General features: G+C 62.9%; 48 protein-coding genes and 3 pseudogenes (1 of these 51 cut by a window edge). 31 read left to right on the top strand and 20 right to left on the bottom strand.

Going from position 1 to position 57,671, the window contains the following annotated elements:
- Both AB4O05_RS08025 and AB4O05_RS08020 read right to left on the bottom strand, forming a co-directional pair.
- Nucleotides 1–1,124 carry the 5' portion of a multidrug effflux MFS transporter gene (locus tag AB4O05_RS08025; RefSeq protein WP_460131749.1) on the bottom strand. 70 nt of this gene lie to the left of the window's left edge, so the window shows 1,124 of its 1,194 coding nt (coding positions 1–1,124); it begins with the start codon at nt 1,122–1,124; the stop codon falls past the left edge of the window.
- Nucleotides 1,125–1,208: 84 nt separating this feature from the next.
- On the bottom strand, nt 1,209–1,406 hold the full coding sequence (locus AB4O05_RS08020) for a heavy-metal-associated domain-containing protein (protein WP_460131750.1): 198 nt from the start codon (nt 1,404–1,406) through the stop codon (nt 1,209–1,211).
- Nucleotides 1,407–1,554: 148 nt separating this feature from the next.
- On the opposite strand from AB4O05_RS08020, the gene AB4O05_RS08015 reads away from it, so the two are divergent.
- The 3 genes from AB4O05_RS08015 (at nt 1,555) to cueR (ending at nt 4,602) form a co-directional block, all read left to right on the top strand.
- On the top strand, nt 1,555–1,935 hold the full coding sequence (locus AB4O05_RS08015; RefSeq protein ID WP_460131751.1) for a hypothetical protein: 381 nt from the start codon (nt 1,555–1,557) through the stop codon (nt 1,933–1,935).
- Between the two features lie 67 nt (nt 1,936–2,002).
- Nucleotides 2,003–4,204, top strand: a complete 2,202-nt coding sequence (locus AB4O05_RS08010; protein ID WP_460131752.1) for a heavy metal translocating P-type ATPase — start codon at nt 2,003–2,005, stop codon at nt 4,202–4,204.
- The gene (cueR, locus tag AB4O05_RS08005; RefSeq protein WP_460131753.1) at nt 4,201–4,602 is read left to right on the top strand and encodes a Cu(I)-responsive transcriptional regulator; all 402 of its coding nucleotides are present in this window, start codon (nt 4,201–4,203) and stop codon (nt 4,600–4,602) included. The genes AB4O05_RS08010 and cueR overlap by 4 nt, the downstream gene beginning before the upstream one ends.
- Before the next feature lie 141 nt (nt 4,603–4,743).
- Here cueR and AB4O05_RS08000 read toward each other — a convergent pair whose 3' ends face one another.
- Nucleotides 4,744–5,640 carry a PA4780 family RIO1-like protein kinase gene (locus tag AB4O05_RS08000; RefSeq protein ID WP_460131755.1) on the bottom strand — a complete coding sequence of 299 codons (897 nt, stop codon included), beginning with the start codon at nt 5,638–5,640 and terminating at the stop codon, nt 4,744–4,746.
- A gap of 134 nt (nt 5,641–5,774) precedes the next feature.
- Nucleotides 5,775–7,052: an acetyl-CoA C-acetyltransferase gene (locus AB4O05_RS07995; RefSeq protein ID WP_460131756.1), complete on the bottom strand. Its 1,278-nt coding sequence runs from the start codon at nt 7,050–7,052 to the stop codon at nt 5,775–5,777.
- 114 nt (nt 7,053–7,166) lie between these two features.
- Between AB4O05_RS07995 and AB4O05_RS07990 the strand changes: the two genes are divergently transcribed.
- A complete protein-coding gene (locus tag AB4O05_RS07990) occupies nt 7,167–8,510 on the top strand; it encodes a 3-oxoacyl-ACP reductase (protein WP_460131757.1) in 1,344 nt (447 codons plus the stop codon).
- 2 nt (nt 8,511–8,512) lie between these two features.
- Nucleotides 8,513–9,361 (top strand): MaoC family dehydratase, encoded by an 849-nt coding sequence (locus AB4O05_RS07985; RefSeq protein WP_460131758.1) that lies wholly within the window; start codon nt 8,513–8,515, stop codon nt 9,359–9,361.
- Nucleotides 9,362–9,401: 40 nt separating this feature from the next.
- Here AB4O05_RS07985 and AB4O05_RS07980 read toward each other — a convergent pair whose 3' ends face one another.
- The 5 genes from AB4O05_RS07980 to pbpC all read right to left on the bottom strand — a co-directional run bounded on the left by AB4O05_RS07980 (nt 9,402) and on the right by pbpC (nt 14,102).
- Nucleotides 9,402–9,959 carry a DUF4136 domain-containing protein gene (locus AB4O05_RS07980; RefSeq protein WP_460131759.1) on the bottom strand — a complete coding sequence of 186 codons (558 nt, stop codon included), beginning with the start codon at nt 9,957–9,959 and terminating at the stop codon, nt 9,402–9,404.
- Between the two features lie 43 nt (nt 9,960–10,002).
- Nucleotides 10,003–10,608, bottom strand: a complete 606-nt coding sequence (locus AB4O05_RS07975; protein ID WP_460131760.1) for a DUF4136 domain-containing protein — start codon at nt 10,606–10,608, stop codon at nt 10,003–10,005.
- 24 nt (nt 10,609–10,632) lie between these two features.
- Nucleotides 10,633–11,382, bottom strand: a complete 750-nt coding sequence (locus AB4O05_RS07970) for a methyltransferase (protein ID WP_460131761.1) — start codon at nt 11,380–11,382, stop codon at nt 10,633–10,635.
- The gene (locus AB4O05_RS07965) at nt 11,375–11,683 is read right to left on the bottom strand and encodes a MazG-like family protein (RefSeq protein WP_460131762.1); all 309 of its coding nucleotides are present in this window, start codon (nt 11,681–11,683) and stop codon (nt 11,375–11,377) included. Before AB4O05_RS07965 ends, AB4O05_RS07970 begins: the two co-directional genes overlap by 8 nt.
- Before the next feature lie 88 nt (nt 11,684–11,771).
- Complete coding sequence (pbpC, locus tag AB4O05_RS07960; protein ID WP_460131764.1) at nt 11,772–14,102, bottom strand: peptidoglycan glycosyltransferase PbpC; 2,331 nt, start codon at nt 14,100–14,102, stop codon at nt 11,772–11,774.
- Between the two features lie 90 nt (nt 14,103–14,192).
- Here pbpC and AB4O05_RS07955 point away from each other — a divergent pair, with 90 nt between their 5' ends.
- The gene (locus AB4O05_RS07955) at nt 14,193–14,486 is read left to right on the top strand and encodes a hypothetical protein (protein ID WP_460131765.1); all 294 of its coding nucleotides are present in this window, start codon (nt 14,193–14,195) and stop codon (nt 14,484–14,486) included.
- A 138-nt stretch (nt 14,487–14,624) separates the two neighbouring features.
- Here the strand turns inward: AB4O05_RS07955 and AB4O05_RS07950 are convergent, their stop codons facing one another.
- Nucleotides 14,625–19,526 carry an alpha-2-macroglobulin family protein gene (locus AB4O05_RS07950; protein ID WP_460131767.1) on the bottom strand — a complete coding sequence of 1,634 codons (4,902 nt, stop codon included), beginning with the start codon at nt 19,524–19,526 and terminating at the stop codon, nt 14,625–14,627.
- 191 nt (nt 19,527–19,717) lie between these two features.
- On the opposite strand from AB4O05_RS07950, the gene AB4O05_RS07945 reads away from it, so the two are divergent.
- A complete protein-coding gene (locus AB4O05_RS07945) occupies nt 19,718–21,061 on the top strand; it encodes an MATE family efflux transporter (protein WP_460131769.1) in 1,344 nt (447 codons plus the stop codon).
- A 65-nt stretch (nt 21,062–21,126) separates the two neighbouring features.
- Here the strand turns inward: AB4O05_RS07945 and speA are convergent, their stop codons facing one another.
- The 4 genes from speA to AB4O05_RS07925 all read right to left on the bottom strand — a co-directional run bounded on the left by speA (nt 21,127) and on the right by AB4O05_RS07925 (nt 25,476).
- Nucleotides 21,127–23,040: an arginine decarboxylase gene (gene speA / locus AB4O05_RS07940; protein WP_460131770.1), complete on the bottom strand. Its 1,914-nt coding sequence runs from the start codon at nt 23,038–23,040 to the stop codon at nt 21,127–21,129.
- A 143-nt stretch (nt 23,041–23,183) separates the two neighbouring features.
- Nucleotides 23,184–23,555: a translation initiation factor Sui1 gene (locus tag AB4O05_RS07935; protein WP_460131771.1), complete on the bottom strand. Its 372-nt coding sequence runs from the start codon at nt 23,553–23,555 to the stop codon at nt 23,184–23,186.
- Between the two features lie 314 nt (nt 23,556–23,869).
- Nucleotides 23,870–24,406 carry an NUDIX hydrolase gene (locus tag AB4O05_RS07930; RefSeq protein WP_460131772.1) on the bottom strand — a complete coding sequence of 179 codons (537 nt, stop codon included), beginning with the start codon at nt 24,404–24,406 and terminating at the stop codon, nt 23,870–23,872.
- Nucleotides 24,407–24,408: 2 nt separating this feature from the next.
- Nucleotides 24,409–25,476 carry a DUF2333 family protein gene (locus tag AB4O05_RS07925; protein WP_460131773.1) on the bottom strand — a complete coding sequence of 356 codons (1,068 nt, stop codon included), beginning with the start codon at nt 25,474–25,476 and terminating at the stop codon, nt 24,409–24,411.
- Nucleotides 25,477–25,774: 298 nt separating this feature from the next.
- On the opposite strand from AB4O05_RS07925, the gene AB4O05_RS07920 reads away from it, so the two are divergent.
- The 13 genes and pseudogenes from AB4O05_RS07920 (at nt 25,775) to AB4O05_RS07860 (ending at nt 42,586) form a co-directional block, all read left to right on the top strand.
- Nucleotides 25,775–27,445 carry a diguanylate cyclase gene (locus AB4O05_RS07920; RefSeq protein WP_460131775.1) on the top strand — a complete coding sequence of 557 codons (1,671 nt, stop codon included), beginning with the start codon at nt 25,775–25,777 and terminating at the stop codon, nt 27,443–27,445.
- 1,498 nt (nt 27,446–28,943) lie between these two features.
- Nucleotides 28,944–29,459: pseudogene (locus AB4O05_RS07915) on the top strand (methyl-accepting chemotaxis protein); the annotation flags it as partial.
- A gap of 179 nt (nt 29,460–29,638) precedes the next feature.
- On the top strand, nt 29,639–30,094 hold the full coding sequence (gene aroQ / locus AB4O05_RS07910) for a type II 3-dehydroquinate dehydratase (RefSeq protein ID WP_003171482.1): 456 nt from the start codon (nt 29,639–29,641) through the stop codon (nt 30,092–30,094).
- A gap of 24 nt (nt 30,095–30,118) precedes the next feature.
- Complete coding sequence (accB, locus tag AB4O05_RS07905) at nt 30,119–30,580, top strand: acetyl-CoA carboxylase biotin carboxyl carrier protein (protein ID WP_122718896.1); 462 nt, start codon at nt 30,119–30,121, stop codon at nt 30,578–30,580.
- 17 nt (nt 30,581–30,597) lie between these two features.
- Nucleotides 30,598–31,959 carry an acetyl-CoA carboxylase biotin carboxylase subunit gene (gene accC / locus AB4O05_RS07900; RefSeq protein WP_460131776.1) on the top strand — a complete coding sequence of 454 codons (1,362 nt, stop codon included), beginning with the start codon at nt 30,598–30,600 and terminating at the stop codon, nt 31,957–31,959.
- A gap of 188 nt (nt 31,960–32,147) precedes the next feature.
- A complete protein-coding gene (gene prmA / locus AB4O05_RS07895) occupies nt 32,148–33,026 on the top strand; it encodes a 50S ribosomal protein L11 methyltransferase (RefSeq protein WP_460131777.1) in 879 nt (292 codons plus the stop codon).
- A 30-nt stretch (nt 33,027–33,056) separates the two neighbouring features.
- Nucleotides 33,057–34,304 (top strand): DUF3426 domain-containing protein, encoded by a 1,248-nt coding sequence (locus AB4O05_RS07890; protein WP_460131779.1) that lies wholly within the window; start codon nt 33,057–33,059, stop codon nt 34,302–34,304.
- Between the two features lie 185 nt (nt 34,305–34,489).
- On the top strand, nt 34,490–35,503 hold the full coding sequence (gene dusB, locus AB4O05_RS07885) for a tRNA dihydrouridine synthase DusB (protein ID WP_460131781.1): 1,014 nt from the start codon (nt 34,490–34,492) through the stop codon (nt 35,501–35,503).
- The gene (gene fis, locus AB4O05_RS07880) at nt 35,500–35,820 is read left to right on the top strand and encodes a DNA-binding transcriptional regulator Fis (protein ID WP_003221275.1); all 321 of its coding nucleotides are present in this window, start codon (nt 35,500–35,502) and stop codon (nt 35,818–35,820) included. The genes dusB and fis overlap by 4 nt, the downstream gene beginning before the upstream one ends.
- A gap of 81 nt (nt 35,821–35,901) precedes the next feature.
- A complete protein-coding gene (purH, locus tag AB4O05_RS07875; protein ID WP_460131782.1) occupies nt 35,902–37,509 on the top strand; it encodes a bifunctional phosphoribosylaminoimidazolecarboxamide formyltransferase/IMP cyclohydrolase in 1,608 nt (535 codons plus the stop codon).
- A gap of 150 nt (nt 37,510–37,659) precedes the next feature.
- Nucleotides 37,660–38,952: a phosphoribosylamine--glycine ligase gene (gene purD, locus AB4O05_RS07870; protein WP_460131784.1), complete on the top strand. Its 1,293-nt coding sequence runs from the start codon at nt 37,660–37,662 to the stop codon at nt 38,950–38,952.
- 102 nt (nt 38,953–39,054) lie between these two features.
- On the top strand, nt 39,055–41,826 hold the full coding sequence (locus AB4O05_RS07865; protein WP_460131785.1) for a hybrid sensor histidine kinase/response regulator: 2,772 nt from the start codon (nt 39,055–39,057) through the stop codon (nt 41,824–41,826).
- A 163-nt stretch (nt 41,827–41,989) separates the two neighbouring features.
- The gene (locus tag AB4O05_RS07860) at nt 41,990–42,586 is read left to right on the top strand and encodes a MarC family protein (RefSeq protein WP_221809711.1); all 597 of its coding nucleotides are present in this window, start codon (nt 41,990–41,992) and stop codon (nt 42,584–42,586) included.
- Here the strand turns inward: AB4O05_RS07860 and AB4O05_RS07855 are convergent.
- The 5 genes from AB4O05_RS07855 to cobG form a co-directional block, all read right to left on the bottom strand.
- Nucleotides 42,583–43,362 (bottom strand): hypothetical protein, encoded by a 780-nt coding sequence (locus AB4O05_RS07855; protein WP_460131786.1) that lies wholly within the window; start codon nt 43,360–43,362, stop codon nt 42,583–42,585. The two genes, AB4O05_RS07860 and AB4O05_RS07855, sit on opposite strands and share 4 nt — an antisense overlap.
- A 226-nt stretch (nt 43,363–43,588) precedes the next feature.
- Complete coding sequence (cobJ, locus tag AB4O05_RS07850) at nt 43,589–45,226, bottom strand: precorrin-3B C(17)-methyltransferase (protein ID WP_460131787.1); 1,638 nt, start codon at nt 45,224–45,226, stop codon at nt 43,589–43,591.
- On the bottom strand, nt 45,226–45,957 hold the full coding sequence (locus AB4O05_RS07845) for a precorrin-2 C(20)-methyltransferase (RefSeq protein WP_460131788.1): 732 nt from the start codon (nt 45,955–45,957) through the stop codon (nt 45,226–45,228). The genes cobJ and AB4O05_RS07845 overlap by 1 nt, the downstream gene beginning before the upstream one ends.
- On the bottom strand, nt 45,957–46,583 hold the full coding sequence (locus tag AB4O05_RS07840) for a precorrin-8X methylmutase (RefSeq protein ID WP_460131789.1): 627 nt from the start codon (nt 46,581–46,583) through the stop codon (nt 45,957–45,959). The genes AB4O05_RS07845 and AB4O05_RS07840 overlap by 1 nt, the downstream gene beginning before the upstream one ends.
- Nucleotides 46,576–47,865, bottom strand: a complete 1,290-nt coding sequence (cobG, locus tag AB4O05_RS07835; protein ID WP_460131790.1) for a precorrin-3B synthase — start codon at nt 47,863–47,865, stop codon at nt 46,576–46,578. Before cobG ends, AB4O05_RS07840 begins: the two co-directional genes overlap by 8 nt.
- A 95-nt stretch (nt 47,866–47,960) precedes the next feature.
- Between cobG and cbiE the strand changes: the two genes are divergently transcribed.
- Genes cbiE through AB4O05_RS07815 form a run of 4 tightly spaced genes read left to right on the top strand, consistent with a single transcriptional unit; the run spans nt 47,961 to nt 50,609 of the window.
- Nucleotides 47,961–49,166, top strand: a complete 1,206-nt coding sequence (gene cbiE / locus AB4O05_RS07830) for a precorrin-6y C5,15-methyltransferase (decarboxylating) subunit CbiE (protein WP_460131792.1) — start codon at nt 47,961–47,963, stop codon at nt 49,164–49,166.
- The gene (locus AB4O05_RS07825) at nt 49,163–49,888 is read left to right on the top strand and encodes a cobalt-precorrin-6A reductase (protein WP_460131793.1); all 726 of its coding nucleotides are present in this window, start codon (nt 49,163–49,165) and stop codon (nt 49,886–49,888) included. The genes cbiE and AB4O05_RS07825 overlap by 4 nt, the downstream gene beginning before the upstream one ends.
- 56 nt (nt 49,889–49,944) lie before the next feature.
- Nucleotides 49,945–50,280, top strand: coding sequence for a type II toxin-antitoxin system RelE/ParE family toxin (locus tag AB4O05_RS07820; RefSeq protein WP_460131794.1), 336 nt, complete (start codon nt 49,945–49,947; stop codon nt 50,278–50,280).
- A 5-nt stretch (nt 50,281–50,285) separates the two neighbouring features.
- Nucleotides 50,286–50,609, top strand: coding sequence for a helix-turn-helix domain-containing transcriptional regulator (locus tag AB4O05_RS07815; RefSeq protein WP_460131795.1), 324 nt, complete (start codon nt 50,286–50,288; stop codon nt 50,607–50,609).
- A gap of 94 nt (nt 50,610–50,703) precedes the next feature.
- Here AB4O05_RS07815 and AB4O05_RS07810 read toward each other — a convergent pair.
- Nucleotides 50,704–50,838, bottom strand: a pseudogene (locus AB4O05_RS07810) (DUF6124 family protein); the annotation flags it as partial.
- On the opposite strand from AB4O05_RS07810, the pseudogene AB4O05_RS07805 reads away from it, so the two are divergent.
- The 7 genes and pseudogenes from AB4O05_RS07805 to urtA all read left to right on the top strand — a co-directional run.
- Nucleotides 50,832–51,035: pseudogene (locus AB4O05_RS07805) on the top strand (addiction module antidote protein); the annotation flags it as partial. The pseudogenes AB4O05_RS07810 and AB4O05_RS07805 overlap by 7 nt on opposite strands.
- 97 nt (nt 51,036–51,132) lie before the next feature.
- A complete protein-coding gene (locus AB4O05_RS07800; protein ID WP_460131797.1) occupies nt 51,133–51,528 on the top strand; it encodes a DUF2946 domain-containing protein in 396 nt (131 codons plus the stop codon).
- Nucleotides 51,529–51,575: 47 nt separating this feature from the next.
- Nucleotides 51,576–52,058: a copper chaperone PCu(A)C gene (locus AB4O05_RS07795; protein WP_460131798.1), complete on the top strand. Its 483-nt coding sequence runs from the start codon at nt 51,576–51,578 to the stop codon at nt 52,056–52,058.
- A 10-nt stretch (nt 52,059–52,068) separates the two neighbouring features.
- Nucleotides 52,069–52,470 carry a DUF2946 domain-containing protein gene (locus AB4O05_RS07790; RefSeq protein ID WP_460131799.1) on the top strand — a complete coding sequence of 134 codons (402 nt, stop codon included), beginning with the start codon at nt 52,069–52,071 and terminating at the stop codon, nt 52,468–52,470.
- Between the two features lie 93 nt (nt 52,471–52,563).
- Nucleotides 52,564–54,624, top strand: a complete 2,061-nt coding sequence (locus AB4O05_RS07785; protein ID WP_460131800.1) for a TonB-dependent copper receptor — start codon at nt 52,564–52,566, stop codon at nt 54,622–54,624.
- A 115-nt stretch (nt 54,625–54,739) separates the two neighbouring features.
- Nucleotides 54,740–56,122, top strand: coding sequence for a PepSY-associated TM helix domain-containing protein (locus tag AB4O05_RS07780; RefSeq protein WP_460131802.1), 1,383 nt, complete (start codon nt 54,740–54,742; stop codon nt 56,120–56,122).
- A 205-nt stretch (nt 56,123–56,327) separates the two neighbouring features.
- Entirely contained in the window at nt 56,328–57,593 is a 1,266-nt protein-coding gene (gene urtA, locus AB4O05_RS07775) for an urea ABC transporter substrate-binding protein (RefSeq protein WP_460131803.1), read from the top strand.
- Nucleotides 57,594–57,671: the final 78 nt, after the last annotated feature.

Here is a 57,671-nt window from a genome sequence, read left to right as displayed (position 1 = left end):
ACACCGCATAAGCTGATGACCATCGCCATCGGCATCGCCGTGCCATCGTGCAACACGCCCACCAACGATGCGGCGCCCGCCGCCACGCCAAACTGAATGCAGCCGAGCAACGCCGACGCACTGCCGGCCCGCGCACCTTGCCCGTTCATGGCACAGGCTGAGGTGTTGGGCAGGATGCAGCCCAGGCTGGCAATGCAGATAAACAGCGGGATCAGCAACGGCCACAGCGCCTGCGTGCGCATCGCCGCCACACCCAGCAGTGTCAGCGCGGCCACCACGTAGATCCACACGGTACGCGACAGCAAAAATGCCGGGCCACGCTTGACCAGCAAGCGCGCGTTGATCTGCGCCACCAGGATAAAGCCGGCGGCATTGGAGCCGAATACCCAGCCGTAGTGCTCGGCGGGCACGCCATAGAGCTTGATAAACACGAACGGGGAACCGGCGATGTAGGCAAACATCCCGGCAATCGAGAGCGCGCCGGTAAGGGCGTAGCCGAGGTAAACCCGATCCGACAACAGCCCGATGTAGCGCCGCAGCGACCCCGACAACGGCTGGCGCGGATGATGGGCCGGGAAGGTTTCCGGCAAGCCGAACGCCACGGCGACCGCCGCCATCACGCTGAAGATCGACAGCGCCAGGAAGATCGATTGCCACCCCCACAACCCGACCATCACCCCACCGGCCAGCGGTGCGAGGATCGGCGCCAGGCCCGTCACCAGCATCAGTTGGGAAAACACCTTGGCCGACCCCACGGCATCGCACTTGTCGCTGACCACTGCGCGGGAAATCACCATGCCCGCGCAACCGCCCAGCGCCTGCACGAAGCGCGCGCCGATCAGCCAGTCCAGGGAGGGTGCATAGGCACAGGCGAAGGACGCCAGGGTAAACAGCGTGACCCCACTGAGCAGCGGCCCGCGTCGACCGAAACGGTCCGCCAGCGGGCCATAGACCAGTTGACCAATGGCCAGGCCGGCAAAGTACACCGCCAGGGTCAGTTGGATATGTTTTTCGTCGGTGGCAAACGCCGCGGCCATCGCCGGGAAGCCCGGCAGGTAAAAATCGATCGCCAGCGGCGCGAAGGCGCTCAAGGCCCCCAGAATCAGAATTATGCGAAGGTTCATCAGGCACCCAAGTGATTCGGCAGCCTGACAGTCTAGCCGTGCTTGGGTGCGTTGAACATTAAGATAGCTGGCTAACTATTAAAATCAGGCGAGCTTGGCGCTGTAGCCTTCCTCGGTGATCAGGCTGATCACCTGTTCGGCAGACAAGCGGCTTTCCACACTGACCTCCTTGGCAGCCAGATCAACCTTCACGCTGGCTGACGGGTCCTGGCTTTGTACCGCCTGGGTCACCGCCTTGACGCAATGGCCGCAGGTCATCCCTTCAACGTTGAATACTTGCATGACATGACTCCTTTTAATGAGGTTGGGCTCAGTGTCGACCTTGCCACAATGGCAAGGTCAAGTTCTGAAAAGATCGGCCGGGCTGGTATTCGGTGACAACGTCGGCCAAGCTTCAACTTTCTTAGTTGTGAACCACGGAGCATTCGCCATGCGCTGGTCGTTTTTTGCCCTTGTCGGCCTGATGAGCTTGTCTGCCGCTGCGCCCCAGGCCCTCGCCGCCCAAGACTACGCGGTGCTGATCATTTCCCGGGAGCGCCTCGAAGTACCGACCACCTGCGAAATAGGGCTGTATATCCAGGATCAACTGGCCGGCCGCCTGTTCCAGGAAGAAAGCACTTCCTTCAACCTGCCAGCGGGCGATGTGTCGCTGCGCCTGAAGCTGCTGCCGGGACAATCCCCAGGCTGCCTGCCAGGCATGCTCGCCCCACCCGCGCAGAACATCACGCTCAAAGCCGGTGACGTGCGCAAGTTGCGTATCGCCCAAGGCCCAGACGGCATGTACCTCAAAGCCGCTGACTTGGGATACTAGAAGGCCCTTGACCTTCCCCACAGGTCAAGGTTGATCCTAGGGGCAACTTCTGCTGGAGGACTGCCCCATGAACGGATCCACCACCTTTGACCTGCCCATCGGCGGCATGACGTGCGCCAGCTGTGCCGGGCGTGTCGAGCGCGCGCTGGGCAAAGTGCCGGGGGTGCAAAGCGTCAGCGTCAACCTGGCCAACGAGCGCGCCCACATCGAAGTGCTGGGCCGGATGGACCCTGCGGTGCTGATCGCCGCCGTCGACAAAGCCGGCTACACCGCCACCCTGCCCCAGAGCGAAACCGCCACCGACGTCAATCAGGCCCAGCGCCTGCACCGCGAGCGCTGGGCGCTGTTGCTGGCCATTGCGCTGGCGTTGCCCTTGGTACTGCCGATGCTGGCGCAACCCTTCGGCCTGCACTGGATGCTCCCGGCCTGGGTGCAATTCGCCCTGGCCACTCCCGTGCAATTCATCTTCGGTGCGCGCTTCTATATCGCGGCGTGGAAAGCCGTGCGGGCCGGCGCCGGCAATATGGACCTGCTGGTGGCCATCGGCACCAGCGCCGGTTATGGCCTGAGCCTCTATGAATGGCTCACCGCTGCCGCCGGCAGCATGCCGCACCTGTACTTCGAAGCGTCTGCTGTGGTGATTGCCCTGGTGCTGCTCGGCAAGTACCTGGAGAGCCGCGCCAAACGCCAGACCGCCAGCGCCATCCGTGCCTTGGAAGCGCTGCGCCCTGAACGCGCGATCCGCGTACAGGATGGCCGCGAAGAAGAGGTCGCCATCAGCGCGCTCCAGCTCAACGATCAGGTACTGGTCAAACCCGGCGAGCGCTTCCCGGTGGACGGCGAAGTGGTCGAAGGCCAGAGCCATGCCGACGAGGCATTGATCAGCGGCGAAAGCCTGCCGGTGCCGAAACAGCCCGGCGATACCGTCACCGGCGGCGCCATCAATGGCGAAGGCCGCCTGCTGGTACGCACCACCGCGCTTGGCGCCGAAAGCGTGCTCGCGCGGATCATCCGCCTGGTGGAAGACGCCCAGGCCGCCAAGGCGCCGATCCAGAAGCTGGTGGATAAAGTCAGCCAGGTCTTCGTACCGGCCGTACTGGTGCTGGCGTTGATCACCCTAGTGGGCTGGTGGTTGTATGGCGCGTCGCTGGAGACCGCGATCATCAACGCCGTGGCGGTACTGGTGATCGCCTGCCCTTGCGCCCTGGGCCTGGCCACCCCCACCGCCATCATGGCCGGCACCGGCGTCGCCGCACGCCATGGCATCCTGATCAAGGACGCCGAAGCCCTGGAGCGCGCCCATGCAGTGAGCACCGTGGTATTCGACAAAACCGGCACCCTCACCTCCGGCACCCCGAAAATTGCCCATTTGGCGGCGCTGGACGGCGATGAAGCCGCGCTGCTGCAACAGGCCGGCGCGCTGCAACGCGGCAGCGAACACCCGTTGGCCAAGGCCGTGCTGGATGCCTGCCGCGAGCGGGGGCTGACGGTGGCGGATGTGAGCACCAGCCAGTCTCTGACCGGGCGTGGCATTGCCGGTACCCTCGACGGTCGGCCATTGGCCCTGGGCAACCGCCGTCTGCTGGAAGACAGTGGTTTGAGCGCGGGCGACCTGGCAACTGCGGCTCAAGACTGGGAAGCCGAAGGCCGCACCTTGTCCTGGCTGATCGAGCAAGGCGCACGCCCCAGGGTGCTTGGCCTGTTCGCGTTCGGCGACACCCTCAAGCCCGGCGCACTGGAAGCCGTGACACACCTCAAGGCCCGGCACATCAGCAGCCACTTGCTCACCGGTGACAATCGCGGCAGCGCCCGCGTGGTGGCGCAAGCCTTAGGCATTGACGATGTCCACGCCGAGGTATTGCCCGCCGATAAAGCCGCCACCGTCGCCGAATTGAAAAAAACCGGGGTAGTGGCCATGGTCGGCGACGGCATCAACGACGCCCCGGCCCTGGCCGCCGCCGATATCGGCATCGCCATGGGCGGCGGCACCGACGTGGCCATGCATGCCGCCGGTATTACCCTGATGCGCGGCGACCCACGCCTGGTGCCGGCCGCCCTGGAGATCAGCCGCAAGACCTACGCCAAAATCCGCCAGAACCTGTTCTGGGCCTTTGTGTATAACCTGATCGGCATCCCCCTGGCAGCGTTCGGGCTGCTCAACCCGGTACTCGCGGGCGCAGCCATGGCCTTGTCCAGCGTCAGCGTGGTCAGCAATGCGCTGCTGTTGAAAACCTGGAAACCCAAGGATTTGGAGGATCAACACCCATGAACATCGGCCAAGCCGCGCGCCAAAGCGGGCTGAGCGCCAAGATGATTCGCTACTACGAATCCATCGGCCTGCTCAAAGCCGCCCACCGTACCGACAGCGGCTACCGTGTGTACGGCGCGGATGACTTGCACACCCTGGCGTTTATCAAACGTTCGCGGGATCTGGGGTTTTCATTGGAAGAAGTTGGCAAGCTGCTGACCCTGTGGCAGGACCGACAGCGGGCCAGCGCCGACGTGAAGGCCTTGGCGCGCCAGCATATCGACGAGCTGAACCAGAAGATTCGGGAACTGGGCCAACTGCGCGACACGTTGCAGGACCTGGTGGAACACTGCCAGGGCGATCATCGGCCGGACTGTCCGATTCTCAAGGAGTTGGCATCTGGAAGTTGTTGCACCTGATGCTTTAGCTGACAGTACAAAAACAAATGTGGGAGCAGGCTTGCTCGCGAATGCATAGGTTCAGTCAATGAACTTGTCGACTGACACTGCGCTTTCGCGAGCAAGCCCGCTCCCACATTTCGGTCCTCATCTACCCGAAGATCACTGCATCCAAGGCGGCGGCGGTTCTTCCGCCGTCTTGGTGGCCGGCGCATCATCGGCCGCCCGAATCGCTTGCTTGCGCTCTTCATCCAGCCGTGCCGCTTCGATCTCGCGGATCACACCGCCCACATCCGCCAACTCTTCCGGCTCATCGAATTCGCCGGTGAGAACGCTGGCCGGGTGCAAGGTACCGGCTTCGTACAGTGCCCACATTTCCTTGGCGTACTTGGTCTTCTTCAGTTCCGGGGCAAAACGCCCGAAGTAGGAAGCCATGTTGCCCACATCCCGCTCCAGCATGCTGAATGCGTGGTTGTTGCCCGCCGCATCCACCGCCTGGGGCAGGTCGATGATCACCGGGCCGGTCGGGGTCAACAGCACATTGAACTCCGACAGATCACCGTGCACCAGGCCGGTACACAACATCAGCACGATCTGGGAAATCAGGAAGGCGTGGTATTCGCGCGCCTGGTCCGGTTCCAGTACCACGTCGTTCAGACGCGGCGCCGCATCACCGTACTCGTCGGCCACCAGTTCCATCAGCAGTACGCCTTCAAGGAAGTCGTACGGCTGGGGCACGCGCACGCCGGCACCCGCCAGGCGGAACAGCGCCGCCACTTCGGCGTTCTGCCAGGCATCTTCGGTTTCTTTCTTGCCAAACTTGGAACCCTTGGCCATGGCCCGGGCCTGCCGGCTGTTACGGACCTTACGGCCTTCCTGGTATTCGGACGCTTGACGAAAACTTCGTTTGTTCGCCTCCTTGTAAACCTTGGCGCAACGCAATTCGTTGCCGCAGCGCACCACATAAACAGCTGCTTCTTTACCACTCATCAGTGGGCGCAGCACTTCGTCGACCAGACCGTCTTCGATCAGGGGTTCAATGCGTTTAGGAGTCTTCATCAGCTTTTATTGTGGGTCCTTTATTACCAAATACGCGTATGGCACTCGTTATACGGCAATCGGCTCGCCGGTGGGAGAGGCTACCGACCTCTGGCCACTCTGGAATGCATCCAATATGCCAGTTTGCACGGTAATCAACGCTCGATAATCGCCGTCACACCTTGCCCTCCGGCGGCACAGATTGAAATCAACCCGCGCCCCTTCCCCGCCGCGTCCAGCAGCTTGGCCAGGTTGGCGACGATACGCCCACCCGTGGCGGCGAACGGATGGCCGGCGGCCAGGGAGCTGCCCTTCACATTCAGCCGGCTGCGGTCGATGCTACCCAGCGGCGCATCCAGCCCCAGGCGGGTCTTGCAGTAGTCAGCATCTTCCCAGGCCTTGAGCGTGCACAACACTTGGGCGGCGAAGGCTTCGTGGATCTCGTAGTAATCGAAGTCCTGCAGCGTCAAGCCGTTGCGCGCCAGCAAACGCGGTACCGCGTACACCGGCGCCATCAGCAGGCCTTCGGCGCCATTGACGAAATCCACCGCCGCCGCTTCGCCATCACGCAAATACGCCAGGATCGGTAAACCGCGCTCCTGGGCCCAGGCTTCGCTGCCCAGCAGCACCAGGGATGCACCATCGGTGAGCGGCGTGGAATTGCCGGCGGTGAGCGTGCCTTTTTCACTGCGTTCGAAAGCGGGCTTGAGGGCGGCAAGTTTTTCCAGGCTCAGGTCGGGGCGCAGGTTGTTGTCGCGGGTCAGGCCCAGGAACGGGGTGAGCAAATCGTTGTGCCAGCCTTCGGCGTACGACGCAGCCATTTTCTGGTGGCTTTCGAGAGCTAACCGATCCTGTTCGTCCCGGGGGATCTGCCAGGCCTGCGCCATCAACTCGCAATGCTGGCCCATGGACAAACCGGTACGTGGCTCGCCATTGCGCGGCAGTTCCGGCTTGAGGTGATGGGGACGAAGTTGTAACAAGGCTTTTAATTTGTCCGCCATGGATTTGCTGCGGTTGGCTTGCAGCAGAATGTTGCGCAGCCCTTCATTCACCCCGATCGGTGCGTCGGAAGTAGTGTCCACCCCGCCGGCGATGCCGCATTCGATCTGACCCAGGGCAATCTTGTTGGCCACCAGCAATGCCGCCTCAAGCCCGGTGCCACAGGCCTGCTGGATGTCATAGGCGGGAGTTTGCGGCGACAGGCGCGACCCCAGCACGCATTCACGGGTGAGGTTGAAGTCGCGCGAATGCTTGAGCACTGCCCCGGCGGCCACTTCGCCCATGCGCAGGCCGTGCAGGTTGTAGCGTTCGATCAGGCCCTCCAGGGCCGCGGTCAGCATCGCCTGGTTGCTCGCCGTGGCGTAGGGGCCATTGGAACGGGCGAAAGGAATGCGGTTACCGCCAATGATCGCTACACGGCGCAATTGATTCATGGAAAGCTCCCTGTGGGTTGTGGGGTGAGTCTCTGAGACTAGCCTAGGCTCAATCGAACGACTGCCACCCCTGGGTGGTCAACCTTTTGAACCCCAGCCTTCGGAGAGCGTTCCATGTCTGACCGTTATATCGACTTCGCCAACTCAAGCCTCGGCCATCGCCTGGTCGGCGCCCTTGGCCTGCCGTCGCCGGTACGCCTGGAACGCTGGCAAGCCGGGCGCCTGCGCCCGGTCGAAGGGGCCTTGCTGCTCGGCGGCGGCGCGCTGGTGGCAAAGGTGCAGACGTTTGCGCACAAACTCACCGACGTCATCTACAGCTACGGCGCCGAGCCCTCGACCTGGATTCCCGGACACGGCCCCAAGCTCAAGGCCGTAGTGTTCGACGCCAGCCACTTGCAACACACCGACCAGCTCAAGCAATTGCGCGAGTTCTTCCAGCCCCTGCTGAAAAACCTGGCCGACAGCGCCCACCTGGTGATCCTTGGCCGTGCGCCGGAAAGCCTCGGCGACCCGTTTGCCGCCAGCGCCCAGCGCGCCCTGGAAGGGTTCAGCCGCTCCCTGGCGAAAGAACTGCGCAACGGTGGCGTGCTGCAACTGCTCTACGTCGGCGACGGTGTCGAAGACCAGTTGGAGGGCGCGCTGCGCTTCTTCCTTTCGCCAAAAAGTGCGTACATTTCTGGCCAAGTGATCCGCCTTCACGCCTGTACCACTCCCGTCGAGGACTGGACTCGCCCGTTGGCCGGGCGCAAGGCGCTGGTCACCGGAGCCGCCCGAGGCATCGGTGCATCCATCGCCGAAACCCTGGCTCGCGATGGCGCCGAGGTCATCCTGCTGGATGTGCCCCAAGCCAAGGCCGATCTCGAAGCGTTGGCCGCGCGCCTGGGTGCGCGCACGGTGGTGCTGGATATCTGCGCCGAAGACGCCGCCGGCCAGTTGATCGAACAGTTGCCCGATGGTCTGGACATTCTGGTGCACAACGCCGGGATCACCCGCGACAAGACCCTGGCCAACATGACCCCGGAATACTGGGACGCCGTGCTGGCGGTCAACCTCAACGCGCCGCAAGTGCTGACCAAGGCCTTGCTCGACAGCAACACCCTGCACGACAACGCGCGCGTGGTACTGCTGGCCTCCATCAGCGGCATCGCCGGCAACCGTGGGCAAACCAACTATGCCGCGAGCAAGGCCGGCTTGATTGGCCTGGCCCAGGCCTGGGCACCAGCGCTGGGGGAACGCGGGATCACCATCAACGCCGTCGCCCCGGGTTTTATCGAAACCCAGATGACCGCGCATATTCCATTCGCCTTACGCGAGGCCGGGCGGCGCATGAGTTCGCTGGGCCAGGGCGGTCTGCCGCAAGACGTCGCCGAGGCCGTGGCCTGGCTGGCCCAACCGGGTTCCGGTGCGGTCAGCGGGCAAGCGCTGCGGGTATGCGGGCAAAGTCTTTTGGGAGCGTAACCATGCAATGGCAGACCTTAGACAGCACCCCGTTTCTGCCGCCGTTGTATTGGCGCGCGGCGCTCAAGCGCAAGATCACCGGCAGCACCTTGCCCAGCCTGGGCTTGCGCTGCCGGGTCAGCGTCAACCCCAAGGACGTGGCGGCCTATCGCAAGGTCTGCGGTTTTGCCGACAGCCCGATCCTGCCGGCAACCTATCCGCACATCCTCGCGTTCGGTCTGCAGATGCAACTGCTCACCGCCGACGTCTTCCCTTTCCCACTGCTGGGGTTGATCCACCTGAGCAACCGCATCCGCATCCATCGCCCATTAGGCGCCGTGAGTGATCTGACCGTCTCGGTGCATGCGCAGAACCTGCAGCCTCACGCCAAGGGCGCGACCTTCGACGTGGTGACCCGCGTCGAAGATGCCCTCGGCCTGCTGTGGGAGGCCGAGAGCCGCATGCTCTGCCGGGGTGTGAAGCTCGAAGGCCAAGCGGCGGATGACACTCAACCCCCACCCATGCAGGTCAGCGAACTGACACGCTGGAAAGCCCCCGCCGATATAGGCCGCCGTTATGCGCGAGTCTCCGGCGACTACAACCCGATTCACCTGAGCGCCCTGACCGCCAAGGCCTTTGGCTTCCCCCAGGCCATCGCCCACGGTCTGTGGAACAAGGCGCGTACCCTCGCAGCCCTGGGTGACCACCTGCCGGCGGCGAATATCGAAATAGACGTCGAGTTCAAGAAGCCGGTACGCCTGCCCAGTGAGGTGACATTGCACGCCAGCGCCGCAGGCTCCAGCGGTGAATTGCTGTTGAAAGGCGCGGGTGATATCGAACATATGTTCGGCAAGTGGCGGCCCATTGCCTGAAACCCGCGGGCTGATGGTGGACAGCGCCTGATGCCGGGCGTCAGTGCGGTGGGTAGCTGGAGAGGATGCGGGTCACCGTGGTGCGGATCGCGTTATCGCGATCCTGCGGCTCGGGTGAGCTGGCCATGATCTGTTCATCACTGCCGCGCCATACCAGCTTGCCGTCCTTGCCGTCGAGCAGGTCGATCTGAATGGTCGCCACTTTGTAGGTGATGTTGCGCGTTTCGTTGTACATCGGCCCACCCCAGTAACCATTCCACGGGCCGCCCCAGGCGCCGCCGTAATTGGTGGTGACTTGTTGCTGGCGGTCTTCGACGATCAGGTAGGCCTGCACGTTCAGGTCGGCCTTGGTGCCCGCCACTGCGGGGCGCAGGCCGCGCTGGTCGAGTTGCTCGCCCACGGCCTGGCGGATGCGCTGTTCGGTGAGGTCGCTCTTGATCCGCGGGTCATCGGGGCGGTACTGCAGGGCCGGGTCTTTCCAGGCCCAGCTGCGGTAAGCGCCGAAGTCTCGGCTGGCATCAAAGTCGTGATTGACCTGGCTGGTCTGGCAACCGCCCAGCAACACAACAAAAGCGAGCGTAGCGATACGACGAAACATGGTGTTCTCCAAAAAGCGACCGGGCCTTGGATGAGAATAGCTTTTAATGCGGAGGATACGCCGCCATTGCCTTTTGCACCGCCTGGCGCAACGCATCTGCCCGTTCGCTGAGGCTGCCCTGGCTACCGGTTTCCGCGCTGGAACTCCATACCGGCTGGCCGCTGCGCGCGTCGAACAGGTTGACGCGAACCACCACGACCTGCACCTCATAGGTCCGCACGATCGGCACCGAGTTGTACATGCCGTAACCATTGCCATAGCGGTTGTAGCCGCCATAACCACCGTAGCCGTAGTCGTCCTGGACCTGCTTGAGACGCTTCTCCTGGCGCACATCGGCGCTCACCAGCAGGTCCGCCGGGCGGTTGTCATGCACGGGGCGCAGGCCGCGCTGGTCGAGGGCGCCACTGACGGCTTCGGCAATTTGCGCCGAGTCGGCCCAGGCCGTGCCCGCCGGAAGCTGGCCGTTGCGCCAGGCCCAATTGCGATAGGCGCCGTAGTCGCGTACGGGGGCCGGATAGGCGCTGGCATCGAACGTGTGGGCCGCCTGGGCCGGGGCCGGCGGCATGGGGGCCGAGGTGGCCACATAAGGATTGGGGCTGGAACAGGCGCCCAGCCCCAAGGACAACAGGATCAAACAGAGACGACGCATTTGAACCTCCACACACTGGCCCGCTTAAACCGGACGGCAGATCCAGTGCAAATAACGCCCAAGTCCGGCAAAGCTTGGGTGACGACGGTGAGCGAGTTCCATCTCCACAAGCTCCTGCACATTCGCGCGGGCCTGGAATTCCACTGGCATGTAGTCGTGAAATACCCGCACGCCACTTTGGCTTTCGACCTGCCAAAGCCCTTCGAGTTGCGCCGCCAGCTCGCGCGGGTCCAGCGGCTGCTGCGGGGTAAGGCTCTGCTTTTCGCCGGCCATATCGTTGTTGCGCATCTTGCGGAAGTGGCCCTTGAGCAGGTTGCGGTAAATCAGCGCATCGCGATTGTAGAACGCCAGGGACAGCCAGCCGCCGGGCACCGTGAGTTGGTGCAGTACCGGCAGGATCGCATGGGGCTCGGCCAGCCATTCCAGCACGGCGTGGCACAGCACCAGGTCATAGGGTTCGGTAAGTTGGCCGAGCAAGTCCTGCCAGGGCGCATGGATAAAGGTCGCGGTCTGCCCCGCTTCGGCAAACCGTTGGCGCGCGCCGTCGAGCATCGGCTCGGCGGGTTCGGCCAGGGTTACCTGGTGCCCGCGTTCGGCCAGCCAAAGCGACATATGCCCCAGGCCCGCGCCGATATCCAGCACGCGCAACGGGCGCTCGGGCAGCGCTTCGGCCAGATCGGCCTGGAGCACCGCCAGGCGAATCGCGCCCTTGGCGCCGCCGTAGATCTTCTCGGCAAAACGCGTGGCCAACTGGTCGAAATGACGGTCACTCATGGGCAAACCGCCGTTCGCTGTCGGCCAGTTTGGCGCGTACCACCTCGTCCATGTCCAGGCCCAACTCACTGCACAGCAACAGCAGGTACAGCACGATATCGCCGACTTCCTGCCCGGCGTGGGCGAGTTTGTCTGCTGGCAACTGGCGCGATTGGTCTTCGCTGAGCCATTGGAAGATTTCCACCAGCTCGGCCATTTCCACACTGGCGGCCATGGCCAGGTTTTTCGGGCTGTGGAACGGTTTCCAGTGGTTGGTATCGCGGATGCGGTGCAGGCGTTCGGTGAGGTGTTCGAGGTTCATGCTGGGCTCCTGAAGGGGTATAGCTTCGGGGGGATCAGGGATGAAGGCAAGTGAATCCGTGGTGTTCTTGAGGACGCTATCGCAGGCCCTAATCAACGACACTGAATTCGAGGCGGGCGGTTTGTCCAGCTTCATCGAGGACGCTGAGTTGATAGCGCCCCAGCCGCTCGAAGCTGGCATTGATAAAGTCCTGGTTGGCACTGTCACCCAGCGGCGCACCGTTGAGGAACCACCAGCGTCGGCCGCTGCCTCCCAGGGCGGAGAGCTTAAGGCGCAGGGCTTGTTGGCTGCCAGCGGGCAGGCGCAGTTGGTCGCCTTCGCGCACGCCGACAATCGACAGCGGTGAAGAGGCCGCCAGCGCCGGCGGCGGGCAGTCCGGGTCGGCCGCTGGGATGCGTGCTTCACGGCGTTCAGCCCTGGGCAGCCAGGGTTCCAGCGGCGCGGGCCACAGGGCGATATGCCTGGCGACCGCACCGGGGCAATGAGCACCCACCCGCAGGCCCTTGGCATTGACCCAGACACTTTCCATCAAGCCCACGCTCAACGGTTGGTCCAACGCCTGCAAGGTCGGCGGCGTAGTGTTGTCCAGCGTCCAGGCGAAGCGTTGGCGGCGGCAATTGGGATCGCTGCGGCTCATGGGTTGGCCCAGCGGCCAACAGATCGCCGCCACGCCGACATTGGCCGGCACCGGTTTGACTGGCGCACTGATGCCGCGTTGGCTGTCGCGGTTGGTCAACACGTCATGCACCTGCAACATCAACGGCGCCGCCGAGGCCAGGCCGAACTGGCCCGGCACCGGCGTGCCATCCGGCCGGCCAATCCACACACCGATCAAATAGCGCGGCCCCACGCCAATCGCCCAGGCATCGCGAAAACCATAGCTGGTGCCGGTTTTCCAGGCGAGCACCGGGCGCTGTACCAGTTCGGCGCGTGGGTCACGGTCCGGCCGCGCTTGCCCGCTGAGGATGCGCCGCACAATCCAGGCCGCCCCCGGCGACAGTAACGGCCGCTCCCTGAGCGCATCGTCCGGCTGCAAACGCAGCGTCGCACTCTTGCCGTCGCGGGCGAAAGCGCTATAGCCGCTCACCAGGTCTTCCAGGCGGCTGCCGGCACCGCCCAGGATCAGCGCCAGATTGGGTTCGGCCAACGCCGGCAGCGCCAAGGGCACACCGCCGATGCGCATTTCGGCGGCAAAACGCTTGGGCCCGTAAGCCTCCAGCAATTGCACCGCTGGCAAGTTCAGTGAACTGGACAACGCCGTACTCGCCGGCACCGCGCCGGTAAAGCCCATGGAGAAGTTGCCCGGCCGGTAATCGCCATAACGCCGGGGCACGTCCTGCAGCAGTGACTCGGAGTGAATCAAGCCCTCGTCCAGGGCCATGCCATACAGAAAGGGTTTCAAGGTGGAGCCCGGCGAGCGCAGCGCGCTGATCATGTCCACGTGGCCGAAGCGCCTGGCATCGTTGATGTCCACCGAGCCCAGGTAGGCCCGCACGGCCATGGTTTCCTCCTCCACCACCAGGATCGCGGCGGACGTGTGTTCCGGCAGCCGCGCACGCCACCCCAGCAGCAGGTCTTCGAGACGGCGTTGCAGGGTGGCGTCCACCGTCGTGCGGATCAGCGGCGGGCTGTCGGGTCGGTTCAGGCGGCGGGCGAGCAAGGGCGCCAGGCTCGGCTCCAGGCGCGGGGCGAGCAGCAACGGTTCTTCAAGGGCTTCATCGACGGCCGATTGCGGCCATACCTGGTACTCGGCGAGGCGGCGCAGCACTTTGTCGCGGGCTTGCTGGGCGCGTTGTGCGTGGCGGTCCGGGCGCAAGCGGCTCGGCGCCTGGGGCAACACTGCGAGCAGCGCGGCTTCGGCGCGGGTCAGCTGTGCCGGGGACTTGCCCAGATACGCCCAACTGGCCGCCGCCACACCCTGCAAGGTGCCGCCGAACGGCGCGCGGTTCAGGTACAGGTTGAGGATCTCGTCCTTGGACAAGTGCCATTCCAATTGCGCCGTACGCCACAGTTGGCGCAGCTTGCCATGCAAGGTGCGCGAATGCGGGTCGAGCAAGCGCGCCACCTGCATCGACAAGGTACTGCCGCCCGACACCACCCGCGCACCGGTGAGGTTCTGCCAGGTCGCCCGCCCCAGCGCCAGCGGGTTAACGCCAGGGTGTTGATAAAACCAGCGGTCTTCGTAGGTCAGCAGCGCATCCAGGTAATACGGCGAGACTTCACGGGTGCGCACCGGGTAGCGCCACACGCCATTGGCATCGGCAAACCGCCACAATGGCGTGCCATCCTCGGCCAGCACCACCCGCGCCAGGTCGTCTTCAGGCAGGGGCAAGGGCCAGATGCGGTCGGCCAGCCACAACAGCGCAATCACCAACAACAGGCTCGCCAGGGTCCAACGGGCAACTAAACGCAAATTCAAACCGGCAAACCTCTATGCTTGTAGGGAACTAGCCTGTCGCAATAACAACCAAAGGCACAGATACGCCCACCTTCTCATCAGGACACACACATGCAGGTAGAAAGCTTTTTCGAATGGTTGGGCCAGGCCCTCGGTTCCATCATTCGCTTTATCGTCGACGGCCTGAGCGGGATCTTCGGGGCCTTGACCCACGCCGGTGGCAATTTTATCGATGGCCTGTCGCGCACCTTGGGCATGGACACCTCGATCATCAGCATCATCACCCTGATCGTCGGCCTGATGTTGCTGTATTCGGCGGTGCGCGCGTTCATGCGGGCGTCGATCATCATGGGCATTATCTGGTTGCTGCTGGGCCTGTGGCTGCTCAGTTGGGTCGTGCACTGATCTCAAACCCACCTGGATTACCTGTGGGAGCGGGCTTGCTCGCGAATGCGCTGTCTCAGTGATTGATACGTCAACTGACAGACCTCATTCGCGAGCAAGCCCGCTCCCACATTTGGAATCCGCTCCTTCAATCAGGCCTCAGCGGCCCTTGATCACCAGGTCTGCCGGGGTATCCCCCACCGCCTGCCAGTTCGGCCGGTACATCGACTCCACCTGCGGCGGCGGCACGCGGTAGGTGCCGGGCGTCACGGCGCGCGCCAGGTACAGCAGGTGCGTGGTGCCATCGCTCTGCAGGTTGATCGCCGCCACGTAGCGATCATCGCGGAACTCCTGATGCTTGAGCGCCGCGTTCTGCATTGATTCGCGCCACTCCTTCACCTGGCTGCTGGCGTTCTCCAGGCTGGCCGCGCTTTGCGCCAGGTTCTGGTTTTCCAGTTCCAGGCCGGCGGGCAACAGGTCGACCACCAGGGCATCCGGCACGCGCTGCTTGGCGCTGACCGCCAAGTGCACCAGCACCAGGTCGCCGCTGTTGAGGTTGCGCAGGTTCAGTGGCTGGCCGTTCATGCCCAGGTATTCGCGGCGGATGCTCAGGTTGTCGCCACCCGCTGCCGGTGGCACTTGCGGATAACCCGAGAGGGTCAGCTGCTGATACACCGGGGTGTCACCCTGGTTGCTCAGCGTCAAGTCGCTGGACAGCAGCTTGCCTTCCAGCTCACGCGTCGACTGCTGGTTGTTCAGTTCCTGAACACCGCCACTGCCGGTGAGCGACACCTGCCAATTGGCCTCAGGCTGGGCGAACCCCAGTCGCCCGGCCAGGAACAACGAGTTGCGCTCCTGGGTCGACAGGTAAGGGCTGGCGGCCAGTTGGTCCGACAAGGCAAACAGGCGCTCCTCACGCTTGCCCTTGGCCAGGTCATTTTCCTCCAGCAACGCCAGGATCATCGCCTGGTCGCGCAGCGGGCTGCCGTAGTCGGCCAGCCATTCCTTGGCACTGCGCTGGGTGGCCAGGCCGGCCAGCAACGCCTGATCGGCACGTGGCTGGTCGCCCATCTTTTGCAAGGCGATGGCCAACTGCACCAGCGGCAACCCGGAACGCGCATCGCTGCGACGGTCGAAAAGGCTGCGCAACGCGCCCAACGGCGCCTGCTGACTGCGCGCCAGCACCATGCCGGCGTAGGCCTGCACGGCAAAGCGGGTGTGTTCGGCGTTGTCGCTGTAATCGACCTCGATCAGGTTGCGCTCCTGCACGTACCGCAGCAGGCGCTCGCTGGCTTTTTTCAGCGCTTCGGGCGGTACGGCAAAGCCCTGGTCGCGGGCGCGCAGCAGGAAGTCGGTGACATAGGCGGTCAGCCAATATTCTTCTTCGCCATCGGCGCCCCACAAACCAAAGCTGCCGTTGTAGCGCTGCATGCCCAACAGGCGTTCGATGCCCAGCTCGATCTTGCGTTTACGCTCGGCATCCGGCTCGCCCTTGATACTCAGGCGCTTGAGCAAGGCGTCGTCGGCATACAGCGACGGGTACAGGCCACTGGCGGTTTGTTCCAGGCAACCATAAGGGTAGGCCTTGAGCGCACTGATCTGTGCGCCGAGGTTCAGCGGCGGTCGGCTCGACAGGCTGAGCAGCGCCTGGCGCCCGGAGGCGTCGAACTGATCCAGCGTGCCCGGCGGCAGGTTCCACGGCTGATCCTTGAGCACCGCGCGGTAATGCTTGAGCAACGCCGGGTACGCGGGGCGCACGCCCAAGGTCCATTCGCGGCTGAACGGCGGCAGGTTTTCACCCGGCAGGTCCAGCCCGTTGACCGTCACCTTGACCTTGCCCTGGCCCAATCCGCCCCAGGCTTTCACCGGAATGCTCAGCGTGGTGCGCTGGCCTTGTTTGAGCTCGACGGTTTGCGCGCCGCTGTTGACCAGCTCCAGTTGGCCCTCGGCGCTCAGTTGCACGTCCAGTTTCTGCGCTTTGCCCGACAGGTTGGACAGGTCCAGCGCCAAGGTGGTCTGGTCGCCCCCGGCAAGGAAGCGCGGCGCCGAGAGTTCGGCCACCAGCGGCGCGGCGATCACGGTCTTGGCTTCGGCCATGCCATAGCGATCATCGCTCCAGGCCTGCGCCATCAAGCGCAGCTCGCCATTGAAGTCAGGAATATTGACGCTGACTTCGCCCTCGCCCTTGTCGTTCAAGGTCACCGGCGCGCTTTGCAGGGCGACGATGGTCACACTGGTGTCGGGGCGTTTGCCGCCCTTGGCCAGCGCGGCGTCACCGCCGAAGGCCAGGCTGGCCAGGCGGCCCTGGCCGGCTTCGATCAACTGGCCATAAATGTCGAACTGGTCCACGCCATAGGCCTTGCGCCCGAACAGGCTGGAGTACGGGTCGGGCGTGGGGTATTCGGTGATATTGAGGATGCCCACGTCCACCGCCGCCACCAGCACATGCACCTGCTTGGGCACGCTGCCGTTGGCGTTCTTGGCGGCGATCTTTACCGTCAGCGGTTGTTTGGGGCGCATTTTTTCCGGCGCGGTAAGGGTCACGCCAAGCTTGCGCTGGGTACGGTCCAGCGGCAGGTGCAGCAGGCCCACCGCACGCTTGGGGGTGATATTGGCCTTGCGCTCGCCGGGGCGAATGACCAGGGCGCTCACGTACAGGTCATGGCGCGACCATTTCGGGTCGAGCTTCACGGCGAAGCTTTTACCCTCGGCCGGCACGTCGATTTCCTGCCACCACAACGGCCCTTCGGCCGACTCCACCAGCAGGTAGCCTTTACCGGCCGCAGGCGGGGTCACGGTGACATTGGCCGTATCGCCGTCGCCATACGCCGGTTTATCCAGCGCCAGCTTGACCTGGTCGGGACGCACGGCGCCGCCTTCGGTGTTGTCCTGAGCCTGGTAACCGGCCCAGAAGCGCAGGCTGCTGACCAGGCCGGTCTGCGGGTCTTCGACCTCGACGCGGTACGGGCCCCACTCCACCTGGAAGCTGACCTTGGCGGTGTCGCCGGCCTTGATGTTCAGGGTCTGCTCGTCGAGGTTGAGGAATTTCTCGTTGTAGTGATAGCTCCAGCCGTCGCTGTCGGAGTAGTTCCAGTAGTAGTCACGGCGCTCACGCACCAGGCGCACCTTGAGGTTTTGCGCGGCCAGTTTCTGCCCGTCCTGGTTGGCCAGCAGCACTTCGAACTCCGCTGGGCCATCACCGTTGGTTTCGCTGCCGTCAAACAACCCGCGCAGGCCCGGCAATTGCTCGGCCGGCCAGATCGGTTGCACCAGGCGCCGGGTGATCGGCCGCCCGCCCGACTCTTGCAGGCTGGCCTGTACGATCAGTTGCAGAGGGGATTTGGCTTCGGTCCATTTGCTTTCCAGGGTCAGTTTTTCCTGGCCCTTGGCATCCAATACGCTTTCGTCCAGCTCAAAATCCTGGCTCAACTCTTCTTCGGTGACAGAGCCGAACTGGTAGCCCGGCAGCGCCTTGACCGCTTCGCGCAACGGCCGCACATACACTTGCCCGCTGACGCGATTACCGGAGGCCGGTGCGCCATAGAGATAACGGCCATTGACTTGGATAACCGGGTTATCCGCCGGGCTCAGCGCCGTGTCACTGCCCTTGAGCTCCAGCGCCAGGCGCTCGGGCAAGAAGTCTTCGACGAGGAATTCATACAACTGCGGCTTGCCATCACCCAGGTCGAACACCAACTGCCAGCGCCCGGTCGGCGCTTCGCCGGCCAGTTGCAGTTGATATTGATAAAGACCGGACGCGTCGGCATCCCACACGAATTTGCGGCTGACCTGTTCATCCGGGCGACGCACTTCGACACTCACCGGTTGCGGCTTGACGGCATTGCCGTCCTTGTCACGCAACAGGGCATTGAGCAGCACGGTTTCGCCGGGGCGATACAGGTCGCGGGGGCCGAACACAAAGAACTGCAACGGGTGCGACGGTTGGCCGCCAATGTCGAACTCGGCCAGGTCCAGCGCCGCGCTATCGAGGCGCAGCATGCTGGTCTGCTCGCCCTGCTTGGCCAGCAGCACCTGGGCCTTTTTCGGCAACGGCAACTCGGCCTGGCCGCCCTTCTCGGTCTTGCCCTGGCCCAACACACGGCCATCGGCATCGAGTACTTCCAGGGCCACGCCATCCAGCGCTTTACCGCCTTCGAGGGCCTGGGTAAACACATCCAGGCGATTGGCGTAACGGTGCACCGACAGGCCGATATCACTCAAGGTAAACAGCGTGGCCGGTTGCGAATAGTTGTAGGTGCCCGAGGCGCGCATCACCGCCAGGTAGACGCCCGGCTGTTGCAATTGCTTGAGGCCGGCGATCGGCAGCAACAGCGTCTCGCGCGTGTTGCGCGCCGGGTTCAGGTCGAAACGGCCGCCGTACACCAGGTCCGCCAGCGGCAGCAATTCGCGGGACTCATAACTTTGCAGGCTGGTATTGCGGCCCCATTGCGCCAGGAACGACGGCAGCGATTCAGGCTTGATGCGGAAGAACTCAACGTCGATCTTGTCGACGTTCAGCGCGATCACCGGCAGGCCTTCGGCCAGGCGCGTCGGCAATAGCGTGCCACGGCTGGCAAAGCCGACGGTGGCTTGCAGGTCGCGGGTTTCCAGGCGGGCGGTGTACTCGGTGGCGAGCGTGTTGGCGTTGACCGCCTTGACACCGGCATCGACCGTCAGCACCAGCTTGCGCTGCGGCTCCAGGTGGCGCAGGCGCAGCTCCATCAGGTTATCCGAGAGTTCCCAGGCGCCGTCGACCTTGCCGAACTTACTGTCCACCAGGTGCAGCTTGTCGGCAAACTTCTGGTCTGGGTCCAGGGGAATGGAAAAACTCACCGACAAGGTGCTGGCCCCGTCCAGCTGCACCTCGGAGACGTCCACCACGCTCAGCTCACGCCCGGCATAACGCTGCTTCAACGCCGCCACATCCACCGCCGCCTTGGCCGGTTTTGGCGCGGCGGACGTAGCCGCCGCGGGCGCGGTCGGTGCCGCCGGTTTGTCGGAGGAATCGCAGGCGCTCAGCAGGGCCAGCGCGCAAGCCAGGAACAGTCCTTTGTTAAGCATGGGGCACTCGTTGTCAGAGGGAACCGAGGGTGAACTATATATCAGCCCGAGCGGGGCCGATGTGGTGCTGATCACATTGACCGACGGAGGGAGGGTTGGTTCTGGGCGCCTCCCAACCCGAGCCAAATCCCACATTGGTTCTGCGCCATGGTGGGGGGCCAGTTACAATGCCGCTCCCCCAAGGAGCCCGCATGCCCACCTTACTGACCGACTGGCGCGACCGTCCTACTCATCGCCGTGTGTGGGCGTTGGCTGCGCCGATGATTCTTTCGAACATCTCCGTGCCGTTGGTTGCACTGGTCGACAGCATGGTCATCGGCCACCTGCCCCATGCCCATCAACTCGGTGCCGTGGCCGTCGGGGCCAGTCTGTATACCTTTCTTGCCTGGGCCATGGGGTTCCTGCGCATGGGCTCCACCGGCTTTGCCGCTCAAGCCGCCGGGCGCAATGACGGCGCCGCGCTGCGGCAAATCCTGCTGCAAGGCTTGCTGCTGGCGCTGGGCCTGGCGATGGTGCTGGGTACGGTGGGGATACCGCTGAGCCATCTGGCGCTGGAGTGGATGCAACCGTCGCCCGAGCTGAACCAACTGACCCGCGAGTTCTTCCACACTCGCCTGTTCGGCTTGCCCGCCGCGCTGGCCACTTATGCGTTGGTCGGCTGGTTCCTGGGCACACAGAACGCCCGCGCGCCACTGGCCATTTTACTGACCACCAACCTGGTCAACATCGCCCTCAACCTGTGGTTCGTACTCGGCCTGGACTGGGGCGTGGTCGGTTCCGCGCGGGCGTCGGTAGTCGCCGAATGGACCGGCGCCCTGCTCGGCCTGGCCCTCACGCAAAAAGCCCTGCGCGCGTATCCCGGCCATATCGCCTGGGCTGCGCTTAAGCGCTGGCAAAGCTGGCGCCCGCTGCTGGCGGTCAACCGCGACATCTTCATCCGCAGCCTGGCGTTGCAGTCGGTGTTTTTCATGATCACGGTGCAAGGCGCGCGATTGGGGGATGCCACCGTGGCCGCCAATGCGCTGTTGCTCAACGGCCTGCTGCTGACGGCCCACGCACTGGACGGGTTGGCCCATGCGGTGGAAGCCCTGTGCGGCCACGCCATCGGCGCCCGTGACCGCGAGGCCTTGCGCCGCTCACTGGTGGTGGCCGGTGGTTGGTCGCTGATCGCCAGTGTTGGTTTTGCATTGCTGTTCACTTTGGCCGGGCACCTGTTTATAGCCATGCAGACCGATATCCCCAGCGTGCGCGAAACGGCCGACATCTACCTGCCTTACCTGGCGGTACTGCCGTTGATTGCGGTGTGGAGTTATTTGCTCGATGGCTTGTTTATCGGCGCGACGCGTGCGCGGGAGATGCGCAACGGCATGCTGCTGACCGTGCTGTTGGCATTGCCGATTGCCTGGGCATTGCAGGGCCTGGGTAACCACGGGCTGTGGATCACCTTCCTGCTGTTCATGGCGCTGCGCAGCATGACCCTTTGGGCGATCGCCTGGCGTTTGAATCGGCAAGGGCTGTGGCTGGGCAGTAACTGAAGAAATAAGGTCCAAATGTGGGAGCTGGCTTGCCCGGCTCCCACATCAGTACCGGGTTACTTCATTTACGAGGACAGATAGGACGACCGCGTCAGCCCCAGGCGCAAGGCGTCGAGGAACTGGGTGCGCTCCGACGCACTGATCTTGGCGCTCGCGCACTTGTCACGGTAGTGCGTCATCAACTCCTCCGGCGACAAGTGCACGTAGCGCAGCATGTCTTCGATGGTGTCGTGGGTCTCGATTCCGGCGCTGTAGACCGAACCGTCGTCACGCTGATAGATGTTCACCGAGTCGGTGTCACCGAACAGGTTGTGCATGTCGCCGAGGATTTCCTGGTAGGCGCCTACCAGGAAGATACCCAGCAGGTAATCTTCACCTTCGTTCAAGGCGTGCACCGGCAGGCTGGTCTCAATGCTCTGCTCGTCGACGTATTGCTTGATCTTGCCATCGGAGTCGCAGGTCAAATCCTGCAGCACGGCGCGGCGCAACGGCTCTTCGTCGAGGCGGTGCAGTGGCAGGATCGGCAATACCTGGCCGATGGCCCAGGTGTCGGGCAGGCTCTGGAACACCGAGAAGTTGCAGATGTACTTGTCGGCCAGCTTGTCGTTGAGCTCGTCCAGCACTTGGCGGTGCGAGCGCTGGCGGGCTTTGAGCGAGTTGTGCAGGCGACGGCACACGGCGAAGTAGCACTGCTCGGCCAGGGCTTTTTCGGCCAGGGTCAGCTTACCGTCAGCGTACTGGGTGGCCACGTCGCTCATGTAGTGAGTGGCGCGCCAATAGGTTTCGGTGACCATCTCGATGTCGGTCGGGCCCAGCAGGTCCACCAGCCACTGCACGGTTTCCGGCAGGCTTTCCTTATTCTCGATTTTCGGGATTTCGTCGTTGTGTTTCTCGACGTCGGTGACTTGCACCACCAGCATGGCGTGGTGGGCGGTCAGGGAACGGCCGCTTTCGGAGAAGATATTCGGGTGCGGCAGGCTCTGCGCGTCGCAGAATTCCTTGAGCATGCCCACGACCACGCCGGCATAGTCGTCCATGTCGTAGTTGATCGAGCTGGCGTTACGCGAGTGGGTACCGTCGTAGTCCACGCCCAGGCCACCGCCGACATCGATGTGATCCACCGGCAGGCCGAGGTTGCGCAGTTCGCCGTAATAACGAATGGCTTCCTTGAAACCGTGCTGGTAGTCGGCCAGGTTGGCGATCTGCGAGCCCATGTGAAAGTGCAGCAGGCGGATGCCCTGGTCCAGACCGGCAGCGCGGAAGCGTTCGACCACCGACAGCAATTGCGCCGCCGACAGGCCGAACTTGGATTTCTCGCCACCGGTGTCCGCCCACTTGCTCGACGCCAGCGACGACAAGCGCACGCGCAGGCCGACCTGGGGTTTGACCTTGAGGTTGGCAGCCTCTTCGATCACCAGGCCGACTTCGGATTCTTTTTCGATGACGATAAACACGTTGTGGCCAAGCTTCTGGCCCATCAGCGCGAGGCGGATGAACTCACGGTCCTTGTAACCGTTACAGACGATGGTGCCGCCCTTCGGTGCCAGGGCCAGCACGGCCAGCAGTTCAGGCTTGGAGCCGGCTTCGAGGCCGATGGACACGTCCTGGGTGGCGATGATGTTTTCGATCACCGCTTCCTGCTGGTTCACCTTGATCGGGTACAGCGCGGTGTACTTGCTCTGGTATTCCAGGCGCTCGATGTTGGCATCGAAGGCGCCAGTGAGCTGGCGCACGCGGTCTTGCAGGATGTCGGGGAAGCGCACCAGCAACGGCAACGACAGGCCGCTTTTGCGCAGTTGGTCGACTTGCTCGTAAAGGTCGACGGGCGTGCTGTTCGGGCCGTTCGGACGGACTTCAACGCGACCGGCATCATTGATCGCGAAATACCCGGCCCCCCAATGGCGAATCCCGTAAACACTGCGGCTGTCCGCAACTGTCCATTGGCTGCCATCGTCTTTGCGTGTGCGTCGTACGGACATCGAAGTCCCCTATAAATGAAGGCGAAGGCGCCGCCCCGGATTTGAGGCTGGCGCAGTCTAAAGAATGAAAATGACGATTTGCCTGTAAGGGAGGTAGACCCCACTCGCAGGACAGAGTTTAGACACAGGTTGGGAAGAGGCTTTCAGCCGCCGGACTTCTTGGCCTTGTAACCGAGCTTGATCAACTCGGCCAACAGCAGTTCGACGTGATCGCCCTGGATCTCGATGACCCCGTCTTTCAACGCGCCCCCGGTACCACAGCGTTTTTTCAGCGTGGTCGCCAATTCCTTGAGCGCGTCCTCTGCAAGCGGCACGCCAGTGATGGTAGTCACCGTCTTGCCACCACGGCCTTTGCTCTCGCGTCGTACGCGGGCAATGCCGTCGCCCGCAGGCATCAGGGTCTGTTTGCAGGTGCACGAATCCACGGGCTGACGACAGTCCGGGCAGTGTCGACCTGCGTCGGTGGAAAATACCAGGCCACCAAGGGCGGCGAAGGATGCGGCTTTTTTGGCCACCGGCAATCCTCTTGGGAGGATGAAGATTGATCAGCGCGCTAAAGCGCCACTGACCGCGAAGCCCCACTCAGGCAGGGGCAGCGCTACCGAACCGCCAAGGCTAATCCCCACCTGCAGGAGCGAGCGTGCTCGCGAAAATCGTCAACGATGACGCGGGCATTCTGAATGCACACGGCGCGCTTGAGTCTTTCGCGAGCAAGCTCGCTCCTACAGTGATCCCAGGGTGAAACAATGACGGCTCGGGTGAAAAGTCGCGCAGTGTAACGGCAAAAAGCCGGCTTGCTAAGAGCCAAATAGCGCCAATTTCTGCAACTTTAGCGACGCAAGGCCAGATAGCGCCGCAGGCCCTCCTGGGCGTCCGGGCAGTAAGGCTTTTGCTGCGCTTGTTGCAGAACCGTTTCGACGGGCAAAAAGCGCGCTTCCATGACTTCTTCAGGCTGCAGGCAAAGGGGGCCATCCCAGGTCGCCGAATAGGATTTGCACCAGAGCCGGCTGTCGCCATCTTCAAAGTAGAAATGGTCATGCTCGACCAACTCCACTGCGCTCACACCGAGCTCTTCGGCCAGTTCCCGCTGCGCCGAAACAGCATAACTCTCCCCCGCCGCCACCATGCCGCCGGCGGCCGTATCCCAAAAACCGGGGTACAGCGCCTTGCTCAGGGTACGCCGATGCACACACAACTCGCCTTTGGAATTGAACAGGAAGATAAACGTGCAACGGCCGATCAGGCCGCGCTGGCGAAGGTCGGACCGGACCAGGTGACCGAGCAGGTTGTCCCGCTCGTCGACCCAACAGATCAGCTCGGCATCGGAGGCGGCGCGGTGTGCAGCCTCCTTTTGAGTAACGTCCATCATCAACCCTGGTTGAGGAGCTGACGCAAATCGATCACTGCGGCGTTGGCCCGGGAAATGTAATTGGCCATCACCAGCGAATGGTTCGCCAGTACCCCGAAGCCACTGCCGTTAAGAATCATAGGACTCCACACGGGTTCCTGCGAGGCTTCCAGCTCACGAATGATCTGGCGCACGCTGACGGTGGCGTTTTTCTTGGCCAGTACGTCGGCGAAGTCGACTTCGATGGCGCGCAACAGGTGGGACAAAGCCCAGGCCTGGCCACGGGCTTCGTAGAACACGTTGTCGATCTGCATCCATGGGGTTTCCACCACTTCTTCGTCGACCTGCGGCACTTCACCCGGCGCCAGGGCTTCGGTTTTCAGTGCGGTGTTCAGCTTGACCCGGCCCACACTGGCCGACAGGCGTTGCGACAGCGAACCCAGGCGGGTGGCGACATCGCCCAGCCAGTTGTTCAGGTTATCGGCACGCGCATAGAACAGCGCGCCGCGCTGGTTCGGGTCGGACAGGCGCGCTTCATAGCGGCTCAGGGAGTTGATGCCTTCCTGGTACTCCGACTCGCTGGATGGCAGCACCCAGCTCTTGTTATCGAAGTTGAAGCGTGGCTCGGCCTTGGCCAAATCGGCATCTTCGGCCGACTGCGACTGGGAGCGAGCGAAGTCTTTACGCAGGGCGCGGGTCAGGTCGCGCACCTGTACCAGCACCCCGTATTCCCAGCTCGGCATGTTGTCCATCCACAGGCCTGGCGGGAAGCGGTCATTGGAAATATAGCCGCCGGGTTTGTTCAGCAAGGTGCCGACCACGGTCTTGAGGGTTTCGACAGTGGTGTAGCCCACCACCATTTGCTTGCCGTCCTTCTCGGCGGCAATCTGCGCATTCTGCTGGACCGGGAACAGCGCCGGTTCTGCGCTCCAGTACCAGCCCAGCGCCCCGGTGACCAACAGGTACAGGCCAAGCACGCTGAGCAAGGCTCGGCTCATCAGCAGCGTACGCAAATAACCGCGATGGGTTGACTTGGGCTCAGGCGCGGGGCCTTTGGCACTGCCTGCACGGTTTTTCCAGTCCAGCATGGCGATATCCTTTCAATCACTTAAGTTCATGCACTTGAATTGATGGCGTGCGTTCAAACACTCCGACCACAACCCTACCCCATCGTGCCCACCCATGCGGGGCTTTTGATCAAACTGGCGCACGGCACAGGTTCGACTATAAAGGATGCACGCTTTTTAAGCTGAGTGACCGCAAGGTCAATAAATGAATATAGGCCTCGTGCAGTTAATTGACGTATGACACTCATCCGACTCAAAAGAGGTGCTAGCATAGAGCCATCAGTCGACCTCAGCACGCACCTTCACTAGTAGTCAGGATATGACCGAGCCAGAAGACCCTAGCCGTGAGCGTCTCAAGCAACACTTTGCCCAGCGGGTAATTCATCAGGCACGTCAAATTCTTGAGATCTGGCAGCGCCTGCAACGCAGCGAGTGGTCCAGCACCGACCTCACCGAACTCAGCGAAGCCAACCTGCGCCTGCAGCGCTTCGCCGAGCGCTTTGAACAGCCCGAGCACGGCCAGTTGGCCCAACACATCGGCGAGTCGCTCAAGGCGGTGGACGAGAATCGCGGGCGCCTGAGCAGTCACCTGATCACCGAACTCAACCGCCTGATGCAGCGCCTGTCCCGCACCGGACTGCGCCAGGGCGACCAGTTGGAGCAAACCTTCCTGCCGCCGATGCGCAAGCCGATCTACGTGATGCTCGCCGATCACGACCGCGCCGAGCGCCTGGCCAAGCAACTGGAGTTCTTTGGCATGAGCGCCCAGCCCCTGGGCAGCGTGGCGGCATTTCGCGCAGCCATGGTCGAGCGCTTGCCGTCGGCGATTGTGATGGACGTGGATTTCTGCGGCACCGGCCTGGGCCTCAAGCTCGCCGCCGAAGCCCAGGAAGGTCTGGAGCAAAAACTGCCGTTGCTGTTTTTCAGCCTGCATGAAACCGACACGCCAACGCGCCTGGCCGCCGTGCGCGCCGGCGGCCAGGAGTTTCTCACCGGCACGCTGGAAGCCTCCAGCCTGCTGGAGAAAATCGAAGTGCTGACCTGCGTCGCCCAATACGAACCCTACAAGGTGCTGATCATTGACGACTCGCGGGCCCAGGCCCTGCATACCGAGCGCCTGCTCAACAGTGCCGGCATCGTCACCCGCACGCTGATCGAGCCGATCCAGGCCATGGCCGAACTGGCGGACTTTCAGCCCGACCTGATCATTCTCGACATGTATATGCCCGCCTGCACCGGCACCGAACTGGCCAAGGTGATTCGCCATAACGACCGTTATGTGAGCGTGCCGATCATTTACCTGTCGGCTGAAGACGATCTGGACAAGCAATTGGACGCCATGAGCGAAGGCGGCGACGACTTCCTCACCAAGCCGATCAAGCCGCGCCATCTGATCACTACCGTGCGCAACCGCGCGGTGCGCGCGCGCAACCTCAAGGCGCGGATGGTGCGTGACAGCCTGACAGGGTTGTACAACCACACCCACATCCTGCAATTGCTCGAAGACTGCAGCTTCCGCGCACGCCGCGAGAACAAACCGCTGAGTTTTGCCATGCTCGATATCGATCACTTCAAACGGGTCAATGACAGCCATGGCCACCCGATGGGCGACCGTGTGATCAAGAGCCTGGCGCTGTTCCTCAAGCAACGCTTGCGCAAGACCGACTACATTGGCCGCTACGGCGGTGAAGAGTTCGCCATCGTGATGCCCGACACCGACTTGGAATCAGCCTGCAAGGTGCTGGATGAAATCCGCGGACGCTTTGCCGAAATTCATTACCCGGCCCAACCCCAGGACCTGTGGTGCACCTTCAGCGCCGGGCTGGTTGAGCTGTGCGACGGTTCCGACAGCCTGATGATGGCCGCCCAGGCCGACGAGGCCTTGTATCGCGCCAAGAACGGCGGGCGTAACCGTGTACACGCCGCGCGCGCATCAAAGCAAAGTGCCATCTTTTCATCGGAATTCACTGACTCCGTCATAACGCTGTAATAGAAACGCAATAACTTCAGGCGCTTATCCTTGCTGTCGGTTGATATCCCGCATGCGCCTGAAGCTGCTGACCAATCTCAATACCCTTCTTCTGGTGGCTGTGTGCCTGGCGCTTGGCGCGACCCTGTGGTGGTCGCAACGGGCACTGGAACGGCCTTATTTGCTGATGGAGCGCTACCTGAGCCTGTCGCAAACCTTCCAGAACCAAGCTGCGCGCAATATCGACGACTACCTGGCCAGCGGCGACGCCCTGCGCCTGAGCAGCGCCAGCCAAAGCCTGGAAAACCTGCTGCTGCACCTGGATGACCTGCCCGCCGAGATCGCCCAGAACCTGCGCCCCAGCCTGGTCGCCCTGGATACCTTCAGCAAAACCGACCTGCTGGCCGCCGGCAAACTGGCCGGCGACCCCCAGGCGCTGTTGCTGCAAGCCGAGCGCGAACTGGGTGCCAATCTGGAACAGTTGGGCCAGTACGCCATGGGCGTCAATTCCACCGAAGCAGCACGCTACCTGCCGCCGCTGCTGGCCGCCTCCCAACACCTGGGCAAGCTGTCCCTGGCCCGCGACAAGCTGGTCAGCAGCGGGCGCGCGGAACTGGCCGACGACGTGGAGCGCGAAGTCGGCAACATCCGCGGCCAGGCCGACCTGCTGGAACAACTGCCATTGCTGGGCGTGAAGGCCAGCGGCGAATCCAACACGGATGATTTCTCAGCCCTGATGGGCCTGCAAAACAGCGAAAAGGCCGAAGCCCAGGACACCGGCGTCGACCTCAAGCGCGAACTCAACAGCCTGCTGACCCGCTACCCCGCCGAACTCAAGCGCACCCGCGCACAGATCCAGCAACGCGCCGACCTGGCCGCCGGCACCCACCTGAAAATCGTGGCGGTGCAACAGGCCATCGCCGGCCTGGAACCGGTAGTGCGGGCCCAGCACGGGAAGATCCAGGGTGAAGTGCGCCTGATGCAAGGCGTGATGATCGGCCTGATCCTGCTGATTGCGCTGCTGATCGACACCCTGCAGCGGCGCCTGGCACGAGTGCTGACTAATCTGGCCCCGGCGTTGTCGACCTGGGCCGAAGGCGACTTCAATCAGCCGATTGCCCTGGGCAAGACCAACCGCGAACTGCGCGACATCGAGGCCTCGCTCAACCGCTTGCGTGCCTACCTGGTCGATCTGGTAGGCACCATCCGCGGCAATGCCGAGGAGGTTGCCGGCACCAGCCGCGCCCTCTCCGAACTGAGCAGCGGCCTGCACGACGGCGCCGAACGCCAGGCCGGGGACACTGCGCAGATTCGCGATTCACTGGGGGAACTGGAGGCGACTATCCAGCAAGTGGCCGGTGATGCCAGCCAGGCCGCCGGAGCCAGCCGCAGTGCCGGCCAGGCGGTGGAGCAAGGCCAGCGCGTGATCGGCCTGAGCTTGACCGGCCTGCACGCGTTGGTGGGCGAAGTGCAGCAAAATGCACAGATGATCGAGAAACTCGCCGAAGAGTCCGCGACCATCGGCGGCGTACTCACGGTGATCCGCTCGATCGCCGACCAGACCAACCTGCTGGCGCTCAACGCCGCCATCGAAGCCGCCCGCGCCGGTGAGGCCGGCCGTGGGTTTGCCGTGGTCGCCGATGAAGTGCGCTCGCTGGCCCAGCGTACCGCCGGCGCCACCGCCCAGATCCAGGGCCTGATCGCCGGGCTGCAAACCGCCGCCCACCAGTCGGTGGAAGGCATGCGCGCCCAGGTCGAACACGCCGAGGCCACCGCCCAGCAAGCCCAGGCGGCGGATGGGGCGCTGGATGAAATCGTCGAGGCAATCCAGACCATTTCCGCGACCGCCGTGCGCATCGCCGATGTGACGGCGCAGCAAAGCGGTGCCGTGAGTGAGATTCGTGACAACAGCGAGCGGATTCATCAGTTGGGTGAGGATAATTTGCTGCGTATCGGGCAAGGGCGCAGCCAGGGGGAACATCTATTGGTACTGGGTGGGCAGCTCAATACCGCAGTCCAAGCGTTTCGCGTCTGACCCGATCTCCAGCAATCTCAAGACAGTCTCATCAATGACCGGATTCCGGAGCATAGTCACAAATTTCGCGCCATCCTCGCTAATTGTGCCGGCTACTGCATAGAACTGGACAGTCACAAAGGCTTTGCGGCATAGTCGCCGGGTTCTGCCGTACCCACACCAATAACAAGGAACAGCCGATGGCGACCTTACTGGTTCTTCACGGACCCAACCTGAATCTGCTCGGCACCCGCGAACCGGGCGTCTACGGGGCAGTGACCCTGGATCAGATCAACCTCGATCTTGAGCGCAGGGCGCGTGAAGCCGGCCACCATCTGCTCTACCTGCAAAGCAATGCCGAGTACGAACTGATTGATCGCATCCACGCCGCGCGCGGCGAAGGTGTGGACTTTATCCTGATCAATCCCGCCGCTTTTACGCACACAAGCGTTGCATTACGTGACGCGCTGCTGGCGGTGAGCATCCCATTCATCGAAGTGCATTTATCGAACGTGCACAAACGCGAACCTTTCCGCCATCACTCTTACTTCTCCGACGTAGCGGTAGGAGTGATCTGCGGCCTTGGCGCCAGCGGTTACCGACTGGCCCTGGAGGCCGCCCTGGAACAGCTTGAAGAACAGGCCAAGCGCCCCTGACCGACCCTTGGGAGTTGATGATTCATGGATATCCGTAAAGTTAAGAAACTGATCGAACTGCTGGAAGAATCCGGTATCGACGAGCTGGAAATCAAGGAAGGCGAAGAGTCCGTACGGATCAGCCGTCACAGCAAGACCCCGGCCCAACAGTTCTACGCACCGCAGATGCAAGCACCGGCTCCAGCCGCTGCTCCGGCCGCCGCACCTGCTGCCGCCGCAGCGCCTGCCGCACCTGCCGCGCCTGTACTGAACGGCTTCGTGGTCAAATCGCCAATGGTCGGTACCTTCTACCGCACCCCGGCACCGACCTCGCCAGCCTTCGTTGAAGTCGGCGCAACCGTGAAAGTGGGCGACACCATCTGCATCGTCGAAGCGATGAAGATGATGAACCACATCACGGCCGAAAAAGCCGGCGTCATCGAATCCATCCTGGTAGAAAACGGTCAGCCGGTTGAGTACGACCAGCCGCTGTTCACCATCGTTTGAACCGCGGAGCGCCTTCGATGTTGAAACCTGCGAAGAAACTGCAAAAAGTCCTGATCGCCAACCGCGGCGAGATCGCGCTGCGTATCCTGCGCGCCTGTAAGGAAGAGGGCATCAAGACCGTCGCTGTTTACTCGACGGCCGATACCGAATTGATGCACGTGAAACTGGCGGACGAAAGCATCTGCATCGGCCCGCCACTGGCCACGAACTCGTACCTGAAAGTCTCGAACATCATCGCGGCCGCTGAAGTGACCGGCGCTGATGGCATCCACCCGGGCTACGGCTTCCTCGCGGAAAACGCCGACTTCGCCGAACAGGTGGAAAAATCCGGGTTTGCCTTCATCGGCCCGAAAGCCGAAACCATTCGCCTGATGGGCGACAAGGTCTCGGCCAAGGACGCCATGATCGCCGCCGGCGTGCCAACCGTTCCAGGCTCCGACGGCCCTCTGCCCGAAGACGAGGAAACCGCACTGCGCATTGGTCGCGAAGTCGGTTACCCGGTGATCATCAAGGCCGCCGGTGGCGGTGGTGGTCGCGGCATGCGTGTGGTGCACAAGGAAGAAGACCTGATCGAAGCCGCCAAGCAGACCCGCTCCGAAGCGGGCGCCTGGTTCGGCAACCCGATGGTCTACCTGGAAAAATACCTGACCAACCCACGCCACGTTGAGGTGCAGGTACTGTCCGACGGCCAGGGTCACGCCATCCACCTGGGCGACCGCGACTGCTCGCTGCAACGCCGTCACCAGAAAGTGCTGGAAGAAGCGCCGGCCCCCGGCCTGGACGAGAAAGCCCGTCAGGAAGTCCTGGCGCGCTGTGTCAAGGCGTGCATCGACATCAACTACCGTGGCGCCGGTACGTTCGAGTTTCTCTACGAGAACGGCCGTTTCTACTTCATCGAGATGAACACTCGCGTGCAGGTAGAGCACCCGGTATCGGAGATGGTCACCGGTATCGACATCGTCAAGGAGATGCTCAGCATCGCCGCAGGCAACGTGCTGTCCTTCACGCAGGACGACGTGAAGATCCACGGTCACTCCCTGGAGTGCCGGATCAACGCCGAAGACCCGAAAACCTTTATCCCGAGTCCAGGCCTGGTCAAGCATTTCCATGCCCCGGGCGGCAACGGCGTTCGCGTCGATTCGCACCTGTACAGCGGCTACAAGGTTCCGTCCAACTACGACTCACTGATCGGCAAGCTGATCACCTGGGGCGCGACCCGCGACGAGGCCATGGCCCGCATGCGTAACGCCCTGGACGAAATCGTGGTCGACGGCATCAAGACCAACATCCCGCTGCACCGGGACCTGGTTCGTGATGAAGGCTTCTGCGAAGGTGGTGTGAACATTCACTACCTGGAACACAAGCTGGCCAACCAGTAAGTGCTCCACCCAACACAGCCGCCTTCGGGCGGCTTTGTTGTTTCTGCCCTACCCGATTTCCAGACTGTACACAGCCCTCTCCCACATTTGATCTGTGTATGTCGTCTTCTGCCCGCCGCTGGCGTAAACTTGCGCGCTTTCGCAGCCCCTCCCCCTGCTGCACACTCATTTTTTCAAAGGTGCCCGCCATGCCTTGGCTGCAAGTCCGTCTCGCCATCAGCCCAGAACAAGCCGAAACCTACGAAGACGCGTTCCTCGAAGTAGGTGCCGTGTCGGTGACCTTCATGGACGCCGAAGACCAGCCGATCTTCGAACCCGAGCTGAACACCACACCGCTGTGGTCCCACACCCACCTGCTGGCCCTGTTCGAAGACGGCACCGATGCCGACGCCGTGCTGGCCCACATGGAGCTGCTCACCGGCGGCGCGCTGCCGGAGCATCACAGCGAAGTGATCGAAGACCAGGACTGGGAACGCAGCTGGATGGACAACTTCCAGCCCATGCGTTTCGGCCAGCGCCTGTGGATCGTGCCGAGCTGGCATGCCGCGCCCGAACCGGATGCGGTCAACCTGCTGCTGGACCCGGGCCTGGCGTTCGGCACCGGCACCCACCCCACCACCGCACTGTGCCTGGAATGGCTGGACGGCCAGGACCTGAGCGACTGCAACGTACTGGATTTCGGCTGCGGCTCGGGCATCCTGGCCATCGCCGCCCTGCTGCTGGGCGCCAAGCAGGCCGTGGGGACCGATATCGACGTGCAGGCCCTGGAAGCCTCCCGCGACAACGCCGGGCGCAACAACATTCCCGAAGACACATTCCCGCTCTATCTGCCGCAAGCGTTGCCGCAGGTTCAGGCTGACGTACTGGTCGCCAATATTCTCGCCGGCCCACTGGTGTCCCTGGCGCCGCAGCTGTCGAGCCTGGTCAAGCCAGGCGGGCGCCTGGCGTTGTCGGGCATCCTCGCAGAGCAAGGTGAAGAGGTCGCCGCCGCCTACGCCCAGGATTTCGACCTGGACCCGATCGCAAACCGCGATGGCTGGGTACGCATCAGCGGGCGTCGGCGCTAGAATGAGCGCTTGCCTGAATCGGATGGCCGCATGACCGACAGTTTCGTCACCCAGTGCCCGCATTGCCAAACCCGCTTTCGCGTCAGCCACGCCCAGTTGCGCGTGGCCCGCGGCGCGGTGCGCTGCGGTTCGTGCCTGCAAGTGTTCAACGCCGCACGCCAGTTGCTGGAGCAGCGCGCCCACGCGCCCGCGCCGGCACCTGAGCAGCCGAGTGCCGCTGAACCCGCCGCCGATGCGCCGCGCGCCATCAGCCAGAAGCAGTGGACCGCCGAAGAGCTGGAGCTGGACAACCTGGACCTGGACAAAGAGCTGGCCAAGCTGGAGCGTCGCGAGATTCAGCACGCGCTGCCCATCGGCGCGGAACGTCGTCAGCCTGGCGCCGACCGTCGGCAGAAGGAAGAGCCCCTCAGCGCCAGCCGTGAAACCGTTAAAGCCGAAGAAGAAAAGTGGGCTTCCAGCCTGTTCAGCGAACCGCCGCAAGAGCGTGCCCTGGCAGACGAAGACACGCCCGAAGAGGCCGCAGAACCGACGAAAGCCCCTGCGACCAAACAGCGCGCCGAGCCGTCCATGTCGCTGCTCACCGACACTATCGATGACGAACCGCCGCTGCGCTCCCTCCCGGATGACGACGATCTCGACCCGCCGCTCAGGCCCGCCGCCAACGCAGCGGACGAACCACAAGAGCGTGCCGAACCTCGTCGCAAACGAATCCGCTCCCCGGCAAGCGCCCACGACGACCTGCTTCAGGACCTGGAAGACGACCCGCTGCACCTGTATGCGCAAAAACGCCCGTCGAGCCTGGGCCGCCGCCTGACCTGGATGCTGCTGGTGCTGCTCGCCGCCGCCGGTCTGGCGGGCCAGTACATCGCCTACCAGTTCGACGACCTGGCCCGCCAGGACGCCTACCGTCCCTGGTTCATGCAACTGTGCCCCATCCTGGGCTGCACAGTGCCATCGCGGGTCGATATCGCCCATATCAAGAGCAGTAACCTGGTGGTGCGCAGCCACCCGGAGTTCGCCGGCGCGTTGGTGGTGGATGCGATCATCTATAACCGCGCGACGTTTTCCCAGCCATTCCCCCTGCTGGAGCTGCGCTTTGCCGACCTCAACGGCAACCTGATAGCCAGTCGTCGCTTCAAGCCCGCTGAATACCTCAGTGGGGAACTGGCGGGCGTAAGCGAGATGCCATCACAGACGCCCATCCATATCTCCCTGGACATCCTCGACCCAGGTAACAAAGCCGTGAATTACAGCCTGAGCTTCCATTCGCCCGAGTGAATCGGCTCAGACAACGAAGCTTGACGGTGGATTATTGACGAGGAACCGCGCAACCAAACCGTTGGCGATAAAGAATTAACTGTTCAGATTTTATCCAATTCAGCCTTTATCCAGTCATCGAGAGCGGGTATCATGCCAACCCTTTTTCGAACTCTAATGATCCGGCCCCACAACAGGGAAGTCCTATGTCGGCGGTACGCATCGGCCCATATACATTGCACAATGGCTTGATTCTCGCCCCGATGGCGGGCGTCACCGACCAGCCCTTTCGTCAGCTCTGCAAACGTTTGGGCGCGGGTCTTGTAGTCTCGGAAATGGTCACCAGCGACATGAGCTTGTGGAACACCCGCAAATCGCGGATGCGCATGATCCACGAAGGTGATCCCGAGCCACGCTCGGTACAGATCGCCGGCGGTGATGCGCAAATGCTGGCGGATGCGGCCCGGGCCAACGTGGAGCTGGGCGCACAGATCATTGATATCAACATGGGCTGCCCGGCCAAGAAGGTCTGCAACAAGGCCGCCGGTTCCGCGCTGTTGAAAGATGAGCAGTTGGTCGCCGAGATCCTGCAGGCCGTTGTCGCCGCGGTGGATGTGCCGGTGACCCTGAAGATTCGTACCGGCTGGGACCGGGAGAACAAGAATGGCCTGACGGTGGCGAAGATCGCCGAGCAGGCGGGCATTACAGCGCTGGCAGTGCATGGCCGCACCCGCGCCGATCTGTACACCGGTGAAGCCGAGTACGACACCATTGCCGCGATCAAGCAGGCCGTGTCGATGCCGGTATTTGCCAATGGCGACATCGACTCAGCCGAGAAAGCCCGGCGCGTGCTGCACGCAACCGGTGCCGATGGCGTGTTGATTGGCCGGGCCGCCCAGGGGCGGCCATGGATTTTTCGTGAGATCGAACACTTTCTGCGTACCGGCGAGGTCCTGCCGGCACCGGAACTGGTCGAGGTGGAACGTATTCTGCTAGAGCATCTGGCTGCACTTCACACCTTCTATGGAGATGTGATGGGCGTGCGCATTGCTCGCAAGCATGTGGGTTGGTACCTCGCAACCCTGCCGGGCGCCAGGGAATTTCGCGCCAGATTCAATCGTTTGGATGAAACGCAAGCACAGGTCACCGCCGTTCGTGAGTTCTTTGCCGAACGAGACAAGAGCCTGAGAGCAGGGGACGGAAAAGGGGTGGCCGCATGACGATGATGACCGAGACTTTAGTGAGTGGAACAGCACCCGTGAGCGACAACGTCAATTTGAAACAGCACCTCAACACGCCGAGCGAAGAAGGTCAGACCCTTCGCGGGAGTGTCGAGAAGGCGCTGCACAATTATTTCGCCCACCTTGAGGGTGCTTCCGTCACGGACGTATACAACCTGGTGCTCTCCGAAGTCGAGGCACCGTTGCTCGAGAGCGTGATGAACTACGTCAAGGGCAACCAGACCAAAGCCAGTGAGCTGCTGGGCCTCAACCGTGGCACCTTGCGCAAAAAGCTCAAGCAATACGATTTGCTGTAAGCATTCAATCCAACCAGAAAGGCGCCCGCGTAAAACCGGTCGCCTTTTTTGCTGACTCCTTTGCTTTTGATGGAAATTGAAATGACCGACCAGACCACCCGCCTGCCGATCCGCCGCGCCTTGATCAGTGTCTCCGACAAGACCGGCATCCTCGAATTTGCTCGGGGCTTGCAGCTCCTTGGCGTGGAAATCCTCTCCACCGGCGGGACCTTCAAACTGCTGCAGGACAACGGCGTGGCCGCAGTGGAAGTGGCGGACTACACCGGTTTCGCAGAAATGATGGACGGTCGGGTCAAGACCCTGCACCCGAAAATCCACGGCGGCATCCTCGGCCGTCGCGGTATCGACGACGCCATCATGGCCGAACACGGTATCAAGCCGATCGACCTGGTGGCCGTTAACCTGTACCCGTTCGAAGCCACCATCAACAAGCCAGGCTGCGACCTGCCGACCGCCATCGAAAACATCGATATCGGCGGCCCGACCATGGTGCGCTCGGCAGCCAAGAACCACAAAGACGTGGCCATCGTGGTCAACGCCAGCGACTACGCCCAGGTGCTGGAAAGCCTGAAGGCCGGTGGCCTGACCTACGCCCAGCGTTTCGACCTGATGCTCAAGGCATTCGAACACACCGCCGCCTACGACGGCATGATCGCCAACTACATGGGCACCGTGAACCAGGCCGCCGAGACCCTCGGCACAGAAGGCCGCAGCCAGTTCCCGCGCACCTTCAACAGCCAGTTCATCAAGGCCCAGGAAATGCGCTACGGCGAGAACCCGCACCAGAGCGCGGCGTTCTACGTGGAAGCCAAGCCGGCCGAAGTGGGCATCGCCACCGCGACCCAACTGCAAGGCAAGGAACTGTCCTACAACAACGTGGCCGACACCGACGCCGCGCTGGAATGCGTCAAGAGCTTCGTCAAACCCGCCTGCGTGATCGTCAAGCATGCCAACCCCTGCGGCGTGGCCGTCAGCCCGGACGCTGAAGGCGGCATTCGCCAGGCCTACGAACTGGCCTACGCCACCGACACCGAGTCGGCGTTCGGCGGCATCATTGCCTTCAACCGCGAACTGGACGCCGAGACGGCCAAAGCCATCGTCGACCGTCAGTTCGTGGAAGTGATCATCGCCCCTTCCGTGAGTGAAGAAGCGCGCGCCATTGTTGCCGCAAAAGCCAACGTGCGCCTGCTGGCCTGCGGCGAGTGGTCGGCCGAGCGTGCCGCAGCCTGGGACTACAAGCGCGTCAATGGCGGCTTGCTGGTACAGAGCCGCGATATCGGCATGATCAGCAGCGCTGACCTGAAGGTCGTGACCAAACGCGCCCCGACCGAGCAGGAGATCAACGACCTGATCTTCGCCTGGAAAGTAGCCAAGTACGTTAAATCCAACGCCATCGTCTACGCCAAGAACCGCCAGACCATCGGTGTCGGCGCCGGCCAGATGAGCCGCGTGAACTCGGCGCGTATCGCCGCGATCAAGGCTGAGCACGCCGGTCTGCAGGTAGCGGGTTCGGTGATGGCGTCCGACGCGTTCTTCCCGTTCCGCGATGGTCTGGACAATGCCGCGAAAGCAGGCGTGACTGCAGTGATCCAACCGGGCGGTTCGATGCGTGATGCAGAAGTGATTGCCGCGGCGGATGAGGCCGGCATTGCCATGGTCTTCACCGGCATGCGCCACTTCCGTCACTAAACAGCACCGTTTCCCGACTGTAGGAGCGAGCGTGCTCGCGAAAAACTCAAAAACGCCACGGGGTGTCAGGTTTCCCCCGTTATCGTTGACGACCTTCGCGAGCAAGCTCGCTCCTACAGGGAAGCACAGCGTTTCTCAGAGGTTTTTGAAATGAATGTTTTGATCATTGGCAGCGGTGGCCGTGAACACGCCCTGGCCTGGAAAGTAGCCCAGGACCCGCGCGTCCAGAAAGTCTTCGTCGCCCCCGGCAATGCCGGTACCGCCATTGAAGCCAAGTGCGAAAACGTCGCCATCGACGTATTGGCCCTGGAGCAGCTTGCCGATTTCGCCGAGAAAAACGTCTCCCTGACCATCGTCGGCCCGGAAGTGCCGCTGGTGGCTGGCGTCGTGGACCTGTTCCGCAGCCGTGGCCTGGATTGCTTCGGCCCAACCGCCGGCGCCGCCCAGCTGGAAGGTTCGAAAGCCTTCACCAAGGACTTCCTGGCGCGCCACAAGATCCCGACCGCCGACTACCAGAACTTCACCGAGATCGAACCGGCCCTGGCTTACCTGCGTGAAAAAGGCGCACCGATCGTGATCAAGGCCGATGGCCTGGCCGCAGGCAAAGGCGTGATCGTCGCGATGACCCTGCAGGAAGCCGAAGACGCGGTACGCGACATGCTCGCCGGCAATGCTTTCGGTGATGCCGGTTCGCGCGTGGTCATCGAGGAATTCCTCGACGGCGAAGAAGCCAGCTTTATCGTGATGGTCGACGGCAAGAACGTGCTGCCAATGGCCACCAGCCAGGACCATAAGCGCGTCGGCGACGGCGACACCGGCCCGAACACCGGCGGCATGGGGGCTTACTCCCCTGCCCCGGTGGTCACCAGCGACGTGCACCAGCGCGTCATGGACCTGGTGATCTGGCCAACCGTGCGCGGTATGGCCGCCGAAGGCAATGTGTACACCGGCTTCCTGTACGCGGGCCTGATGATCGACAAGGCCGGCAACCCGAAAGTCATTGAGTTCAACTGCCGCTTCGGCGACCCGGAAACCCAACCGGTGATGCTGCGCCTGCAATCGAGCCTGGTGCTGCTGGTCGAAGCCGCCCTGGCCCAGGCCCTGGACAAGGTTGAAGCACAGTGGGACCCACGCCCGAGCGTCGGTATTGTGCTGGCCGCTGGTGGCTACCCTGCCGACTACGCCAAGGGCGATGTGATTGAAGGCCTCGACGCGGCTGCTACGTTGGAAGGCAAGGTGTTCCACGCGGGCACCGCGCTCAAGGATGGCAAAGTGGTGACTGCCGGTGGCCGCGTGTTGTGCGCTACCGCGATGGGTTCCAGTGTCGACGCCGCCCAACAACAGGCGTACAAGCTGGCGGCGAACATCGACTGGAAGGGCTGCTTCTACCGCACGGACATCGGCTACCGCGCCATTGCCCGTGAACGCGGCGAAACCCAGTAAAACGAGCTATCCGTTCGGTTAGGCAAGGGCCCAAGGCCCTTGCCGTATACAGGCCTCCCCGCGCATAGTTAACCGTGCATCAACCTACGAAGGGATTTCGCCGTGCGCTGGCTCAGGATCGCCATAGGTTTCACTGTCAGTCTGCTGACGCTGCTCTGCTTGCTCCCGGCCCAGGCCGCCGCGCAAGGCAGTGGCTGGGCAGTGTTGCTTGATGAACAGGCCGACCTGCAACTGAGCGACATCCGCTCCTCGCGCTACACCAATCAATTCAGCCCCATCGAACTGGACCGCATTACCGCCGCGCAACCGGACGGCGCATTGTGGGTCCGTTTCAAACTGCAACCCGGCAAGCACGAGCAAGTGCTGCGGGTATTCGCCCCGGACCTGTCGCAGCTGAGCCTGTATGTGCTGGACGGCGACACACTGGTGGAACAACAAACCACCGGTACCCGCCAACCCCAGGCGGAACGCCCGTTACCCAGCAGCGACTTCATGCTGCCGCTGCCCCAGAGCCAGGCACCGCTCGAGGTTTACCTGCGGCTGGTGTCGGAACACGAACTGCGCCCCTATATCACCCTGGAACCGGCCGTGCTGGCCGCCGCTGACCAGACCCAGACGCTGATCTATGGCCTGCTGTTCGGCTGCCTGCTGATGCTGATCCTGCATAACCTCACGCGGTTCGCTTACCACCGCTCACGCAGCAGCCTGTGGCTGGCGGCCTGCGAAATCCTGCTGATGCTCAGCCTGGCGCTGCTGCTCAACCTGGTGGGCCCCTGGTTGCCGAACTGGCATGCGATCCAGACCCCAGGCGCCTACCTCGCCCTGCTGCTGACTGCGCCGTGCGGGCTGATGTTTGCCTATCGCTTCTTCATGCCCCTGGGCTCGCATCCGTTGAACAAGCTGTTGATGGCAGATGTCCTGCTTATCGTGCTGTGTGGCCTGCTGCTGTTGTTCGTCAACACCCTGCCGCTGAACATCATCACCTACGCCCTGGTGGCCCTGGCCGGCTTGAGCATGCTGTTTGTCTCGGCCTACCACTGGCAGAAAGGCTATCGCCCCGCCCGCCTGTTCGTGGCGGGCATGGTGGTGTTCAACATCGGCACACTGATCATTCTCCCGGCGTTGCTGGGGCTTACGATGGTGTCTCCCCAAGGCTTGATCGTCACCCTGCTGGCGTTTATCTGCCTCAGCGGCCTGTTGATGAGCCTGGCCCTGGGTGAGCGCCAGCGCGCGATCGTCGAGGCCCGCTTCAGCCTCAGCCGCGACCTGGCTGCCAGCAATGCCGAAATCGCCGCCAAGGCCGAGTTCCTGGCCAAGATCAGCCACGAGATCCGCACCCCCATGAATGGCGTGCTGGGCATGACCGAGCTGTTGCTGGGCACCCCGTTGTCGGTGAAGCAGCGCGACTACGTGCAGACCATCCACAGCGCCGGCAACGAACTGCTTACACTGATCAACGAAATCCTCGACATCTCCAAGCTCGAATCCGGGCAGATCGAGCTGGATGACGTGCAATTTGACCTCAATGCGCTGATCGATGACTGCCTGAGCATCTTCCGCGCCAAGGCCGAACAGCAGAACGTCGAGTTGATCAGCTTTATCCAGCCCCAGGTGCCGCGCGTGATCAGTGGCGACCCGACACGCTTGCGCCAGGCAATGCTGAGCCTGCTGGAAAACGCCCTGCAAAAAACCGATGAAGGCGAAGTGTTGATCGTCGTCGCCCTGGACGACCGCAGCACCAAACCGCGCCTGCGCATTGCCGTGCAAGACAGTGGCCTGCCGATGGAAGCCGCCGAGCGCGACGCCCTGTTGCACAGCGAACTGCACAGCAAGAACTTCCTCTCGGCCACCCGCTTGAGCGGCCACCTGGGGCTGGTGATCGCCCGTCAACTGATCCTGCTGATGAATGGCGAGTTCGGTATCAAGAGCGGCAGTCATCAGGGCAGCACCTTGTGGCTCACCCTGCCGCTGGACCCGGAACGCCTGGAACACCCGACCTCCGACCTCGACGGCCCGCTCAAGGGTGCGCGCGTGCTGGTGGTGGACGACAACGACACCTGCCGCAAGGTGCTTGTACAGCAGTGCACGGCCTGGGGCCTGAACGTCAGCGCCGTGCCATCGGGCAAGGAAGCCCTGGCCTTGCTGCGCACCAAGGCGCACCTGCGTGATTATTTCGACGTGGTGCTGTTGGACCAGAACATGCCCGGCATGACCGGCATGCAACTGGCGGCGAAGATCAAGGAAGACCCGAGCCTGAACCACGACATCCTGCTGATCATGCTCACCGGCATCAGCAACGCGCCGAGCAAGATCATCGCGCGTAACTGCGGGATCAAGCGCATCCTCGCCAAGCCGGTGGCCGGCTACACCCTCAAGACCACCCTGGCCGACGAGCTGACCCAGCGCAGCAAAGGTGGCGTGCCGCCCCGCGCGCCCCTCAGCCCACCGGCCGAAGTGACCGTGCCCAGCGATTTCAAGATCCTGGTGGCCGAGGACAACAGCATCTCCACCAAAGTGATTCGCGGCATGCTCGGCAAGCTCAACCTCAACCCGGACACCGCCAGCAATGGCGAAGAAGCGCTGGAGGCGATGAAAGCCCAGCGTTACGACCTGGTGTTGATGGACTGTGAAATGCCGATCCTCGATGGCTTCTCGGCCACCCAGCAACTGCGCGCCTGGGAAGTCAGCCACCAACGCATTCGCACACCGGTGGTGGCACTCACCGCACATATCCTCTCGGAACACAAAGAACGCGCCCGCCAGGCCGGAATGGACGGGCACATGGCCAAGCCGGTGGAGTTGTCGCAGTTGCGCGAGCTGGTAGAGTTCTGGGTGGCGCAGCGCCAACAGCGGCACGAACATGAGCCCTCCTGACCTGAAATGCAGTCAACATGTGGGAGCGGGCTTGCTCGCGAATGCGATGGATCAGTTGAAGATGTATTGACTGCCCCACCGCATTCGCGAGCAAACCCGCTCCCACATTTGTTTCGCATCGCCTGATAGACTCCCAACACTTTTCCTGCCACGAGCCGCCCCCATGCTCCACGTGTTATTCAGCGTTTACCTGAAGATGCTGGTGCTCTACAGCCCGTTCTTCGTGCTGTCCTGCTTTATCAGCCTGACCCGTGGCTACTCCAGCAAGGAACGGCGGCGCCTGGCCTGGAAGGTCGCGCTGGCGACCCTGGTGTCGAGCGTGCTGCTCTACCTGTTCGGCCGGGTGATTTTCAGCGTGTTCGGCATCACCGTGGACGCGTTCCGCATCGGCGCCGGCAGCGTGCTGTTTATCTCCGCCCTGGGGATGGCCCAGGGCAAGTCGGCGGTGCAAACCGACAATGTGCAGCAAGACGTGACCATCGTACCGCTGACCATCCCCCTCACGGTCGGCCCCGGTACCATCGGCGCCCTGCTGGTGATGGGCGTCAGCCAGCCGCACTGGGACGACAAGCTCACCGCCATCCTCAGCATTGCCCTGGCCAGCTTCACGGTCGGCGTGGTGCTGTACCTGTCCAACCGTATCGAACGCATTCTCGGTGACCAGGGCCTGCAGATTGTCAGCCGGCTGATGGGGTTATTCGTGTGCGCCCTCGCCGCGCAAATCATCTTTACCGGCGTACGCGGTTATCTGGTGCCTTAAATCCGATACTTGGCGATCGCCGATTGCACGTTGTCGCCCGCGCTCTCGCGCATCAGCCGGATGGTTTTTTCGTTGACCACCGAGGTATTCAGCACCAGGCAGGTCTGCCCGCTGAAGGCCTCGAACGAGGAACTGTCCCACTCGAGGAAGGGCAGCCCCAGCTGTTTTTCCACACCCTGGGTGCTGTAGGTCACCAGCACCATCATCAATTCGCCATCGGTTTCGGCACAGGACGCCAGGCCAAAATCACCGCCCTGGTGCACGCTGCTGTTGCGTTTGAACAGCTCGAGGCAGGCCGGTTGTTGCTTCAAGGCCTCCAGCGCATCGGCCGCCAGTTTCGGCAGCGCCGTAAGCAACGAACCGGCCAGAGACGTCGACGCCAACAACGTGGCGATGAGATTCAACGCCGCCAGTTGCACCGTCAGGCCCTTGCCGGAGCTCGACACGCGCTCGAAGCTGCTGCGCACCGGCAGCCAGCCCAGGCTGATCATCACCTTGATAAATTCGTCGTACCAGGCCTCGGTACCACGGTGAACCTTCAACACATCGCTGACGTAGCTGCTGGCCAGCAGATAACTTTTGCGGATGTATTCGCGGTTCAGGCCTGACAAGCCCTCGGCAAATGAAATCACGCTGTTGTTGACCACCGCCGCGTTGCTGTCGTCGGCGGCGTCCAACGGCAATACCGCCTGCCCGCCTGGCGCCCCCGGCAACTTGTAGGCCGCAATCAATTTGCGCCGTTTTGTGCTGTTGATCCTTCTGCGATGTCGCTCCATTTTCAGTTCTCCACAAGCACCCCACATGGGGCTTGCTTCCCACACTAGTCCAGGGGCTGGCAGGCTTTCCACACGACAAACATCCCTTGCCGGCGTGCGCCAAAAAACGCAGCCCAGCAATTGCTGGGCACTTCGCCCGGCCTTCCGTTTTTCAGCGATAAAAAAAGAAAAAGCCCCGAATAACGGCAGGTGTTCACCCAGCGTCAATCGGAGCTTTCGCGCAGCGTCAGCAGACGGGTTTTTCGCCGTACCAGCGCGGCGTGTACACCCATTCACCCCCACCGGCACGGGGGAATGTGCAGGTGGTGGACGAGCCGATCAGCACCATGGTGCGCATGTCCACCTGCTCCGGCGTCAGTTGCCCCAGGCAGGTGACACGCAGGGTCTGGCCCGGCCGGCCGATATCGCGGCCCAGCACCACCGGCGTGTGCGGCGTACGGTGCCGGGCGACGATTTCCAGGGCGCGCCCCAACTGCCAGGGCCGCGCACGCGAGATCGGGTTGTAGAACGCCAGGGCCAGGTCGGCCTGGGCGGCCAGGTCCAGACGCTTTTCGATAATCGACCAGGGCTTGAGGTTGTCCGACAGCGACATCACACAGAAGTCATGCCCCAACGGCGCACCGGCCTGGGCGGCGGTGGCCAGGGAGGCCGAGACGCCGGGCAGGATTTCCAGGTCGACCTGATGCCAGGCCGGGTCGCTGGACTCGTGCAACGCCTCGATCACCGCAGCGGCCATGGCGAATACGCCAGGGTCACCGGACGACACCACCACCACCGAACGACCCTGGGCGGCCAACTCGAAGGCGTGCCGCGCGCGCTGCATTTCTTCGCGGTTATCGGTGCGGTGCTGCACTTGATCGTCACGGAACGGCCCGGCCATACGCACATAGGTTTCATAGCCCAGCACATCGGTGCAGCGCGCCAGTTCGGCCTTTACCGCTGGCACCATCAACTCGGCGGCACCGGGGCCCAGGCCAATGACCGCAAGGCGCCCGCGCGGGCGGCCGACGTGAGACAGGTCCAGCGGTTGCTCGGCCACGTTGATCACAATGTCGGCGTCTTGGCTGACGCTGGCGAACCGCAACGGCACCGCCAAGGACGAGGCGGCCTCATGCAGCGATGCCTCGGCCATCTGCGTGTCGCTGGCAAGCAGGCACGCCAGCGACTGCACGGCAATGCCCGCGTCATGCAGCGCCGCGCGCACACGCTCGGCCAATTGCGCGCCCGGCTTGCAGATCACGCACACGTTCTTTGGATAGATCAGCAACTCATTGGCAGCCGGCACGCGCTCGGCACTGCCCACGTGAATCGCCAAGCGTGCTTGCTGATCCTGCGGCAAATTCGCTTGCGCCAACCACGGCGCCGAACCTTCGATGCGCACGCTTTCGCCGGCCAGCAGGTCGGACACAAAGCGCTTGCCCAGCGCCAGGTCGGCCAGCTCATAGCCCTTGGGCGGGTTGAGCAGGCACGTGCCGAAACGCAGCTCGCCACTGGTGGTGATCGCGGCGGCGGTGCCCAGTGCGGCGGCGATTTCACGCGCCATCACGTTCACGCCACCCAGGCCACCCAGCAGCGGCACCACGGCGCTGCCGTCCTCGGCCACGGCCAGCACGGCCGGCTCTTCACCTTTTTCCAGCAGTAGCGGCGCCAGGGTGCGGATCACGATGCCGGCGGCGCACAGTGCAATCAACGGCGTGCCGTGTTGATACAACTGGCGCAGCGTGGCACCGAATTCGTTGTAAGCCTGGTCGGCGCCTTCAACCCGACCGACCAACCCATGGATCACCGCGCCGGGGTACACCTGCTGGATCTTGCGCGCGGTGGCCAGGCTGCCCTGGCCCAGGATGACAATCGCGGGATGCATCACCCTTGCCACCGTTCACCGGGCACGATGATCAGCGAGAAGTACGGCGACGACATCGGCTCCACCTGATCCAGCGGCACGATCTTCTGATTGGCCATGGTGGCGCGTTCCACATACAGCGCACGCGCGGCCAGGCCGAGTTCTTCCAGCACCTGGCGCACCTTGGGGAAGTTGCGCCCCAGCTTCATGATCACCGCCGCATCGGCGTCCGCCAGGCGGCGCTTGAGGTCGTCATGGGGCAACACACCCGAGAGCACCGACAGGCTCTGGTTGCGATACACCAACGGCGCGCCGAGCACCGAGGCGCCGCCGAGCATCGAGCACACGCCGGGGATGACCTGGGCTTCGTAGCGCTCGGCCAACCGGTCGTGCAGGTACATGTAGGAACCATAGAAGAACGGGTCGCCTTCGCAGATCACCGCCACATCGCGGCCGGCGTCCAGGTGCGCGGCCACCTCGACGCTGGCGGTGTCGTAGAAATCGCTGATCACCTGTTCGTAGGACAACGGCGCCGGCAGCGCTTCGGTGGTCACCGGGTACACCAGCGGCATCAGGGTTTGCTGGGGGACCAGATGGTCCTCGATGATGCCGAACGCGTTGCCCTTCTTGCCCTTGGCCACGAAGTACGCCACCACCGGCGATTCACGCAACAGGCGCAGCGCCTTGAGGGTGATCAGCTCCGGGTCGCCGGGGCCCACGCCCAGGCCGATCAAACGTCCGCGTGCCGGCATTATTCGACCTCCGTGGCGAGCGCATTGACTGCCGCGGCGGCCATGGCACTGCCGCCCAGGCGGCCCTGCATGATCACGAACGGCACGCCACGGCTGTCGGCCGCGAGCATTGCCTTGGATTCGGCGGCGCCGACAAAGCCCACCGGAAAGCCGAGGATCAATGCCGGTTTCGGCGCGCCGGCGTCGAGCATTTCCAGCAGGTAGAACAAGGCCGTCGGCGCATTGCCGATCACCACGACGCTGCCGGCCAAATGCGGGCGCCACAGCTCCAGGGCGGCAGCGGAACGGGTGTTGCCCAGTTCCCGCGCCAACGCCGGTACGCTGTCGTCGCGCAGGGTGCAGATCACTTCGTTATTGGCCGGCAGGCGCGCGCGGGTCACGCCTTCGGAGACCATCCGCGCATCACACAGGATCGGCGCGCCGGCGGCCAACGCCTCGCGCCCGGCCTTGCCCGCACCGATGGAGAACTGCAGGCCGTCGATCGCCTCGACCATCCCGCACGCATGAATCACCCGCACCGCGAGTTTTTCCAGGTCGGCCGGGATGCGGTCCAACTTGGCTTCCGCGCGAATAATGGCGAAGGAGTTGCGATAGATCTCCTGACCGTCGCGGATGTAATCAATCATCGGTGTTGCTCCGTGGGTGAGCGCGCAACAAGGCGCCCGCCGCGTCAATAGAAAGAGTGCGCGCGTGCAGCCGGCCGAAACCGGGCTGGGCTGCGTCACGGAAATAGAGGTCGTAGTGGCCGGGGCTCACTGCCAGCAAGGTCACCGGCGCGGTGTGCGCGGCGGCGCAGGAACGCGGGCAGCCGGACAGATGCACGTCATGGCCGGGTTGCAGCGCGGCCAATTGCATGGCGTCAGCCTTGGTGTCGGCCAGGCCTTTGCCGCAACCGCTGGAGCCGGTGCAGGCGATCAGGCGCGCCAGGGGCTGGTCGATTGAACAGAGGAAGCCCAATTGCGCCAGGCGCTCGGTCACGGCGACAGGGCGTTCAATATTGGGCAGCAGCACGCCCTGCCACGGCGTGAAGCGCAACGTCCCGTCGCCGTACTCGCTGGCCAGTTGTGCGGCGCCCTTGAGCATCGTCGAATCCAGGCGGCCCAGCGGGGCGATGGCGGCGACATAAAACTGGTTCTGCTGAGCCTGTGGATACGTCCCAAGGTGCAGCAAAGCACCGCTGGGCGGGCGTTTGAAGCCGTCGACTGGCAGCAGTGGCAGGCTGAGACGACTCAGCAACTTATCCACAGCCAGATGGCGCATGCGGGTTTGTTCTGGGGTGGCCAGGTCAAGAAACGCTTCCAGCACCGCCACCACCAATGCATGACACTGCTCCAGCGGCACGGCGGCCAACGGCGCATCCCGCCCAGGACAACCTGCCAGGCCGAAGGCCAGCAACGTCTCGCCCTTGCGCACGAACGCCGAGAGCCACAAGTCATGGTGATGTTCAAGCATCGCCAGGGCTTCACCGCCATCCAGTTGCACCGCGAACTTGGCCGACAGCGCATGAAAGCGCGGATTATTTTCCAGCGTGGCGAGAATCTGCCCGGCCAATGGACGGGTGTCGAACAGCATTTGCAGGTCGATGCCGGCGCTGGGGCTGAGCATCAGGTTGCGTACATCGTCACCGGCGGCGTTGTTCGGGCCCAGGCCGGCGGCCAGCAGCATGGCGATCAAGGCGTCCTGCTCGGTGCCGATCCCACGGATCTGCAGGTTGGCGCGATTGGTCGCCTCGATCACCCCGCCGGCATAGACCTGGGCCGCGTCCGCCACGGCATTGGCCTGGGTGGCGGTGATCGAACCGCCGGCCAATTTGATCCGGCAGATACCGCCATCCAGCGCCTGGACAATACGCAGCAACCCCGGACAAGCCGAGGGGCGCAAAGTATTCAGAGCAGGCGTTGGGTTCACGGGGCTACCGGTTCACAGGTAAAGGCGCGGTATTATGCCTGCTTTGTCCGGCGGCATGAAAAGCCTGCCCGTCGGATGTCGTTCAAGGAATGCATATGTCGCCCTGGCTGACGGTTGTAGGCATCGGTGAAGACGGCTTCAAGGGGCTGGGCAGGAATGCCCGGCATGCCCTGTTGCGCGCCACCCGGATTATAGGGGCACAGCGCCAGTTGGACCTGCTGCCGGTGTGTATTCGTGGCGAGCGCCAGCTGTGGCCGAGCCCGTTTTCCCTGGAGCCTGTGCTGGCGCGCAAGGGTACGCCTGTGTGCGTGCTGGCCAGCGGCGACCCGATGTTCTATGGCGTGGGGGCCAGTCTGGCGCGCCAGGTGGCAGCTGAGGAGCTGCTGATTCTGCCGGCGCCGTCGTCGGTGTCCCTGGCGGCGGCGCGGTTGGGCTGGCCGTTGCAGGACGTGGTGACGTTATCCGTGGTGGCCCGGCCTGTCGCGACGATCAATGCGTATCTGGCCACGGGCGTGCGCTTATTCGTGCTGAGCAATGACGGGGGCAGCCCCGCGTTGATGGCCGCGTTATTGACTGAGGCCGGGTTTGGCCCGAGCCGCTTGACGGTCTTTGAACACCTGGGCGGCTTGCACGAGCGGCGCCTCGACGGCCTGGCCCACGATTGGCAGCACGCCTCGGTCGCCGACTTGAACCTGGTCGCCATCGACTGCCTGGCCTCTGTAGACACGCCAAGGTTGTCGCGCCTGGCCGGCCTGCCGGACTCGGCCTTCACACACGACGGCCAACTGACCAAGCGCGATGTGCGCGCCATGACCCTCGCCCGCCTCGCGCCGATGCCCGGCGAACTGCTGTGGGACGTGGGTGCAGGCAGCGGCTCCATCGGCATCGAATGGATGCGCGCCCACCCCAGCTGCCGTGCGCTGGCGATTGAAGCTGACGAAGGCCGCCAAGGCCTGATCGAACACAACCGTGACGCCCTCGGCGTGCCCGGTTTGCAACTGATTCGCGGCCAAGCCCCGGACGCGCTGCGAGGGCTGCCGACACCCGACGCCATCTTCATCGGCGGCGGCGTCACCCGCGACGGTGTGCTCGACACCTGCTGGCAACACCTGCGCCCCGGCGGGCGTTTGGTGGCCAATGCCGTGACCCTGCAAAGCGAAATGACCTTGATGAACTGGCGCGCCCAGCATGGCGGCGAACTGACGCGCATCCACGTGGCCCAGGCGCAGCCGCTGGGGGAATTCGACACCTGGCGCCAGGCGCTGCCGATTACCTTGCTGGAAGTGGTCAAGCCGCTATGAAACGCATCCTGCTGCTGGGCGGCGTGACCGAAGCGTTGGCCATTGCCCGCACGTTAGGCCCGGAACATATCTACAGCCTGGCCGGTGTCGGCCGCGTGCCGACCGACCTTACCTGCCAGGTGCGCGTCGGTGGTTATGGCGGTGCCGAGGGGCTGGCGCAGTTCGTTCGCGATGAAGGTATCAGCCTGATCCTCGACGCGACCCATCCGTATGCCGCGCAGATCAGCCGCAATGCCGCCGAGGCTGCACAGTTGAGCGGTGTGCCCTGCTGGGCATTGCGTCGCCCGGCGTGGCAGCCGCAGGTGGGGGATGATTGGCGTGAGGTCAATGACTGGGCCGAGCTGATCGAGGCGTTGAAACCCTTCAAGCGTCCGTTGTTCACCTTGGGCCGAGAGCCGTTGCAGCACCTCGACGAAATCCCTGCCGACCAGTTCTGGACACTGCGCGCACTGGATGTGTATCCGGGCAATGAGCGGTGTGAAGTGATCGGTGCGCGCGGGCCGTTTTTGATCGAAGACGAACGGATGCTGTTTGAACGGCGGCAGATTGATGTGTTGATCAGCAAGAACAGCGGCAGCACGGCCACCGAGCCGAAGCTGGAAGTGGCGCGGGAACGAAGGGTGCCGGTGCTGGTGTTGAAGCGGCCGGTGTTGGCTCAAGTAGATCGGGAACTCTTGTCGCCTGAAGAAACACTCATCGCGTTGGCAAATTTCATTCGATAAGTCAGGATCGTTCGCTTGCTTGATTAGTAACCTGTTTGTTACCTTCAGGGCGGCTAATGATTGAGATTGAAGAATACCGGCGCGATAACCAGACCAGCCCTTTCGATGATTGGTTTTCATCCTTGAGTGTGCCGGCGGCAGCCAGAGTCTCTACCGCTTTGGTTCGACTTGAAATGGGCAATACCAGCAACATCAAATGGTTCGATGGTCTCGGCGAATATCGCATCGACTGGGGGCCAGGCCTGCGAATCTATCTGATACAAGAAGGCCACCGACTAATCATCCTGCTCGGTGGTGGCGACAAGTCCAGTCAAAAACGCGATATCAAAATCGTAAAGTCGCTGATCAGTGAGCATCAGCGTGCCAAGAAATTGAAACAAAAAAAGAGGTAACCATTATGGCGCTTACCCGTAGCTACAAACACACCATCGCCGAACGTGCTCAGCGCGACCCTGAGTTTGCCCAGGCGCTCCTCGATGAAGCTGCTACGTTGTTTCTGAATGGTGAGCCGGAAATTTCACGTGTAATTCTGCGTGATTTGGTCAACGCCACAGTAGGCTTTGAAGGCCTTGCGAAAGAAACCGCCAAACCGAGTAAGAGCCTGCACCGCATGCTGTCCGCCAACGGCAACCCCAGCATGGACAACCTCGCGGCAATTTTTGCAGTCATCAGAAAAGCTTTAGGTGTCGATATGCAGGTCCATGGAGTTCCCACGGCATAATCTGCAACGCCAAATCCAGATTGTGTTGACGTTGTCGACACAATGGGTGGCTCGTTCCTCCCTATAAGGCCAGGAACGATCAGTCATCGGCCGGTTAACTCATAGAGGCTGTCATTTGTTCGATAGCATCATGCATACGATCAGCCAACAACTGCGCCAGCTCAATCAACTGCGCAACGCCCAGTAATTTCTCGCGTGATGCGCCTTCCAGGTTAAAGGCACTGTCGCAACGAGGACGTCGGTGACGGCTTACTGATTCGCACCGCTCTCAACGATATCGCCCGCGCCCAAGGCATGACCCAAGTAGCCCGCGACGCCGGCCTCGGAAGAGAAAGTCTGTACAAAGCCCTCTCCAGCACTGGCAATCCCGAGTTCGCGACTATCATGAAAGCGCTGGGCCTCAAGCTTCACGCCACAGCGATCTGATAGCACTGCGACACCAAACCACACCACCATTTTTTACTTATCCCCACCGTTCAGGCTAAATACCCGCCTGATCGTTTAACCCTACGGATTGTCCGCCATGGCCCGTCAACGCTTTGCAATTGCCTGGATCGCCTGCCTTGCAGTGCTGTTCAATGCGTTTGCCATGCCGCTGGCTAGTGCGATCCAGCAGACGGACGATCCAGTCAAGCGCCTGATGTGGGGCGGTTTCTGTTCGTCCAATGGCGCAAGCCTGAAGACGATTGCCCTGGGTAAGCTGGAAATCCCGGCACCGCAACAGGACGATCATTCCACCATGCAGCATTGCTGGTGTTGCTCCGGCTCGGCACCGTTGGTGGCGTTGCCGGGGCATGTGCCGCAGTTGTATGTGACGCGGTTCGAGGCGGTGCAAAGCCTGTCGCCTCCTTCATTGCAGAATCCCACCCCGCGCCAGCAATGGCCGAGCCTCAACCCCCGCGCCTCTCCAACGGTCTGATCTTCTTCGCAAGTGAACTGCGTTTAGAACCGTTCTGGAGAACTGCCATGCTCAAATCTTCCCTGCTTCTGGCCGCCTTGCTGCTGCCGGCGTTCAGTGCTGCCAATGCCGATGACTACAAGGCCGGCGACTTGCGGGTCAGCGGTCCCTGGTCCCGGGAATTGCCGACGAATGCGCCCACCGTCGCGGCGTATTTTGTGATTCATAACACCGGCGCTACTCCGGATCGCCTGCTCAGTGCCGAAACACCCGTGGCGGAAAAAGCCGAGTTGCATGAGCACGTGATGCAGGGCGACTTGATGAAGATGCAACAGGTGCCCAGCGTCGCCGTACCGGCCAAAGGTGACTTGACCTTCGCGCCCATGGCGTATCACGTGATGTTGCTGGGTATCAAAGACCGCAGCCTGCTGGCCGACGGCAAACAGTTCCCGCTGACCCTGACCTTCGAAAAAGCCGGCAAGGTCGAAGTGCAAGTGTCAGTGCAGAAAGCGCCGCCGATGGTCGGCCACGAACATATGCACGCTCAGTAAGCCAACCTCGATGGGCGCCTCTCGCGCCAGGTTATCTCCACACCGCCAAGTGAAGCGCGGCAGTTGGATCAGCCTGTTCGCCATGCTGATGATCTTTATCGGTCCGCTGATTTCCCAAGCGATGCCGATGGATCATCACGCGGGTATGTCGATGGGCATGTCCATGGACATGCCGGCCGACCATGGCGAATCCCATCACCAGAAAGCCCCGGCCGAACATCACGCACTCTGGGCCAAGTGCGGTTATTGCGACCTGCTGTTCAGTTGCCCGGCCCTGCCCGGCAACGTGTCCTTCGTGGCCCTCGGTTCCCCGCCGCCGGCCAATGCCCTCACCCCCGCCACGCGCCTGGGCCATGCCCGGCAGAGCATCTTCCCCGGCGCGCGCAGCCGTGCGCCGCCCATCGCCTCGTAAACCCTTAACACCGTTACTTCACCCCGGCCGACTTTAGACAGACAGCCGCAGGCTGCTGGCCGTGTTGTTTACGATTGATTGATGGAATTTGTCATGTCCAGGTTTTCTGCTGACACCCGTTTGGGAAGCACTCCCCTGCTCGCCGCCTTCTGCGGCGCATTGCTGGCTTCGCAGGTCCATGCCGACGAGCATGAACTGAGCCCCACCGTGATCACCGCGATTGCCCCCAGCTCGCCGCTGACCGTGGTCACCAACCCCAAGGACCCGCGCCAACCGGTGCCCGCCAGCGATGGCGGCGACTACCTCAAGACCATCCCCGGCTTCGCCCTGGTGCGCAATGGCGGCACCAATGGCGACCCGGTGCTGCGCGGCATGTTTGGTTCGCGCCTGAATATCCTCACCAACGGCAGCATGATGCTCGGTGCCTGCCCTGGCCGGATGGACGCGCCCACTTCGTACATTTCCCCGGAAACCTACGACACCCTCACTGTGATCAAAGGCCCGCAAACCGTACTCTGGGGGCCCGGCGCCTCGGCCGGCACTGTCCTGTTCGAGCGCGAACCGGAACACTTCGGCGAACTGGGCACACGGCTCAACGCCAGTGTGCTGGCCGGTTCCAACGGGCGCTTCGACAAGGTCATCGATGCTGCTGCCGGTGGGCCGCTGGGCTATGTGCGGGTGATCGGTAACCAGGCCCATGCCGACGACTATAAGGACGGCAACAACGACACCGTCGCCTCGCGCTACGACAAGTGGAATGGCGACGTCGCCGTGGGTTACACCCCCGACGCCGACACCCTGCTGGAGCTCACCGCCGGGCGTGGCGATGGTGAAGCGCGCTACGCCGGGCGCGGCATGGACGGCTCGCAATTCCTGCGCGAAAGCCTGGGGCTGCGTTTTGAGAAATCGAATATCGGCGAGGTGCTGGATAAGGTCGAAGCCCAGGTCTACTACAACTACGCCGACCACGTGATGGACAACTACAGCCTGCGCACGCCCTCGGGTACCGGGATGATGGCCGGTCCCATGGCGTCCAATGTCGACCGCCGCACCCTCGGCGCGCGGATCAAAGCCACCTGGCGCTGGGCCGATGTGCAACTGATCAGCGGCCTGGATGCGCAGACCAACGAACACCGCCAACGCAGCAGCATGGGCATCGACACCTACAAGGATTTGCCCAAGGTCAAGGACGCCAACTTCCACAACTACGGCGTGTTCGGCGAACTGACCTGGTACGCCGCCGAGCGTGATCGCCTGATCACCGGAGCACGCCTGGACCGCGCCTCGGCCAAAGACTTGCGCCAAACCACCGGCTCGGGAATGAGCAAACGCACCAACCCCACCGCCAACGATACCCGCGCCGATACCCTGCCCTCGGGCTTTATGCGCTATGAGCACGACCTGGCCGACAGCCCCACCACCGTGTATGCGGGCCTGGGCCATTCCGAGCGTTTCCCGGATTACTGGGAGCTGTTCTCTCCCAACACCGGCGCGGTCGGCTCGGTCAACGCGTTCGACGGCGTGAAGCCGGAGAAAACCACCCAGCTCGACGTCGGTGCGCAGTACAAAACCGACACCCTCGAAGCCTGGGCCTCGGGCTACATCGGCCAGGTGCGTGACTTCATCCTGTTCGACTACCGCGCCGGCATGATGGGCACCACCTCCCAGGCGCGCAACGTCGACGCGCGCATCATGGGCGGCGAACTGGGCGCGGCCTACAAACTGACGCAAAACTGGAAAGCCGACGCGACCCTCGCCTACGCCTGGGGCAAGAACAGCAGCGACGGCAAGGCCCTGCCGCAGATGCCGCCGTTGGATGCGCGCCTGGGCCTGACCTACAGCGAAGACGACTGGAGTGCCGGCGCCCTGTGGCGCGTGGTGGCGGCGCAACACCGTATCGACCAGGGCAAAGGCAACGTGGTCGGCAAGGACTACGACAAGAGCGGCGGTTTTGGCGTGTTCTCGCTGAACGCGGCGTACCGCATCAACAAGAACTTCAAGGTCAGCACCGGCGTCGACAACCTGTTCGGCAAGGCCTACGCCGAGCATTTGAACCTGGCCGGCAACGCCGGGTTCGGCTACCCGGCCAGTGATCCGCAGGCCATCAAGGAGCCCGGTCGAACCCTTTGGACCAAGGTGGACATGAGCTTCTAAACGCATCGCAGGCAAACCAGCTCCTACATTGGAATGCTCTCTAATGTAGGAGCTGGCTTGCCTGCGATGACGATGTCACTGACTCAGAAAAACTAAAAGCTTTGCGGAGCCCCTGATGACCACTCAAAAAGTTTCCTTCTACAACCTGGCCTGGCGTTGGCACTTCTACGCCGGGCTCTTCGTCGCCCCTTTCATGGTGCTGCTGGCCGTCACCGGCATCATCTATCTGTTCAAACCCCAGCTCGACCCGCTGATGTACGGCCACCTGCTGAGCATCCCCGCCGCCGAACACGCATTAAGTGCCGACGAGCAACTGCAACGCACCAAGGCCGCCTACCCTCAGGGCAAAATCAGCAAATACCTGCCTCCGGCCGATGCCACCAGCAGCGCGCAGTTCGTCATGCATCGGGACGGCCGCGAAGTGACCGTGTTCGTCGACCCCTACCGCGGCACCGTGCTCGGCGAGCAGGACACGAAATACAACCTGCAGGCCATCGCCCGCGCGCTGCACGGTGAGCTGATGATCGGCACCACCGGCGACCGCCTGGTGGAACTGGCCGCCGGCTGGGGCGTGATGCTGGTCGTGTCCGGCCTGTACCTGTGGTGGCCACGGGGCAAGTCATCGGCCGGGGTGTTGTGGCCGCGCTTCACTGCCCGTGGCCGGGTGTTCTGGCGCGACCTGCATGCCGTCGCCGGCTTCTGGGGCGCGGCGTTTCTGCTGGTGATGCTGCTCAGCGGTATGACCTGGACCGGCTTCTGGGGCAAGCAGTACGCCGAGGTGTGGAACCGCTTTCCGGCGGCGATGTGGAACAACGTGCCGCAGTCCGACCAGCAAGCGCGGGTGCTCAATACGGCCAGCCAACAGACGGTGCCTTGGGCGGTGGAAAACACGCCGATGCCGCTGTCCGGCGACCATGCCGAGCACATGAACCACGGCGCGATGCACTCAGCCCCCGCCGCGCCCACCGTCAGCCTGCAACAGGTGGTCGACCTGGCCACCGCGCACAAGGTCGCGCCCGGCTACAGCATCACCTTCCCCACCACCGCCGACGGCGTGTTCACCCTCGCCGTGTTCGCCAACGACCCACGCAACGACGCCACCCTGCACGTCGACCAGTACACCGGCAAGGTCCTGGCGGATGTGCGCTGGGCGCAGTACAACCTCGTCGCGCGCGCCACCGAGACCGGCGTGATGCTGCACGAAGGCAGAATGTTCGGCTGGGTCAACCAACTGATCGTGCTGGTGATCTGCCTGATGATTCTGCTCAGCGCCGTCAGTGGCGTGGTGATCTGGTGGAAGCGCAGGCCCCAGGGCAGGCTGGGGGTTCCGCCGTTGCGCCATGACCTGCCGAAGTGGAAAACCGCGATGGTGATCATGCTGGGCCTGGCGATTATTTTCCCGCTGGTGGGCGCCTCGTTGATCGCGGTATGGGCATTGGATCGCCTGGTGTTGTCGCGTTTTTTCCGCCAGCGCATGCCTGAGTCGGGTCCAGCCTGAGCCTGGGAGTGCCCATCGCACGCTGACGCACCAGCGCGGTGCTCGCTGCGCACCATCGCCAGATCCAGGCGCCGAATAGGTGCAGGATCTGGCGCCCTTCGCGGTGCGCACCACCGGATTCAAAGGCTGATCCAAGCAGGCACAGCCTTTGCAATCACTCCAGTATCTGACCCACAACAATACTTAGGCACTCGGAGATCGCACCATGAAGCGTCGCAGCTTGATCAAGGCTTTCACTTTGTCGGCATCCATTGCCGCCATGGGCCTGACCTGGACCGTCCAGGCCGCCGAGACCATTAAGGTCGGCATCCTGCACTCGCTGTCCGGGACCATGGCCATCTCCGAAACGTCCCTCAAAGACATGGCGCTGATGACCATCGACGAGATCAACGCCAAAGGCGGTGTGAACGGCAAGATGCTTGAGCCGGTGGTCGTGGACCCGGCGTCGAACTGGCCGCTGTTCGCCGAGAAAGGCCGCCAACTGCTGACCCAGGATAAGGTCGCCGTGGTGTTCGGCTGCTGGACCTCGGTGTCGCGTAAATCCGTGCTGCCGGTGTTCGAAGAACTCAACGGCCTGCTGTTCTACCCGGTGCAATACGAAGGCGAAGAGATGTCGCCGAACGTCTTCTACACCGGTGCGGCGCCGAACCAGCAGGCGATCCCGGCGGTGGAATACCTGATGAGCGAGGAAGGCGGCGGCGCCAAGCGTTTCTTCCTGCTGGGCACCGACTACGTGTACCCGCGCACCACCAACAAAATCCTGCGCTCGTTCCTGCATGCCAAAGGCGTCGCGGACAAGGACATCGAAGAGGTCTACACCCCGTTCGGCCACGCCGATTACCAGACCATCGTCGCCAACATCAAAAAATTCTCCGCCGGTGGCAAGACGGCGGTGATCTCCACAGTGAACGGCGACTCCAACGTGCCGTTCTACAAAGAGCTGGCCAACCAGGGCCTGAAGGCCACCGATGTGCCGGTGGTGGCGTTCTCCGTCGGCGAAGAAGAACTGCGCGGCATCGACACCAAGCCGCTGGTGGGTAACCTGGCCGCGTGGAACTACTTCCAGTCGGTGGAGAACCCGGTGAACAAGAAATTCGTCGCCGACTGGAAAGCCTACGCCCAGAAACACAACCTGCCGGGCGCCGACAAAGCCGTGACCAACGACCCGATGGAAGCCACCTACGTGGGTATCCACATGTGGGCGCAGGCGGTGGAGAAAGCCAAGTCCACCGACGTCGACAAAGTGCGTGAAGCCCTGGCCGGCCAGACCTTCGCCGCGCCGTCGGGCTTTACCCTGACCATGGACAAGACCAACCACCACCTGCACAAGCCGGTGATGATCGGCGAGATCCAGGCCGATGGGCAGTTCTCGGTGGTGTGGCAGACCCAGGAGCCGATCCGCGCACAGCCATGGAGCCCGTACATTCCTGGCAATGACAAGAAGCCGGATTATGCGGTGAAGAGCAACTAAGCCCCACCACAGCCTGGATGTCGGGTGCGGTCAATGTAGGAGCTGGCTTGCCTGCGATGCAAACAACTCGGTGTATCT

This window comes from Pseudomonas sp. S1_G07 (assembly GCF_054668565.1).
The sequence above is the reverse complement of the archived record's forward strand: the minus strand, read 5'-3'. Positions and strand labels throughout refer to the sequence as shown.

Bases quoted from the DNA above. Each gene is read 5' to 3' on its own strand.
- accC (WP_460131776.1), top strand. From the start codon at position 30,598: ATGTTGAAACCTGCGAAGAAACTGCAAAAAGTCCTGATCGCCAACCGC.
- cobJ (WP_460131787.1), bottom strand. From the start codon at position 45,226: ATGCATCCCGCGATTGTCATCCTGGGCCAGGGCAGCCTGGCCACCGCG.
- AB4O05_RS07825 (WP_460131793.1), top strand. From the start codon at position 49,163: ATGAAACGCATCCTGCTGCTGGGCGGCGTGACCGAAGCGTTGGCCATT.
- AB4O05_RS07985 (WP_460131758.1), top strand. From the start codon at position 8,513: ATGCAATGGCAGACCTTAGACAGCACCCCGTTTCTGCCGCCGTTGTAT.
- AB4O05_RS07920 (WP_460131775.1), top strand. From the start codon at position 25,775: ATGACCGAGCCAGAAGACCCTAGCCGTGAGCGTCTCAAGCAACACTTT.
- accB (WP_122718896.1), top strand. From the start codon at position 30,119: ATGGATATCCGTAAAGTTAAGAAACTGATCGAACTGCTGGAAGAATCC.
- AB4O05_RS07815 (WP_460131795.1), top strand. From the start codon at position 50,286: ATGGCGCTTACCCGTAGCTACAAACACACCATCGCCGAACGTGCTCAG.
- AB4O05_RS07840 (WP_460131789.1), bottom strand. From the start codon at position 46,583: ATGATTGATTACATCCGCGACGGTCAGGAGATCTATCGCAACTCCTTC.
- AB4O05_RS07975 (WP_460131760.1), bottom strand. From the start codon at position 10,608: ATGCGTCGTCTCTGTTTGATCCTGTTGTCCTTGGGGCTGGGCGCCTGT.
- dusB (WP_460131781.1), top strand. From the start codon at position 34,490: ATGTCGGCGGTACGCATCGGCCCATATACATTGCACAATGGCTTGATT.
- AB4O05_RS07800 (WP_460131797.1), top strand. From the start codon at position 51,133: ATGGCCCGTCAACGCTTTGCAATTGCCTGGATCGCCTGCCTTGCAGTG.
- fis (WP_003221275.1), top strand. From the start codon at position 35,500: ATGACGATGATGACCGAGACTTTAGTGAGTGGAACAGCACCCGTGAGC.
- purH (WP_460131782.1), top strand. From the start codon at position 35,902: ATGACCGACCAGACCACCCGCCTGCCGATCCGCCGCGCCTTGATCAGT.
- AB4O05_RS07790 (WP_460131799.1), top strand. From the start codon at position 52,069: ATGGGCGCCTCTCGCGCCAGGTTATCTCCACACCGCCAAGTGAAGCGC.
- AB4O05_RS07955 (WP_460131765.1), top strand. From the start codon at position 14,193: ATGCAGGTAGAAAGCTTTTTCGAATGGTTGGGCCAGGCCCTCGGTTCC.
- aroQ (WP_003171482.1), top strand. From the start codon at position 29,639: ATGGCGACCTTACTGGTTCTTCACGGACCCAACCTGAATCTGCTCGGC.
- AB4O05_RS07925 (WP_460131773.1), bottom strand. From the start codon at position 25,476: ATGCTGGACTGGAAAAACCGTGCAGGCAGTGCCAAAGGCCCCGCGCCT.
- AB4O05_RS08010 (WP_460131752.1), top strand. From the start codon at position 2,003: ATGAACGGATCCACCACCTTTGACCTGCCCATCGGCGGCATGACGTGC.
- AB4O05_RS07980 (WP_460131759.1), bottom strand. From the start codon at position 9,959: ATGTTTCGTCGTATCGCTACGCTCGCTTTTGTTGTGTTGCTGGGCGGT.
- AB4O05_RS08000 (WP_460131755.1), bottom strand. From the start codon at position 5,640: ATGAAGACTCCTAAACGCATTGAACCCCTGATCGAAGACGGTCTGGTC.
- speA (WP_460131770.1), bottom strand. From the start codon at position 23,040: ATGTCCGTACGACGCACACGCAAAGACGATGGCAGCCAATGGACAGTT.
- AB4O05_RS07995 (WP_460131756.1), bottom strand. From the start codon at position 7,052: ATGAATCAATTGCGCCGTGTAGCGATCATTGGCGGTAACCGCATTCCT.
- AB4O05_RS07945 (WP_460131769.1), top strand. From the start codon at position 19,718: ATGCCCACCTTACTGACCGACTGGCGCGACCGTCCTACTCATCGCCGT.
- cbiE (WP_460131792.1), top strand. From the start codon at position 47,961: ATGTCGCCCTGGCTGACGGTTGTAGGCATCGGTGAAGACGGCTTCAAG.
- AB4O05_RS07930 (WP_460131772.1), bottom strand. From the start codon at position 24,406: ATGGACGTTACTCAAAAGGAGGCTGCACACCGCGCCGCCTCCGATGCC.
- AB4O05_RS07970 (WP_460131761.1), bottom strand. From the start codon at position 11,382: ATGAGTGACCGTCATTTCGACCAGTTGGCCACGCGTTTTGCCGAGAAG.
- cueR (WP_460131753.1), top strand. From the start codon at position 4,201: ATGAACATCGGCCAAGCCGCGCGCCAAAGCGGGCTGAGCGCCAAGATG.
- AB4O05_RS07820 (WP_460131794.1), top strand. From the start codon at position 49,945: ATGATTGAGATTGAAGAATACCGGCGCGATAACCAGACCAGCCCTTTC.
- urtA (WP_460131803.1), top strand. From the start codon at position 56,328: ATGAAGCGTCGCAGCTTGATCAAGGCTTTCACTTTGTCGGCATCCATT.
- AB4O05_RS07795 (WP_460131798.1), top strand. From the start codon at position 51,576: ATGCTCAAATCTTCCCTGCTTCTGGCCGCCTTGCTGCTGCCGGCGTTC.
- AB4O05_RS08020 (WP_460131750.1), bottom strand. From the start codon at position 1,406: ATGCAAGTATTCAACGTTGAAGGGATGACCTGCGGCCATTGCGTCAAG.
- AB4O05_RS07780 (WP_460131802.1), top strand. From the start codon at position 54,740: ATGACCACTCAAAAAGTTTCCTTCTACAACCTGGCCTGGCGTTGGCAC.
- AB4O05_RS07845 (WP_460131788.1), bottom strand. From the start codon at position 45,957: ATGCCGGCACGCGGACGTTTGATCGGCCTGGGCGTGGGCCCCGGCGAC.
- AB4O05_RS07990 (WP_460131757.1), top strand. From the start codon at position 7,167: ATGTCTGACCGTTATATCGACTTCGCCAACTCAAGCCTCGGCCATCGC.
- prmA (WP_460131777.1), top strand. From the start codon at position 32,148: ATGCCTTGGCTGCAAGTCCGTCTCGCCATCAGCCCAGAACAAGCCGAA.
- AB4O05_RS07965 (WP_460131762.1), bottom strand. From the start codon at position 11,683: ATGAACCTCGAACACCTCACCGAACGCCTGCACCGCATCCGCGATACC.
- AB4O05_RS07890 (WP_460131779.1), top strand. From the start codon at position 33,057: ATGACCGACAGTTTCGTCACCCAGTGCCCGCATTGCCAAACCCGCTTT.
- AB4O05_RS07860 (WP_221809711.1), top strand. From the start codon at position 41,990: ATGCTCCACGTGTTATTCAGCGTTTACCTGAAGATGCTGGTGCTCTAC.
- purD (WP_460131784.1), top strand. From the start codon at position 37,660: ATGAATGTTTTGATCATTGGCAGCGGTGGCCGTGAACACGCCCTGGCC.
- AB4O05_RS07785 (WP_460131800.1), top strand. From the start codon at position 52,564: ATGTCCAGGTTTTCTGCTGACACCCGTTTGGGAAGCACTCCCCTGCTC.
- AB4O05_RS08015 (WP_460131751.1), top strand. From the start codon at position 1,555: ATGCGCTGGTCGTTTTTTGCCCTTGTCGGCCTGATGAGCTTGTCTGCC.
- AB4O05_RS07950 (WP_460131767.1), bottom strand. From the start codon at position 19,526: ATGCTTAACAAAGGACTGTTCCTGGCTTGCGCGCTGGCCCTGCTGAGC.
- AB4O05_RS07855 (WP_460131786.1), bottom strand. From the start codon at position 43,362: ATGGAGCGACATCGCAGAAGGATCAACAGCACAAAACGGCGCAAATTG.